At 55.6% G+C, this 55,750-nt stretch carries 57 protein-coding genes and 3 tRNA genes (1 of these 60 cut by a window edge); 39 read left to right on the forward strand and 21 right to left on the reverse strand.

Annotated features, from left to right (window positions below):
- The 8 genes from ACR0LZ_RS10825 to ACR0LZ_RS10860 all read left to right on the forward strand — a co-directional run.
- A partial coding sequence (locus ACR0LZ_RS10825; protein ID WP_480749821.1) for a cadherin-like domain-containing protein occupies positions 1–583 on the forward strand: 583 nt, incomplete at its 5' end.
- A gap of 236 nt (positions 584–819) precedes the next feature.
- Positions 820–2,313: a DNA modification methylase gene (locus ACR0LZ_RS10830; protein ID WP_480749822.1), complete on the forward strand. Its 1,494-nt coding sequence runs from the start codon at positions 820–822 to the stop codon at positions 2,311–2,313.
- Positions 2,313–2,708 (forward strand): DUF5681 domain-containing protein, encoded by a 396-nt coding sequence (locus tag ACR0LZ_RS10835; protein WP_480749823.1) that lies wholly within the window; start codon positions 2,313–2,315, stop codon positions 2,706–2,708. The genes ACR0LZ_RS10830 and ACR0LZ_RS10835 overlap by 1 nt, the downstream gene beginning before the upstream one ends.
- 1 nt (position 2,709) lies before the next feature.
- On the forward strand, positions 2,710–4,125 hold the full coding sequence (gene terL / locus ACR0LZ_RS10840; RefSeq protein ID WP_480749824.1) for a phage terminase large subunit: 1,416 nt from the start codon (positions 2,710–2,712) through the stop codon (positions 4,123–4,125).
- A 177-nt stretch (positions 4,126–4,302) separates the two neighbouring features.
- Positions 4,303–5,172 carry a hypothetical protein gene (locus tag ACR0LZ_RS10845; protein WP_480749825.1) on the forward strand — a complete coding sequence of 290 codons (870 nt, stop codon included), beginning with the start codon at positions 4,303–4,305 and terminating at the stop codon, positions 5,170–5,172.
- A 273-nt stretch (positions 5,173–5,445) separates the two neighbouring features.
- Positions 5,446–5,736 (forward strand): DUF3489 domain-containing protein, encoded by a 291-nt coding sequence (locus ACR0LZ_RS10850; protein ID WP_480749826.1) that lies wholly within the window; start codon positions 5,446–5,448, stop codon positions 5,734–5,736.
- Positions 5,733–6,173 carry a DUF2924 domain-containing protein gene (locus ACR0LZ_RS10855; RefSeq protein WP_480749827.1) on the forward strand — a complete coding sequence of 147 codons (441 nt, stop codon included), beginning with the start codon at positions 5,733–5,735 and terminating at the stop codon, positions 6,171–6,173. The genes ACR0LZ_RS10850 and ACR0LZ_RS10855 overlap by 4 nt, the downstream gene beginning before the upstream one ends.
- Position 6,174: 1 nt before the next feature.
- On the forward strand, positions 6,175–7,800 hold the full coding sequence (locus tag ACR0LZ_RS10860; protein WP_480749828.1) for a recombinase family protein: 1,626 nt from the start codon (positions 6,175–6,177) through the stop codon (positions 7,798–7,800).
- Positions 7,801–7,970: 170 nt separating this feature from the next.
- On the opposite strand, the gene ACR0LZ_RS10865 is transcribed toward ACR0LZ_RS10860, so the two are convergent.
- The 6 genes from ACR0LZ_RS10865 to ACR0LZ_RS10890 all read right to left on the reverse strand — a co-directional run bounded on the left by ACR0LZ_RS10865 (position 7,971) and on the right by ACR0LZ_RS10890 (position 12,831).
- A tRNA-Glu gene (locus ACR0LZ_RS10865) sits at positions 7,971–8,045 on the reverse strand.
- Between the two features lie 26 nt (positions 8,046–8,071).
- Positions 8,072–8,146 (reverse strand) — tRNA-Glu (locus tag ACR0LZ_RS10870).
- A gap of 103 nt (positions 8,147–8,249) precedes the next feature.
- Positions 8,250–9,998: a single-stranded-DNA-specific exonuclease RecJ gene (recJ, locus tag ACR0LZ_RS10875; protein ID WP_480749829.1), complete on the reverse strand. Its 1,749-nt coding sequence runs from the start codon at positions 9,996–9,998 to the stop codon at positions 8,250–8,252.
- A 90-nt stretch (positions 9,999–10,088) separates the two neighbouring features.
- A complete protein-coding gene (gene glpX, locus ACR0LZ_RS10880) occupies positions 10,089–11,072 on the reverse strand; it encodes a class II fructose-bisphosphatase (protein WP_480749830.1) in 984 nt (327 codons plus the stop codon).
- Between the two features lie 80 nt (positions 11,073–11,152).
- On the reverse strand, positions 11,153–12,439 hold the full coding sequence (locus ACR0LZ_RS10885) for a homoserine dehydrogenase (protein WP_480749831.1): 1,287 nt from the start codon (positions 12,437–12,439) through the stop codon (positions 11,153–11,155).
- 104 nt (positions 12,440–12,543) lie between these two features.
- The gene (locus tag ACR0LZ_RS10890; protein WP_480749832.1) at positions 12,544–12,831 is read right to left on the reverse strand and encodes a hypothetical protein; all 288 of its coding nucleotides are present in this window, start codon (positions 12,829–12,831) and stop codon (positions 12,544–12,546) included.
- 99 nt (positions 12,832–12,930) lie between these two features.
- Here ACR0LZ_RS10890 and ACR0LZ_RS10895 point away from each other — a divergent pair, with 99 nt between their 5' ends.
- A complete protein-coding gene (locus ACR0LZ_RS10895; protein ID WP_480749833.1) occupies positions 12,931–13,518 on the forward strand; it encodes a TetR/AcrR family transcriptional regulator in 588 nt (195 codons plus the stop codon).
- Here the strand turns inward: ACR0LZ_RS10895 and ACR0LZ_RS10900 are convergent, their stop codons facing one another.
- A complete protein-coding gene (locus ACR0LZ_RS10900; protein ID WP_480749834.1) occupies positions 13,519–13,821 on the reverse strand; it encodes an antibiotic biosynthesis monooxygenase family protein in 303 nt (100 codons plus the stop codon).
- A gap of 45 nt (positions 13,822–13,866) precedes the next feature.
- Positions 13,867–14,778: a pirin family protein gene (locus ACR0LZ_RS10905; RefSeq protein WP_480749835.1), complete on the reverse strand. Its 912-nt coding sequence runs from the start codon at positions 14,776–14,778 to the stop codon at positions 13,867–13,869.
- 182 nt (positions 14,779–14,960) lie between these two features.
- Here ACR0LZ_RS10905 and ACR0LZ_RS10910 point away from each other — a divergent pair, with 182 nt between their 5' ends.
- Positions 14,961–15,431 (forward strand): hypothetical protein, encoded by a 471-nt coding sequence (locus ACR0LZ_RS10910; protein WP_480749836.1) that lies wholly within the window; start codon positions 14,961–14,963, stop codon positions 15,429–15,431.
- Here the strand turns inward: ACR0LZ_RS10910 and ACR0LZ_RS10915 are convergent.
- The 3 genes from ACR0LZ_RS10915 to ACR0LZ_RS10925 are packed head-to-tail and all read right to left on the reverse strand — an operon-like array spanning position 15,428 to position 18,198.
- Entirely contained in the window at positions 15,428–15,955 is a 528-nt protein-coding gene (locus tag ACR0LZ_RS10915) for a TadE/TadG family type IV pilus assembly protein (protein WP_480749837.1), read from the reverse strand. The genes ACR0LZ_RS10910 and ACR0LZ_RS10915 overlap by 4 nt on opposite strands.
- A 30-nt stretch (positions 15,956–15,985) precedes the next feature.
- Positions 15,986–16,519 (reverse strand): TadE/TadG family type IV pilus assembly protein, encoded by a 534-nt coding sequence (locus ACR0LZ_RS10920; protein WP_480749838.1) that lies wholly within the window; start codon positions 16,517–16,519, stop codon positions 15,986–15,988.
- Complete coding sequence (locus ACR0LZ_RS10925) at positions 16,516–18,198, reverse strand: Tad domain-containing protein (RefSeq protein WP_480749839.1); 1,683 nt, start codon at positions 18,196–18,198, stop codon at positions 16,516–16,518. Before ACR0LZ_RS10925 ends, ACR0LZ_RS10920 begins: the two co-directional genes overlap by 4 nt.
- A 332-nt stretch (positions 18,199–18,530) precedes the next feature.
- Between ACR0LZ_RS10925 and ACR0LZ_RS10930 the strand changes: the two genes are divergently transcribed.
- The 14 genes from ACR0LZ_RS10930 (at position 18,531) to ribD (ending at position 33,376) form a co-directional block, all read left to right on the forward strand.
- Positions 18,531–19,961, forward strand: coding sequence for a Glu/Leu/Phe/Val family dehydrogenase (locus ACR0LZ_RS10930; protein ID WP_480749840.1), 1,431 nt, complete (start codon positions 18,531–18,533; stop codon positions 19,959–19,961).
- A gap of 211 nt (positions 19,962–20,172) precedes the next feature.
- Positions 20,173–21,426, forward strand: coding sequence for a sarcosine oxidase subunit beta family protein (locus ACR0LZ_RS10935; RefSeq protein ID WP_480749841.1), 1,254 nt, complete (start codon positions 20,173–20,175; stop codon positions 21,424–21,426).
- Between the two features lie 59 nt (positions 21,427–21,485).
- Entirely contained in the window at positions 21,486–21,749 is a 264-nt protein-coding gene (locus ACR0LZ_RS10940) for a sarcosine oxidase subunit delta (RefSeq protein WP_480749842.1), read from the forward strand.
- Positions 21,746–24,679: a sarcosine oxidase subunit alpha family protein gene (locus ACR0LZ_RS10945; RefSeq protein ID WP_480749843.1), complete on the forward strand. Its 2,934-nt coding sequence runs from the start codon at positions 21,746–21,748 to the stop codon at positions 24,677–24,679. The genes ACR0LZ_RS10940 and ACR0LZ_RS10945 overlap by 4 nt, the downstream gene beginning before the upstream one ends.
- Positions 24,672–25,217 (forward strand): sarcosine oxidase subunit gamma, encoded by a 546-nt coding sequence (locus ACR0LZ_RS10950; protein WP_480749844.1) that lies wholly within the window; start codon positions 24,672–24,674, stop codon positions 25,215–25,217. The genes ACR0LZ_RS10945 and ACR0LZ_RS10950 overlap by 8 nt, the downstream gene beginning before the upstream one ends.
- A 37-nt stretch (positions 25,218–25,254) precedes the next feature.
- Entirely contained in the window at positions 25,255–25,551 is a 297-nt protein-coding gene (locus tag ACR0LZ_RS10955; protein ID WP_480749845.1) for a hypothetical protein, read from the forward strand.
- A gap of 80 nt (positions 25,552–25,631) precedes the next feature.
- Positions 25,632–27,581 (forward strand): DNA primase, encoded by a 1,950-nt coding sequence (gene dnaG, locus ACR0LZ_RS10960; protein ID WP_480749846.1) that lies wholly within the window; start codon positions 25,632–25,634, stop codon positions 27,579–27,581.
- 114 nt (positions 27,582–27,695) lie between these two features.
- Positions 27,696–29,684 carry an RNA polymerase sigma factor RpoD gene (gene rpoD / locus ACR0LZ_RS10965; RefSeq protein ID WP_480749847.1) on the forward strand — a complete coding sequence of 663 codons (1,989 nt, stop codon included), beginning with the start codon at positions 27,696–27,698 and terminating at the stop codon, positions 29,682–29,684.
- Positions 29,685–29,786: 102 nt separating this feature from the next.
- Positions 29,787–30,224, forward strand: a complete 438-nt coding sequence (locus ACR0LZ_RS10970; protein ID WP_480749848.1) for a thiol-disulfide oxidoreductase DCC family protein — start codon at positions 29,787–29,789, stop codon at positions 30,222–30,224.
- A gap of 3 nt (positions 30,225–30,227) precedes the next feature.
- Positions 30,228–30,758, forward strand: coding sequence for a DUF4166 domain-containing protein (locus tag ACR0LZ_RS10975; RefSeq protein WP_480749849.1), 531 nt, complete (start codon positions 30,228–30,230; stop codon positions 30,756–30,758).
- Between the two features lie 66 nt (positions 30,759–30,824).
- Entirely contained in the window at positions 30,825–31,229 is a 405-nt protein-coding gene (locus tag ACR0LZ_RS10980; protein WP_480749850.1) for a hypothetical protein, read from the forward strand.
- 33 nt (positions 31,230–31,262) lie between these two features.
- Positions 31,263–31,676: a secondary thiamine-phosphate synthase enzyme YjbQ gene (locus ACR0LZ_RS10985; RefSeq protein ID WP_480749851.1), complete on the forward strand. Its 414-nt coding sequence runs from the start codon at positions 31,263–31,265 to the stop codon at positions 31,674–31,676.
- A 120-nt stretch (positions 31,677–31,796) separates the two neighbouring features.
- On the forward strand, positions 31,797–32,267 hold the full coding sequence (gene nrdR, locus ACR0LZ_RS10990) for a transcriptional regulator NrdR (RefSeq protein ID WP_480749852.1): 471 nt from the start codon (positions 31,797–31,799) through the stop codon (positions 32,265–32,267).
- On the forward strand, positions 32,264–33,376 hold the full coding sequence (ribD, locus tag ACR0LZ_RS10995) for a bifunctional diaminohydroxyphosphoribosylaminopyrimidine deaminase/5-amino-6-(5-phosphoribosylamino)uracil reductase RibD (protein WP_480749853.1): 1,113 nt from the start codon (positions 32,264–32,266) through the stop codon (positions 33,374–33,376). The genes nrdR and ribD overlap by 4 nt, the downstream gene beginning before the upstream one ends.
- Before the next feature lie 7 nt (positions 33,377–33,383).
- On the opposite strand, the gene ACR0LZ_RS11000 is transcribed toward ribD, so the two are convergent.
- From ACR0LZ_RS11000 to ACR0LZ_RS11010, 3 genes are all read right to left on the reverse strand, one after another.
- Complete coding sequence (locus tag ACR0LZ_RS11000; RefSeq protein ID WP_480750005.1) at positions 33,384–35,387, reverse strand: capsular polysaccharide biosynthesis protein; 2,004 nt, start codon at positions 35,385–35,387, stop codon at positions 33,384–33,386.
- Complete coding sequence (locus ACR0LZ_RS11005) at positions 35,387–36,517, reverse strand: polysaccharide biosynthesis/export family protein (RefSeq protein ID WP_480749854.1); 1,131 nt, start codon at positions 36,515–36,517, stop codon at positions 35,387–35,389. The genes ACR0LZ_RS11000 and ACR0LZ_RS11005 overlap by 1 nt, the downstream gene beginning before the upstream one ends.
- A gap of 95 nt (positions 36,518–36,612) precedes the next feature.
- On the reverse strand, positions 36,613–37,923 hold the full coding sequence (locus tag ACR0LZ_RS11010) for a capsule biosynthesis protein (protein WP_480749855.1): 1,311 nt from the start codon (positions 37,921–37,923) through the stop codon (positions 36,613–36,615).
- Positions 37,924–38,061: 138 nt separating this feature from the next.
- On the opposite strand from ACR0LZ_RS11010, the gene ACR0LZ_RS11015 reads away from it, so the two are divergent.
- Positions 38,062–38,655: a riboflavin synthase gene (locus tag ACR0LZ_RS11015; protein ID WP_480749856.1), complete on the forward strand. Its 594-nt coding sequence runs from the start codon at positions 38,062–38,064 to the stop codon at positions 38,653–38,655.
- On the opposite strand, the gene ACR0LZ_RS11020 is transcribed toward ACR0LZ_RS11015, so the two are convergent.
- Positions 38,652–39,710 carry a phosphatase PAP2 family protein gene (locus tag ACR0LZ_RS11020; RefSeq protein ID WP_480749857.1) on the reverse strand — a complete coding sequence of 353 codons (1,059 nt, stop codon included), beginning with the start codon at positions 39,708–39,710 and terminating at the stop codon, positions 38,652–38,654. The genes ACR0LZ_RS11015 and ACR0LZ_RS11020 overlap by 4 nt on opposite strands.
- 271 nt (positions 39,711–39,981) lie before the next feature.
- Here ACR0LZ_RS11020 and ribB point away from each other — a divergent pair, with 271 nt between their 5' ends.
- From ribB to ACR0LZ_RS11045, 5 genes are all read left to right on the forward strand, one after another.
- Positions 39,982–41,103 carry a 3,4-dihydroxy-2-butanone-4-phosphate synthase gene (gene ribB / locus ACR0LZ_RS11025; protein ID WP_480749858.1) on the forward strand — a complete coding sequence of 374 codons (1,122 nt, stop codon included), beginning with the start codon at positions 39,982–39,984 and terminating at the stop codon, positions 41,101–41,103.
- Between the two features lies 1 nt (position 41,104).
- The gene (locus ACR0LZ_RS11030) at positions 41,105–41,656 is read left to right on the forward strand and encodes a 6,7-dimethyl-8-ribityllumazine synthase (protein WP_480749859.1); all 552 of its coding nucleotides are present in this window, start codon (positions 41,105–41,107) and stop codon (positions 41,654–41,656) included.
- The gene (nusB, locus tag ACR0LZ_RS11035) at positions 41,653–42,135 is read left to right on the forward strand and encodes a transcription antitermination factor NusB (protein ID WP_480749860.1); all 483 of its coding nucleotides are present in this window, start codon (positions 41,653–41,655) and stop codon (positions 42,133–42,135) included. The genes ACR0LZ_RS11030 and nusB overlap by 4 nt, the downstream gene beginning before the upstream one ends.
- Positions 42,136–42,205: 70 nt before the next feature.
- Complete coding sequence (locus ACR0LZ_RS11040) at positions 42,206–42,511, forward strand: hypothetical protein (protein ID WP_480749861.1); 306 nt, start codon at positions 42,206–42,208, stop codon at positions 42,509–42,511.
- A gap of 289 nt (positions 42,512–42,800) precedes the next feature.
- Positions 42,801–43,232: an MmcB family DNA repair protein gene (locus ACR0LZ_RS11045; protein ID WP_480749862.1), complete on the forward strand. Its 432-nt coding sequence runs from the start codon at positions 42,801–42,803 to the stop codon at positions 43,230–43,232.
- Positions 43,233–43,236: 4 nt separating this feature from the next.
- Here ACR0LZ_RS11045 and ACR0LZ_RS11050 read toward each other — a convergent pair whose 3' ends face one another.
- Positions 43,237–43,425: a DUF6324 family protein gene (locus ACR0LZ_RS11050; RefSeq protein WP_480749863.1), complete on the reverse strand. Its 189-nt coding sequence runs from the start codon at positions 43,423–43,425 to the stop codon at positions 43,237–43,239.
- 77 nt (positions 43,426–43,502) lie between these two features.
- Between ACR0LZ_RS11050 and ACR0LZ_RS11055 the strand changes: the two genes are divergently transcribed.
- Both ACR0LZ_RS11055 and ACR0LZ_RS11060 read left to right on the forward strand, forming a co-directional pair.
- Positions 43,503–43,985: an N-acetyltransferase family protein gene (locus tag ACR0LZ_RS11055; RefSeq protein WP_480749864.1), complete on the forward strand. Its 483-nt coding sequence runs from the start codon at positions 43,503–43,505 to the stop codon at positions 43,983–43,985.
- Between the two features lie 47 nt (positions 43,986–44,032).
- Positions 44,033–44,109, forward strand: a tRNA-His gene (locus ACR0LZ_RS11060).
- Between the two features lie 41 nt (positions 44,110–44,150).
- Here ACR0LZ_RS11060 and ACR0LZ_RS11065 read toward each other — a convergent pair.
- On the reverse strand, positions 44,151–44,453 hold the full coding sequence (locus tag ACR0LZ_RS11065; protein WP_480749865.1) for a DUF6476 family protein: 303 nt from the start codon (positions 44,451–44,453) through the stop codon (positions 44,151–44,153).
- On the opposite strand from ACR0LZ_RS11065, the gene ACR0LZ_RS11070 reads away from it, so the two are divergent.
- Together ACR0LZ_RS11070 and rpoH are read left to right on the forward strand one after the other, a co-directional pair.
- Positions 44,452–45,486: an RluA family pseudouridine synthase gene (locus ACR0LZ_RS11070; RefSeq protein ID WP_480749866.1), complete on the forward strand. Its 1,035-nt coding sequence runs from the start codon at positions 44,452–44,454 to the stop codon at positions 45,484–45,486. The two genes, ACR0LZ_RS11065 and ACR0LZ_RS11070, sit on opposite strands and share 2 nt — an antisense overlap.
- Positions 45,487–45,633: 147 nt before the next feature.
- A complete protein-coding gene (rpoH, locus tag ACR0LZ_RS11075; RefSeq protein WP_480749867.1) occupies positions 45,634–46,530 on the forward strand; it encodes an RNA polymerase sigma factor RpoH in 897 nt (298 codons plus the stop codon).
- A 79-nt stretch (positions 46,531–46,609) separates the two neighbouring features.
- Here the strand turns inward: rpoH and ACR0LZ_RS11080 are convergent, their stop codons facing one another.
- Entirely contained in the window at positions 46,610–47,788 is a 1,179-nt protein-coding gene (locus ACR0LZ_RS11080; protein WP_480749869.1) for a dipeptidase, read from the reverse strand.
- A 135-nt stretch (positions 47,789–47,923) separates the two neighbouring features.
- Here ACR0LZ_RS11080 and ACR0LZ_RS11085 point away from each other — a divergent pair, with 135 nt between their 5' ends.
- Positions 47,924–48,193, forward strand: coding sequence for a DksA/TraR family C4-type zinc finger protein (locus tag ACR0LZ_RS11085; RefSeq protein WP_480749870.1), 270 nt, complete (start codon positions 47,924–47,926; stop codon positions 48,191–48,193).
- Positions 48,194–48,427: 234 nt separating this feature from the next.
- On the opposite strand, the gene ACR0LZ_RS11090 is transcribed toward ACR0LZ_RS11085, so the two are convergent.
- From ACR0LZ_RS11090 to ACR0LZ_RS11100, 3 genes are read right to left on the reverse strand one after another with little or no spacing between them, the layout of a single operon-like run.
- Complete coding sequence (locus tag ACR0LZ_RS11090; protein WP_480749871.1) at positions 48,428–50,248, reverse strand: M3 family oligoendopeptidase; 1,821 nt, start codon at positions 50,246–50,248, stop codon at positions 48,428–48,430.
- Positions 50,249–50,299: 51 nt separating this feature from the next.
- Positions 50,300–51,283, reverse strand: coding sequence for an alpha/beta hydrolase (locus ACR0LZ_RS11095; protein ID WP_480749872.1), 984 nt, complete (start codon positions 51,281–51,283; stop codon positions 50,300–50,302).
- Complete coding sequence (locus tag ACR0LZ_RS11100) at positions 51,283–51,573, reverse strand: SCP2 sterol-binding domain-containing protein (protein ID WP_480749873.1); 291 nt, start codon at positions 51,571–51,573, stop codon at positions 51,283–51,285. Before ACR0LZ_RS11100 ends, ACR0LZ_RS11095 begins: the two co-directional genes overlap by 1 nt.
- A 68-nt stretch (positions 51,574–51,641) precedes the next feature.
- Here ACR0LZ_RS11100 and ACR0LZ_RS11105 point away from each other — a divergent pair, with 68 nt between their 5' ends.
- The 4 genes from ACR0LZ_RS11105 to fdxA form a co-directional block, all read left to right on the forward strand.
- Entirely contained in the window at positions 51,642–52,211 is a 570-nt protein-coding gene (locus ACR0LZ_RS11105) for a tetratricopeptide repeat protein (RefSeq protein WP_480749874.1), read from the forward strand.
- A gap of 30 nt (positions 52,212–52,241) precedes the next feature.
- Positions 52,242–55,058: a helicase-related protein gene (locus ACR0LZ_RS11110; RefSeq protein ID WP_480749875.1), complete on the forward strand. Its 2,817-nt coding sequence runs from the start codon at positions 52,242–52,244 to the stop codon at positions 55,056–55,058.
- A gap of 6 nt (positions 55,059–55,064) precedes the next feature.
- Positions 55,065–55,436, forward strand: a complete 372-nt coding sequence (locus tag ACR0LZ_RS11115) for an RNA-binding S4 domain-containing protein (protein WP_480749876.1) — start codon at positions 55,065–55,067, stop codon at positions 55,434–55,436.
- 65 nt (positions 55,437–55,501) lie between these two features.
- Positions 55,502–55,750: the 5' portion of a ferredoxin FdxA gene (gene fdxA / locus ACR0LZ_RS11120; RefSeq protein ID WP_480749877.1), read on the forward strand. It continues 90 nt past the right edge of the window; 249 of the gene's 339 nt are visible here — the first part of the coding sequence; its start codon is at positions 55,502–55,504; the stop codon falls past the right edge of the window.

The raw sequence follows: 55,750 nt of genomic DNA on the forward strand, positions 1-55,750 counted from the left end.
GACCAACGACGAGGTGATCTTCACGCCCGACGCGGGTTACGACGGCCCGGCGAGCTTCGACTACACGGTTGCGGACGGCTTCGGCGGCGAGGACAAGATCACTGTCGATGTGACGGTCATTGGTGCCATCGCGCCCAACAATGGAGGAAACATTGGTGGCGGAAAGTCAGGTGACATTCTGATCGGAACAGGCGCAGACGAAAAAATCAGCGGCGGTTTCGGGGATGACCTCATAAATGGCGGTGGGGGCAACGATAGTCTGCGAGGGGGTAAGGGCGTCGATGTATTCTGGTTCACGCCAAATCCGGGAACGGATGAAGTAAACGACTTTTCCCAAGGCGAGGATCTGTTGGATCTGCGGTCAGTTTTAGGTGTCACGGACCACGAGGACGTCTTTGCATTCTACGATACAAACTACGACGGGCTGGTTGATGGAGCCGATGCTTACTCTTTTGAGAGCCGTCAGGGTTTGGTCCTGGAACTTGATGGCGATTTGATTTCGGGCAACAGCACGGATGAAGTGCTTCTCAAGAGAGTCGAGGATCTGACAATTTCGGATTTCGGAGACTATGACTTTGTATAGCTAACTGCAGCTGTTGAGTTTCAACATGTAGTGCACCGCAACGCGTTCGTCAGCTATATGTGGTTTTTTCTTGACGTTGCTTCATTATTACGGCACCTTACGCGTGTCCGTTTAGTGAACGGACCTCGAAGCCCCGTGTACAGGAGGACTTCGTGCCTTGCAATGAATTGCAGGGTCGCGAAAGAGTCCTTCTGAACGTCGCGTACCCTGCTGCATCAAACAGAAAGGGTACACAAATGGCTGAACCTAATTCTAATTTGCCAGAGGATGCGGGCGATGCATCTCCTAATGCGTCAACAGCAGTTGAGAGTCCGCAGGCAAAGACTGTTTCACACGTACCGTGTCTACTAGGTAAGCGAAATGACCTGCATCGTGACCTGACATTCGCCGATGTTCCCATTGAAAAGATCGAGAGCGCAAAAAAGCGGGTCCGCAAGTCGAGCAAGAGTCAGATCGCCAGAATAAAACGGTCCATGGAGACTTTTGGGGTTTGCGGATTTCCACTGTTGGACCCGTCATTTTCCATGATTGATGGTCATTTGATCGTTGAAGCTGCCCGGCAGTTGGGACTGAAATCACTTCGCTGCATCATTTTGCAGGACTGCACGGAACTTGAACGACGGGCTTTGTCGATCGCGCTCAACCGGTTGCAGGAACGTGGCGATTGGGATGAGCAGGTCCTGAGGCTCGAGTACCAATATCTTCTGGAAGCCGATTTTGACCTTACCTTGACCGGCTTCGAGATTTCAGAGATTGATCGTGTTCTCGTGCTCGGTGACAAGCAACCGGACGAGGTCGATCCGGTTGACAGGGTAGGGGAGTTGCCTGCTTCCGATGGCGCGGCGGTCTCGCGTCCTGGTGACATCTGGCAGCTGGGCAGTCATAGAGCAATGTGCGGCAACGCCAGAAGCCCTGAAGATCTTGCCGCCGTAACAGGCGATCAGATCATTTCCGTCGCCTTCACAGATCACCCATACAACGTGCCAGTCAATGGTCACGTGCGTGCTGTGACTGGAAAGTTCGAGGAGTTCGCAGAAGCCTCCGGGGAAATGTCCGAGACCGAACACAAGGAGTTCCTGTCCGTCACGACGGACAACATGGCAAAGGCCCTGAAACCCGGTGGTATCCTGTTCCTCTGCATCGACTGGCGCCACGTGGACATTCTGATGGGCGTCCTGCGCGCACTTGGGCTGGAAGTGATCAACTTCTGCGTCTGGGGCAAAGACAAGCCGGGGATGGGGTCGCTTTACCGGAGCCAGCATGAAATTGTGCTGGTCGCCAAGCGTCCCGGGGCGCCGCATCGTAACAATGTTCAGCTTGGCGCTCACGGCCGCAATCGCAGCAACCTCTGGCGCTATGCCGGCGCCACAGGGGGGCGTAAATCGGAAGAAGACGACTTCTCGCTGCACCCGACGGTGAAACCCGTTCGGATGGTGCGCGATGCTATCCTCGACGTTACCTCTCTGGGAGAGGTGGTACTGGATCCGTTTCTGGGGTCCGGAACTACCTTGCTGGCCGCGGAACGCGCCCATCGCGTCTGTGTTGGTCTGGAAATTTCGCCGGCTTACGTCGATGTCGCTGTCCGGCGGTGGGAAAAGATGACCGGTCTCGAAGCGAGACTGTGCAGCACGGGTCAGACGTTCGCCGAGGTCCGTGAACTCCGCGCCAACGGCGATCATAGTTCTGAAGCGCCGGCGTACTCTGATACTTCCGACGCGGAGGATTTCTGATGAGCGCCGACGATAAACCATACAAGATCGGCTACGGCAATCCTCCGGAAGAGCACAAATTCAAGCCCGGCCAGTCCGGCAATCCGAAGGGGCGTCCAAAGGGACCCGGAAACATCTACAAGACAATCGCGAAACATGCCGCCAAAAAAGTTGTTGTCGTTGAAAATGGCGTCGAGAAGAAGATGGCCAAGATGGACGTTGTCATCTCAGCCATGTTCAACAAGGCCTCAAAGGGCGATGTGTCGGCCGCGCGCCTTCTGACAACACTGGTCACTGTTGCTGCTCAATTCTCGGACGACGCAGCACAGTCTGGATATTCCGACGAAGATCTCAAGGTCATGCTCGCCGAGGCGGACTGGCAGAGCATGCTCGTTGAACTGAAGGAGGAGCAATAAGATGCACATTTCTGACGATCAAATGCGAAGTGTTTACGGCAACAGCCTGTACGCCTTCGTGCGTCGGGCATTTCCCGTTCTGAACCCTGGTGAAGAGTTTATCGATGGTCTGTATCTGCGCGCGCTGTGTCATGCTCTGGAGAAGGTTGCATCTGGCGAAACAAAACGTCTGATTATCACGATGCCGCCGCGCTTCATGAAATCACAGGTGGTCAGTGTGGCGTTCACCGCCTGGCTTCTGGGCAGAAACCCGTCGGAGCAGATAGCCTGTGCCAGCTATAGCAGTAGTCTTTCAGAAGACTTCGGACGCCAGACGCGCGACCTGATGCGTGCATCGTTTTATCGTCAAACATTTCCCTGGACGGTAATCGATCCCTCTAAGAGTGCGGCAGATGAGTTTCAAACCACCGCCAAAGGTCGCCGGATCGCGACGTCAGTGGGGGGTACGCTGACCGGCAAAGGCGGGAATATCCTGATTTATGACGACCTCATGAAAGCAGATGACGCGCTGTCGCTCGTAAAGCGCGACAATTGTCATACCTGGTTGCGCAACACCGCAGCCAGTCGTCTCAACAATCCCAAAGAGGGCGCCATCGTGATTGTCGCACAGAGGCTGCATGTGGATGATCTGATCGGCCGCCTGCTTCCATCCGGTGACTGGGAGGTATTGAACCTGCCAGCCATCGCCACAGAGCCGCAGGAATTGCCACTTGGCAATGGCGCCGTCTGGGAGCGGCAAATTGGCGACCTGCTCCATGAAGAGCGCATTGATGGCGCGGAACTGGAACGTATCCGCCGGGAACTGGGCTCAGCCGCATTTGCGGCACAATATCAGCAGTCGCCCGTTCTGCCCGGGGGCAACATGGTAAAGACGGAATGGTTCCGGACCTATGACGGGCCACCGCGAGCCAGCCAATATGAAGCCGTTGTGCAAAGCTGGGACACCGCTTCAGTTCCTGGCATCCACAACGACTATTCTGTCTGCACGACCTGGGGCTTGATCAACAACAACATCGACCTGCTTGATGTGCACCGGGCGCAATACGATTATCCTGATCTCAAGCGCGTGGCACGTCAACTTCGACAGAAATACCACCCGAGGCTGATCGTCGTTGAAAAGGCTGGCGTCGGGATAGCGCTCGGCAATGAGCTTCTGAGGGTCGGCATGCGAGACGTTCAGGGCCTGGACGTCAAGGGCGACAAAGTCGAGCGCATGTCAGTCCAGTGCGCAAAGATTGAGGCAGGTTTCGTCCGACTTCCGAAATCGGCGCCCTGGCTAGAAACCTATCTCAAGGAGATGGGGGAGTTCCCGCACGGGCGTTATGACGACCAGGTCGACAGCACGTCGCAAATCCTCAAAAAGCTGGACTTGCGGCCGTGGCAGATCAGAGGTTTGTCACGATACAAATTGAAATAAACCTCGTATGGCACCGTAGAGCTTATCAGCGGCGCCAATACCTGAAGTTAGGCTCGGATGGGCGTTCATGCGGCATGCGGCTGCTGACGGCCTCGCGGGGGTTCGGGAGATGAGGAAGCAGAGGAACTGCGAAGTGCGCGTTTTCAGCTTGGTCTAAAACGCCTCGGAATGCGGGTCATGCAGAAAGGGTACAAGCCGACCTATGCTGATGACCTAGTCGCGTTATGCAACGGCACATTGCGGACGCTTCACGTCGATTATGCGGGGTTCCCGGTCGATCTACTTTGGGCGAGCCCAGAAGACGGCTTCGGCACCGAAGGTGATTTGGACCATTACACCTCTGATGTTCAAAAGCCAAATGGGCAGAGGGATCGAATCCTGGCTGATCTGGAACTTGATCCCGAGGTGTGGACAGCCAGTGTCGCCCAACTTGAGACCCCGATTGACCCAGAAGGTGAGCAGCTCGCTCTCGAACGGATGAGTTGTGAGCAGTGGCAGTCACTCGAACCTCGGGTCCGGCATTTCGTGTCGACTGGACTATTGCATCTCGACCAGCAGGGACACGCGCCAATGCTCGACTACGCCCCGATCAGCCTTGAGATCGTAAAGGCTCTTGAGGTTGAACTTGGTGCGGTCTTTGAGAAGTTCCGCGAGTCCGTTAATGAGGCTTCATCCGCAAATGCCGATGACCATGCGGAACGAGCACTGGAATCATTCTTGGATGGAGCCAAGCCGCCGACTCTTGGGGCAATGTCGTATCTGCTTAGGGTTCCACGCGATGGCGCGAGCCCGCTTGCCCTCGAGTTGCACCAGTTCGTGTCGAGCCTCTCCAATGCAGAGGATTTAACCCGGAACAAGTTTCTGAAGCGAGGGCTCCAACGGGTTATTCAAAAGTATCGGAACGGCGGTGTTCACGATTCCCCGATCCCAGAGGAGGTGTGCAGGGAGTGCGTTGAAGTGTTAGTTGGGAGTGTTGATAAGCCGGGCTACTTGTCAATCGTCGCGGCTTGGAAGCTGTCGCCGAGACCATATTACGGCGCCGGGTAAGCCAATCGCAATGTTGCAGAGATGTTGCAGAAACCAAAAGCCGCCCTCGTGGGCGGCTTGTTACTCTCTTGTTATCTAAGAGAGATTTTGGCTCCGGCGGTAGGGGTCGAACCTACGACCAATTGATTAACAGTGAATCATCGTATTTTCCACTGGACTTCTTTCTGCATGCGAGCGTGAGTGGACGTGCCGCGAATGGTCTGCCCGGAATTCCGGGCTTCGGTCAGTACGGGGAGCTGGGTTGGCTGGCTCCGGTATTGAAAGGGCCAGATCATGGCGACAAAATCCAAAACATCCACATCTGCGACTGATCCCGATGTCCGAGGCGCGCGCCCAAAGGCCAAGCGGACAAAGCCGCCAGCAACAAAGAAAGACCGGCTGCAGACATTGCTACGCCGTAAAGGCGGCGCTAGCCTTGATATGCTTCAAAAAGAATTCGACTGGAAGCCTCACACGGTGCGGGCCGCGATATCCGGACTGCGAAAGGCCGGAGACAGAGTGGTGTTTGAGGCTGGCAAATCCGGGCCGGTGTATCGGATCGTCACAATATCGGCCGCACAATGAAGGGACGGCAATCGAAGGCGGATCTCTCCGGCACACTCCGGGAGATCGCGCAGCTGGAGCGTTCCGACTGCCGTCAGGCCTGGATCACTGCCTTTAAGAGTGCGCCGCCAAAATATCTGTCCATCCCGTTTATGCAGCGGGTGCTGGCGCATGATCTGCAATGCCGGGCTCTTGGCGGTCATTCGGCGGCGAGCAGACGCGCACTGAAGAAGATTCTGCACGGCGGCGAGGTCCCAGACGTGGCCCGATCCATCGCCGATGGTACGACGCTGGTGCGTGAATGGAATGGCCGGATTTATCGCGTTGAAGTGACGCCAGACGGATATCTGCTGGACGGCAAGATCTACGCCTCCCTGAGTGTGATCGCCCGGCACATCACCGGGGCGCATTGGAGCGGGCCGCGGTTCTTTGGTTTGAGCGCAAGAAGGCGCGCATAACATGCGTCGGGTCCGATGTGCCATTTATACCCGGAAATCCAACGAGGAGGGGCTCGAACAGGAGTTCAATTCGCTCGATGCGCAGCGGGAAGCCTGCGAGGCCTACATTGCCAGTCAGAAACACGAAGGCTGGGAACTCATAGACCGGGCTTATGATGATGGCGGCATATCGGGTGGCCATCTGGACCGGCCAGCTCTGCAGCGACTGATGCACGACGTGGACAACAGGCAGGTGGATCAGATCGTGGTCTATAAGATCGACCGCCTGACGAGATCGCTTGCGGATTTCGCAAAGCTGGTGGATCGACTGGATGTGGCGGAGGCGTCCTTTGTCTCCGTCACTCAGAGTTTCAACACCGGCACCAGCATGGGACGCCTCACTCTGAATGTCCTGTTGTCATTTGCCCAGTTCGAGCGTGAGGTCACGGCCGAGCGGATCCGCGACAAGATCGCTGCCTCAAAACGCAAGGGGTTGTGGATGGGCGGCAGTGTGCCGCTGGGCTATGATGCCGATGGCCGGACGCTGAAGATCAACACGGCAGAAGCCGAAACTGTCCTGAAACTCTACCACCTTTACGAAACGCATGGTGCTCTGAACACCGTGGCTCAGGAAGCTGAGCGATACGGCATCCGATCTCGCAGACGCCGGACAAAGTCGGGAGACTGGCGCGGCGGAAAAGTGCTTTCCCGCGGGCACATCCATTACATTCTGACCAGTCCGATCTATGCCGGACGGGTGCCGCACAAGGGTAAGGTCTATGAAGGTCAGCACCCCGCCATCATTGAACCCGAGCGATGGCAGCGCGTTCAGGATCAGCTTCGCGCCGGGGCACCCGCGCCAGGCATGCGGGCAACGGGAAAGATCAGTCCCTCACCCTTGCTGGGCAAACTGTTTGATGAAAACGGTGAGCGATTGTCTCCGAGTCACACCAGAAAACGGGGCAGGCGATATCGCTACTACATATCACGCGGATATGTCATAGGTCGCAAAAACGATCTGAAGGACAGGGGCTGGCGATTGCCCGCGGAACAGCTGGAGCAGGTAATTGCGCAGGCGACCCGCACCTATCTGTCCGACGCGGCGATACATAGCATTGTTGCGGACGCGCCGGTTGAAACCTTGAAAAAGTTGCGCGGTCTGAAAGAGGCAACGCAGGATCAGCTGCTTGAGTTGCTGTCGCAGGTGACTCTCAAAGATCGCGCGATGTATTTGAGGCTGGATGCCGAACGCCTGGCTGAGACACTTGAAACCGACCCTCAGGCGTTGAGCACCGATCTCCTCAGCTTCGGGGTTCCGTTCACGCAAAGACGTCGCGGGGTGGAAACCCGGTTTGTCATGTCGGCGCCATCTGTACAGGTTGATCGGACACTGGTCGCCAACATTGCCCGGTCTCATGATTGGCTGGGTCGGGTTAAACGCGGTGAAACTCTGGACAATATCGCCCGTTCAGAAGCAACTACGAAGAAGCGGGTTCAGCAAACCCTTGAATATGCGTTCCTTGCGCCGGATATCGTTCGCGATGTCCTGGCGGGACATCAGCCCGCCGGATTGACATCAACATGGATCGCGACGCACAGGATCCCATCTGACTGGAATGAACAGCGCGCACTGATCTCCTCGCTCTGATCCCACCTTGCAAACTGGAAAGACAAATTGGGCCGACAGAGACACTCGGGCCAATTCGGACCGGTTTGGCTCCTCAAAGGAGTCTCTGCTGAACGCAGATATGCGCAAGCGTTTGTAATCACGCACTTAATCGAGAAGAAAAATGGAAGCAGATTATCTACGGAAATAAGTGGCAGCCCGTAGGGGAATCGAACCCCTCTTTCCAGGTTGAAAACCTGGCGTCCTAACCGATAGACGAACGGGCCATTTCTTGGTCCAAGACAAGCACATGTGGCAGCCCGTAGGGGAATCGAACCCCTCTTTCCAGGTTGAAAACCTGGCGTCCTAACCGATAGACGAACGGGCCACGGTGGCTTGTGGAGGGCCTTTTACGTATTACGCAGTTCCCCCGCAAGCCGAAAAATGCGGTGCGGAGAAACTTTTTTACGCCTCTGCAATCAGGAAGAAAATCACGACAAAGCTGCCTCAGCCGCGTCTTCGATCCGTAGTTGCACAGTTTGCCGACCACCCCAGGAGTTGACCTCCAGCCGCCCTGCAAAATGGAACCGCGCCCCACCATGATTGGTCAACCTGTCCCCCATCGAGCTGTCAAAGGCGGCAAAGGCGATTGCGTCCAATCCCCCGCTCATACCATCGGATAGAGACAGCTTCAGGTGGCTCTCTCCGACGCGTTTGGCAAAGCGGATTTGCAAGTCAGGTAGGGCATAGCGTGGGGCAGGGGCACCGGCCCCGTACGGGCCTGCTTGTTCGATCTGTTCTACCAGGTCCACTGTTGCAGCTCCCGGCATCAAGGTGCCGTCGAGCTTCAGATCGGCAGGGCCACCCTGACCAGCTCCCTGTTTCGAGAGCAATTCCGACAATCGCTTCATTGCCGGTTCAAGTTGATCGCGCAGGACGGTCAGTCCGGCAGCCATCTTGTGACCGCCACCTTTGACCAGCAGTCCTTCGGCGGCAAGTCTTTGGATTGATGCGCCTAGGTCGATCCCCGACACCGAACGCCCAGATCCCTTGCCTTCGCTGCCATCGAACCCGATCACGATGGCCGGGCGATTGGCAGCTTCTTTGAGTCGAGAGGCGACGATCCCGACAACACCGGGATGCCACCCTTCGCCAGCGGCCCAGACCAACGGGGCATCAAACCCGCGGTCCTCTGCCTGCGTCAGAGCGGCAGCGCGCACCATGTTCTCAATATCGCGGCGCTCGGTGTTCAGTTCGTCCAGTCGTTGCGACAGCGCTTCGGCTTCGACCATCGAGTCGGTGCTAAGCAAGCGCGCGCCGAGGTCGGCCTGTCCGATCCGGCCGCCTGCATTTACCCGAGGACCTAAAAGAAACCCAAGATGATATGTATTGGGCGCCGCATCCATTCGAGCTATGTCTGACAGGGCCACAAGTCCAGGGCGCTTTCGCTGCGCCATCACCTTCAACCCCTGCCTAACCAGTGCCCGGTTGGCCCCAATCAGCGGTGCTACATCCGCGACTGTGGCAAGGGCCACCAGGTCGAGCAGCGACAAAAGATCCGGCCCATTGGTGCCAGCTTCGCGCATCTGGCGGCCTGCCTCGACAAGCATCAGGAAAACTACTCCAGCAGCGCAAAGATATCCCAGATCGCCACTTTCGTCCTGCCGGTTCGGGTTTACCACGGCAACGCAGTCGGGCAGAGCCTCGCCGCCCAAGTGGTGGTCCAGGACGATCACATCGGCCCCCTGTGCCGCAGCAATCGGTTCATGGCTCAGGGTGCCGCAATCGACGCAGATGATCAGATCATGCGATGAGGCGAGCTCCTGCATTGCTGGGGTATTGGGTCCATAACCCTCGTCGATGCGGTCGGGAACGTAAAGCGTCGCATGTATTCCCATGTGCCGCAGCCAGACGAGCAACAGTGCCGCCGAACTGCCTCCGTCCACGTCGTAGTCTGCAAAGACGGCGATCTTTTGATGTTTTCGAACCGCATCCAGAAACCTCTTGGCGGCCCTTTCCATGTCTTTGAGTGCACGGGGGTCGGGCAGCAATTCCTTGAGTTTGGGTTCGAGAAAACTCTTGGCTTCGATCAGGGGCACGCCGAGCCGCGCCAATACCTGACAAACCGGCCTGGGCAAGTCGCTTTGCTGCGCCATCATTTCAGAGGCGCGTTCAACCTCGACCGAAGGACCAACCCAACGCCGCCCGGTCAACGACTGTTCCACACCCAGAAAGCTCAAACCGCACCTCATAGACCAAGGCCGGACCCATTTCGGACCCGGCCCCTCGTGTTTTGCCATTTACGCCTGCTGACAGCGGCAGTGCAAGCGTTATGCCGGATCGTGCGACCACATCGGGGTGCGATAGGACATGCGACGCACCGAACCGGTTTTGGAGCGCATGAGCAACGTAGTGGTTTCTACCCAACCGGGTTCGCGTTTGATGCGCGGGAGAAGCGAACCGCCGGTCACGCCGGTTGCGGCAAAGATAACATCCGCAGTCACCATCTCGTCACGCGAATAGATACGGTCAAGATCGGTGATCCCGGCCTTGGCGGCACGACCACGTTCATCGTCGTTGCGGAACAGGAGGCGGCCGAAAATTTGGCCTCCCATGCATTTAAGTGCCGCTGCAGCCAGGACGCCCTCGGGTGCGCCGCCCTGACCCATGTACATGTCGATACCGGTCGTCTCGCTTTCGGCACAGTGCATCACGCCGGCGACATCGCCATCGGTGATCAGACGGATGGCCGCGCCGGTATCGCGAACTTCGGCGATCATCGCTTCGTGGCGGGGTCGTTCCAGAATGCACACGGTGATGTCTGACGGCTTGCAGCCCTTGGCATTTGCCAGCGCTTCGACCCGTTCGCGCGGTGTCATGTCCAGAGAGACGACGCCTTGCGGCAGGCCTGGACCCACTGCCAATTTGTCCATGTAGACGTCGGGTGCATGCAGCATCGAACCACGCGGACCCATGGCGATCACTGTCAGCGCGTTCGGCATGTCCTTGGCAGTCAGCGTGGTGCCTTCGAGAGGGTCTAGGGCGATGTCGACGCCCGGGCCATTGCCCGTCCCTACTTCTTCTCCGATATAGAGCATCGGTGCCTCGTCGCGTTCACCCTCGCCGATCACCACCACGCCCGCGATATCGAGCAGGTTCAATTGCTCGCGCATCGCATTCACTGCAGCCTGATCCGCCGCCTTTTCGTCACCTCGTCCCACCAGAGAGGCGGAGGCCAGGGCGGCCTGTTCTGCCACCCGCGCAAGGCCCAGTGACAGCATCCGGTCGTTGAATTCGATCTTGGCTGCGTTCATGTCCCTAATTTCCTTCGGTCATTCAGACGTTTCTATCGGCATAGCCCGCCGATGGCGGGTCTCGCAAGAGGAGAGGTCACTCAGACCTGTTCGATCCGCAACGCAACCGCTTCCCCAGCGACGACATCGGTTGCCCGGAAACCTTCGAGGGCCACATCCAGAGCTGCCCGAGTGGTTTTGTGTGTGACTATCAAAACTGGTGCGGTGCTTTCGGTGTGCCCATATTGGCGCATTCGGTCTATCGAAACACCCGCATTGCCAAGAATCGCAGCAACTTTGGCCAACGCGCCGGGTTTGTCTTCCAGTGCCAGGCGCAGATAGTAGGGGGCCGGCAAACCTGTTTTTGCCGGAAGCATTTCTTTCAAAGTGTTCGCGGGTTGTCCGAAGGTGGGGATATGCAGACCTCGTGCGAGATCGCAAATGTCGCCAAGTACCGCGCTCGCGGTTGGACCTTCGCCTGCTCCCGGACCGCGCAGAACGATTTGCTCAACCGCGTCGCCCTCGATGACCACCATGTTGGTGCCACCTTCCAGTTGACCAAGCGGCGAGTCGCTGGGCACCAGGCATGGCTGCATCCGCTGGACTAGTCCGCGAGGGCTGCGCTGAGCGACACCCAACAATTTGATTCGATATCCCATGTCAGCCGCCTGACGAATGTCATCGAGGCTGATATGCTGGATGCCCTCGATCTCGATTCCATCAAAATCGGGCTTGGTGCCAAATGCGATTGACGACAACAGGGTCAACTTGTGCGCGGCGTCGATACCGCCCACGTCAAGATTCGGATCTGCTTCTAGATAGCCGAGCTTGGCGCATTCTTCGAACAAGGAGTTGTAGCCGAGCCCCTGTGATTCCATGCGTGTCAGGATATAGTTGCAGGTCCCATTCATGACGCCCATGACACGGGTGATTTCGTTGCCGGCCAACCCCTCGGTCAGCGCCTTAATGACTGGGATGCCACCGGCGACAGCCGCTTCGAAACGAATTACGCGGCCTGCCGCTTCGGCTGTTTCTGCCAGTGCCAGACCGTGAATGGCAAGCAGCGCCTTGTTGGCAGTCACCACGTCCTTGCCAGTTGCCAGCGCAGCCTCGACCGAGGTTTTGGCAGGGCCGTTTTCGCCACCCATAAGTTCGACGAAAACATCGATGTCATCCCGTTTGGCCAAGGCCACGGGATCGGATTCCCACGCATAGCCAGACAGGTTGATGCCCCGGTCCTTTCCGGAATCTCGGGCCGATACGGCCACGATCTCGATCGGTCGACCTGTGCGGGCCTTGAGCATTTCAGCCTGACGTCTGATAATCTTGACAACTCCGACACCGACAGTTCCCAAGCCAGCAATCCCAAGCCGCAGCGCCTGTGTCATTTTTTGGGTCCTTTTCCGCTCGAATTTTCAGCCATTGACTGTAAGCCCGTTGCGGGCTGCCTTACCCGGTTCGGTGAACGGGTGCAATGCGGCTGAGGCCTGTTTTATTGGGTAATTTCGTGACCTAGTCGGTCCCGATCCGCTTCGTCAAGAACTGGGGATTGCAATTCGCGTGCCTTTGACGCCAGCCTCTCGCTCCGCGCCTGTAGGTGTTTCTGCAGTTCCGTAGCTTCTTCTTGCGGATTGACGGGTGCCCCCAAGACATCCTCCAACGGAACCAACTCGGGATAAGCTGCATTCTTAATTTGGGGAGGGACTCTTTCGGTAAGCTCGGGAATCGTCGTACAGCCAGCGAGCATGGCAAGAGGAATGGCAAAGATAAGCCGTTTCATGGAAGTCTCTTCCGTAGGAGCGTTATATCTTGATGCCCGCTTTTCCAGACTGGTTCAAGCGGGGTTCTATTTGAACGAATGTTCATATAACCTGCGCCAATGGCACGTACTCAAGGTTCCCATTCTGATATCACTGGCCCGCGCATCCAAAAGGCGGCGCTACGTCTATTTGCACAACACGGGTATGCTGCGGTTTCCATGCGGCAGATCGCAAAAGATGTCGGAGTGCAGGCCGGTGCGCTGTACAACTATACCCCTGACAAACAGAGCCTGCTGTTTCGCCTGATGCACGGGCACATGGACGAGTTGCTGCGCGCCCGCGAAACAAGGTTAGCCACCGGCAACGCTTTGGAGGACTTGGAGCAATTCGTGGGGTTCCACATCAGATTCCATCTGGAGCGGCCCGATGAGGTTTTCATAGCCTATATGGAATTGCGCAATCTCACTGCCGAGAATTTCGCAATGATCGAAGCACTGCGTCGCCGGTACGAGGACGATCTTGAAGGCATTCTGAAGAGAGGCGTGCAGGAGGGCTGTTTCATTGTTCCGGACACCAAGATCGCAACGCTGGCCGTGATCGCCATGCTCAACGGCGTGAACACCTGGTATCGTAGCGGAGGAAGGTTGTCGCTTGATCAGGTCGAAAAGATCTATTGGGATATGGTGCGAAAGGCCATGACGTCCTGATCAGGGTGTTTCCGCTGCCAAGTCGTAGTGGTGTAGAAACCGCTCTTTCACAATGCCTTCCTCTTCGGGCATGATATGTGGATGGTGCCATTCCTCTCCGGCAAAAGCTGCCAGGGCCTCCACCGACTCCCACACCATCACCAGGCAAAACTCGTTTGGAGACTCCGGTCGGGGTAGGCATGGAGTTATCGAAATGAGCCCCTTTTGTTTGTGCATTAAGGGCATTGCAGTTTCGAGCATGAACTGGCGGAAATTCTCGATCTGATCATCAAAGATAACGGCGCGAAAGATACGAACGATCATGGTGGCTCCCTGTTTTAGGGGAATATAGAACCATCATATCACACCTCAGTGCGTGGGATGAATAAAGGTCCCGTTTCGCAGGTCACGAAATGCCTGGTGCAGTTCCTCGCGTGTATTCATCACGATCGGCCCGTGCCAGGCCACTGGTTCTGCAATTGGCGCGCCAGAAATCAGCAGGAACCGCACACCTTCCGGCCCCGCCTGCAGCGTGATTTCGTCACCAGTGCCGAACCGGATCAGCGTTCGGTCACCCGACATGTCGCGAATATTGACCTCTTGCCCGCCAACCTCCTTTTCAAGCAGCACGCCTACCGGTGTCGATGCATCAGCAAAGGCAGCCTGACCTTGGAAAACATAGGCAAAGGCTTTGCGGTAGGTGTCGATTTTGAACGTTTTCCTGACGCCTGCAGGAACAGAAATGTCCAGATATTGCGGATCTGCGGCAATTCCCTCGACCGGTCCGGTCTTGCCCCAGAATGAGCCGACGATCACACGAACAGTGGTGCCGTCGTCATCGGTTATTTCAGGAATGTCGGTGCCACGAATATCCTGATAACGTGGCGCTGTCATTTTTTGGCTTGCGGGCAAGTTTCCCCACAATTGGAAGCCGTGCATCTGCCCGGTCGCGTTCCCTTTGGGCATTTCCTGATGCAGGATTCCAGACCCTGCTGTCATCCATTGCACATCGCCCGCGCCCAAAGACCCAGTATTACCAAGCGAATCGCTGTGTTCCACCGTTCCAGCCAGAACATAAGTTATGGTTTCGATACCGCGATGGGGATGCCACGGGAACCCTTTAAGGTAATCCTCGGGGAAATCATTTCTGAAATCGTCAAAAAGCAGGAACGGATCAAGTTCAGTCGGGTCCTGAAAGCCAAATGCCCGGTGAAGTTTGACACCGGCCCCTTCCATCGTTGGAACCGCTTTTCTAGATTCAAGCATTGGTCGGATTGACATGGTGCCTCCTGATCTTTGTGGGATCTTGCGACATTAAGTGTAATCATGATCTTGGTGGTTTCAATCGGCCGATGCTCACCGAAAGTGTGCGATTTTGCGAAGTGCGGAAGGTGAACAATGTCAGGCTGTTGCTTGGTTGTCGTTTGGGGTATTGGAAAGCCTGATCAACCCGGAGTGGCCGAATGCAAGACGAGATTTTAGCAGTTGTCGAGGCTTCGGCGCCCAGGCGCTGGATGGGAGTCCTTATTCTAAGCGTTGTCGGATTCTTGGTGTTTTTCGTGGCCATATCACAGCCGCCGGCCTTGGGTTGGCAAGTCTTTCTGATTTTAGTCGGTGCGTTGTCGTTGTGGCTTGCACAACGACTGTATCTGGCGACGTCCCACCGGATCGAGTTGACGGAAACGGAGTTGCGAGCCAGTTCAGGCGAAGTGATTGCGCTGGTCTCGGAAATCGAGGGAATTGACCGGGGTGCTTTCGCCTTCAAGCCATCCAGCGGTTTTCTGATCCGGACGAAAAACCCCGGATTGCGCGCATGGCATCCGGGGTTGTGGTGGCGCGTTGGTCGACGCGTTGGGGTAGGAGGTGTTACACCGGGTGCTCAGACAAAGTTCATGTCCGAAGCGCTTTCGGCGATGATTGCCGAGCGGATTTAGACATTTCCCTTGAGGTTTTCCGTAAAGCGCGGACGGGTAAAAACGAAGTTCTTCAGATCGATGTTGTCAAGGCCAACTCTGAACGGCGGCACAAAGGTGTTCGATGTCTCGACCAGAATCAGAGTGTTTTGATCCGCCATCGCTGGCAAGGAATCCTTGTAAAAAACGATGTTTGCATCGTCGAGTTTCTCAGTATATCCGCCGCGAATTGCAGACCAGGATACGGAGTGGCTGTCTGTGGCCTCGTCGTATACCACGACTGAAATCCGCATCTTCAGGTCAGCTTCGTTGCGCACCATCAATTTGAACATGTCCTCCATCGAGTCGACGTAGATATTGTCGATGGTGCGGGTCTCTCGAGACAGAAGGTCTCCAATTGTATAGGCCGCCTTGATGTTCGACGCGCTCTGTCGATAACCTTCAAAGAATGTATATCCGGCCATCACCGCCCAAAAAAGGATCGGCAAGATAATCAAGGATTCCACCGCAATCGAACCTTGCTCGTCATCGCGGAAACGTTTCATTCGGGTTTGCATGCAGGATATCAACATGGCTTAGATCGGCTCTTGTACAAATACAGTTGTCGCTGTCAGGGCGTACTGACCCTCCAGATTGGCCAGGGCCTTTCCCATTGTTGAAGTCGGGAACACGGGGTTGATCTTTGCGCATGCGCGTAGAACCATCAGCTGGTTTTCCTGTCCATTCTCAAAATTGCGTACGGGTCTCGGTTCTTCTGACAAGTCGGTACAGTCCGGCTCGGCCGGTATCGTCACCGCGGCAAACGGATCCTGGCTGATCATTTCCAGTTTGAGGCTGTTTTCACAGTTGCGAATGAACATAGCACGCTCGCAAATCGACTTTTTGATCGTATCGTGGTTCAAAACGACACCGGTGTTCAAGCGGATGTCCCTTACCGTTTGGTCTACCGCTCGTTCCAAAGTCGCGTGGTTGAGTGTGACGAAGGCCAACTCGACCCCCGACAGCATCAAGGCCATGAAAGCGGGGAAGACGATCACAAACTCGACCGTTGCGGTGCCGTCTTCCCGGTTTCGGAAGCTGCGCAGAGCAGAAACCAGTTTTCCGATCATTGGGTGAGCCTCAGCATGCGGACGGACGAGCCGATCGAGGTGAAAGCATCCGGAAGTTCAACAGCCGTTGCGTCGTAATAGTGGCTGTCCGAGCTGGCACAGTCTTCCAAGACCTTTTTACCGTTGGAGGCTACGTCGACACCGACGCTGAACACGATCACGCCTTCGTCCTTGGCGGCCTTGCAGACATGCTTGGTGCGAGCGTCCTTGGCTGTGGATTCTTTCTTGCTGAACGCCGCGCTTTCCCACACACCGTATGCGTTTGGCGTATCGAAGATCTCATTTTCGATATACTCCAGCGAAACGAGGTTCAGAAGCTCCACATAGGTCAGCTGTACTGCAGTACCGGGTTCGTCGGCGGCAGGTTGTTCGACGCAGGTCCGGCTTCCGCCTTTTCCGGTGCAGTATTGGCCGCCGTTGCCGTAGGGATGATCCTGCCAGGTTTGATCGTGTGGCCACCAGTACTCTTTGCTACCGCTTGATTGATACAGCGAGAAATAGCCTTCGTCAGCAGTTGCGTCCGGATTGTACCAGATGTCCGACGTCGTAGTACGGCGCGATGAATTCAGCATGAACTGGTCGGTGTTGTCCCCGTCTGAGATAATGATCAAGATCTTCAGGACGTTGGTTCCATACTCAACTGGGCGGTTGTCAAACATGGTCGGCACAATCCCGTCAACATGCGCCAAGCTGTTGATCACCGGTCGCGTACCGGGGTCGAGAAGGGCAAGACCCCAGTTGGCACCATTGTCGGTACCGGTATCTTCACTTGAGTCCTCGTCCCACACCGCCGGGTTCAGGGCAGTCAGACCATCAATGTAGTTGTGAATGACGGTTTCGTCATTCTGGAATGGCAGGATTGCGGATCCAGCCCGAGTTGGACAGACAGGGTATTCAATTGGCTCCCTCGACATCGTGTAGGGATCGAAGTGCGCGGTCTGCTCTCTCAACTCGGTTGTCGACAGATACGGCTTGCTGAATTCGTCATCGACGAAGTTGATGCAATGAGAATAGTTCTGGAAACGATCCAGATTATAGTACTTGATCATGTCCGCGCCAACGTTCACCTGGCTTGCGTAAGGGATGATCGAGAAAGACACCTCTTTGTTCCAAAGACCATTCTTCAAGCCCAACTGCGTGACAATGCTTTTGGCTGCAGTCTTTAGGTTTGCCAGTTTCGGACCATACATGGATGTGGAAAAATCCAGAACCAGAGACACTTCGACGGCACCGACACTTTCCTCGGCGGAGCTGAGCGCTGGAGCGCTCAAGCTATCGACGCCACTCAAATGCATAAAATGAGTCGGGAACTCAGCAACCGCCGACGCAGTAACATGGCGGTAACCAGTACTGTTAATCACTTTGACGTCCTTGAGGTTGTCCAGTAGATCCGCCTTGTCGAGATACGACTTCACGACTGTTTCGGCATCAACCTTTTGATCAAGGTCAGCCGCAGCCAATACCGCGCGGTCCATTGTGTACTGCAATTCGGCGCGCTCTCTTTCATACTTCATCAGGTCCACACCGATCCCGGCTGCGGCGACAATGATGAGGAACAGAAATAGAGCGAGAATGCTCATCGACCCATCTTCGCTGTCAATGAAGCCTCTCGTTTGTGCTGGCGTACAGTCAGCCGACGTTATATTGTCGCCATTGGACTTCCAGAGAACCTTGCGCATAACGATACCCTTTCCGGACCGGGCAGAACGGTCATTCGAAATATTGGACTGACTAAAGGTAAATGCAGAACGTGGCGAGAATTGGGCGGTTTTGCCACTATCTTGCTGTAACTGAACGACAATTGCGCCCACTCTTGGCCAATCGCCCGTTCTGTTGCTGAATTGAAAACAATAGTCGCCATTCTTGATAGTTTGCACGACTCGCGGGTGCCGGACGGTTAATTTTTGCAAATGCTCAAAATATTGGCAGAATTGGATTGATCAGGTTTAACCAGATTGCGACAAAGTGACATGGAGAGTGTCTCCAATTGTCTGAGGTCAGGGAGGAATTTATGACGCGCGTAACCGAACCCAGTTTCCGTGAAAGTGTGGATCTGATGTTCAACAGAGCGGCCGCTCTGATGGATCTTCCCCCCGGGCTTGAAGAAAAGATTAGGGTCTGCAACGCGACCTACACGGTTCGCTTTGGCGTAAGGTTGCGGGGCAAGATTCACACCTTTGTCGGATACCGGTCCGTTCACTCGGAACATATGGAACCTGTCAAAGGTGGAATTCGTTATGCGACTGCCGTGAATCAGGACGAGGTCGAGGCCCTTGCGGCTCTGATGACTTACAAGTGCGCGTTGGTCGAAACGCCGTTCGGTGGATCCAAAGGTGGTTTGTGCATTGATCCGCGTTTGTACGAAGAGCACGAGTTGGAACAGATCACCCGCCGGTTCGCATATGAGCTGGCAAAGCGCGACCTGATCAATCCGTCTCAAAACGTACCCGCTCCGGATATGGGTACCGGGGAACGAGAGATGGCCTGGATTGCGGATCAGTATGCCCGAATGAACACGACGGATATCAATGCGCGGGCGTGTGTCACCGGAAAGCCCCTGAATGCTGGCGGCATTGCTGGCAGGGTCGAGGCTACCGGGCGAGGCATTCAATACGCGCTTCGCGAGTTTTTCCGGCATCCTGAAGACGTCGCAAAAGCTGGATTGTCCGGAAAGCTCGATGGCAAGCGCGTCATTGTTCAGGGTTTGGGTAACGTAGGCTATCATGCCGCCAAATTTCTTAGCGAAGAAGACAACTCGAAAATCGTCGGGATCATTGAGCGCGACGGTGCGCTGTATGATCCTGAGGGTATAGACGTCGAAGCGGTGCACCAATGGATAGCAAAGCACGGCGGCGTGGCGGGTTATCCGGACGCGACCCATACGGCCGAAGGTTCAGCAGTTTTGGAAGAAGAATGCGACATTCTTATTCCGGCTGCGCTGGAAGGGGTAATCAACCTGTCCAACGCAGAGCGGATCAAGGCACCTCTCATCATCGAGGCCGCGAACGGACCAGTGACTGCGGGCGCAGACGAGATCCTGCGCAAGAAGGGAACCGTAATAATCCCGGATATGTTTGCGAACGCAGGTGGTGTGACGGTTTCCTACTTCGAATGGGTCAAGAACCTCAGCCATATCCGTTTTGGCCGCATGCAACGTCGCCAGGAAGAGGCGCGGCACGAACTGATTGTGCAGGAACTCGAACGGCTCGATCGTTATCTTGGCGATGCCTGGTCGATGTCCCCAGACTTCAAGGCCAAATACCTCAGGGGTGCGGACGAATTGGAGTTGGTTCGCTCGGGCCTGGATGACACCATGCGGATTGCCTATCAATCGATGAGAGAAGTATGGCACGCCAGATCCGACGTCGAGGATTTGCGAACAGCGGCCTATATTGTAGCCATTGACAGGGTGGCCAAGAGCTATCGCGCCAAAGGCTTGTAACGCATTGCAAGTTTTCTTCTCGGGCGTGCCTTTTGGCGCGCCCTTTTTTGGCCCGTGTTCGGTTTGTGGCAGGTGAACAGACGTTACGAATACGGCGTTGATAGTCGCGGGTAGGATAGTATTTGTCGAAAAGCGATATGGCCCGAGGGCGATCTGCTTGATAGGTGTTCCCCGATGGGCCAGTCAAGAGTTGGCCGAAAGGGAGTGAACGATGCGTTTTTCTGGCCTTCGAGTGCTGAAGGAAGGGTTGACGGGCAATAAGGGATGGGAACCTCATTGGCGGGACCCAGAGCCTAAGTCTGAATATGATGTCGTCATCATTGGGGGCGGCGGTCACGGGCTGAGCACGGCTTATTACTTGGCAAAGGAGCACGGTCTAACCAATGTTGCGGTACTGGAGAAAGGATATCTCGGCGGCGGTAATGTGGGGCGGAACACGACTATCGTCCGGGCAAACTACTTTTTGTCGGGCAACTCCGAGTTTTACTCTCATTCGCTGAAACTTTGGGAAGGTTTGGAAGAAGACCTGAACTACAATGTGATGCATTCCCAGAGAGGCATCATCAATCTATTCCATTCCGATGGTCAGCGGGACGCAGCGGCGCGTCGTGGCAACATGATGATCAGTCAGGGTGATGACGCCGAGTTGCTCGACCGCGACGGCGTCCGCGCCAAAGTACCTTTTTTGAATTTTGAAGACTTGCGCTTTCCTATCTATGGCGGGCTCTATCACGCGCGCGGAGGCACCGCGCGCCACGACGCGGTGGCATGGGGGTACGCCCGTGGTGCCGACCAGCGGGGCGTAGATTTGATTCAGAACTGCGAAGTCACGGGCATCGATATCGAGAACGGCGCTGTTCGAGGCGTGCGGACAACACGCGGCGCTATCCGGGCCAAGAAAGTTGCTATGGTAGTTGCCGGAAGATCCAGCCAGGTGGCTGCGATGGCAGGGATGCGCCTTCCGATCGAAAGCCATGTTCTGCAGGCTTTTGTTACCGAGGGGTTGAAACCTTGTATCGATCACGTTGTGACATTCGGTATGGGGCACTTTTATATCAGCCAGTCGGACAAGGGCGGGCTGGTTTTTGGCGGCGATCTGGATTTCTACGCATCCTACGCCGCCCGCGGAAACCTGCCCACTGTTGAAAACGTGATGGAAGCCGGCATGGCGCTGATGCCGATGATCGGCAAAGCTAAAGTGCTGCGCAGTTGGGGGGGCATTATGGACATGTCTCCCGATGGCTCGCCCATCATCGACAAGACGCATATTGACGGACTCTACCTGAACTGCGGTTGGAACTATGGTGGCTTCAAGGCAGTTCCGGGGTCCGGCAATGTCTTTGCTCACCTGATCGCCACGGGCCAATACCATGAGAACGCCACCAAGTTCCGCCTGGACCGGTTCCGGACCGGGCGAAGCATTCTGGACGAAGAGGGCAAGGGCTCTCAACACAACCTGCACTGAGGCGTATGGCAGATGTTGGAATTCGGTATTTTTGACGAAGAAAAGCTGGGGGCGAGAGCATGAGGATCACCTGTCCGCATTGCGGCGAGCGCGATCGCCGGGAGTTTTACTATCGCGGTGCTGCCGTGGGTTTGGACCGGCCTGCACCCGATGCCGGGGAGAAGGCATGGGACAACTTCGTCTACTTGCGCGAGAATCCAGCCGGAAAGACACGCGACCTGTGGTATCACGAAGGTGGCTGCGGGGCCTGGATCGTAGTGACCCGTAACACGATCTCACATGACATTCTGAACACTGAACTCGCATCGGAGACGCAGTCATGAGGATCAAGGGCAAGGGCCTTGTGGATCGCACCAAGCCAATTTCCTTCTATTTCGACAGTGTGCGTTATTCGGGATTTGCCGGAGATACTCTAGCCTCGGCCTTGCTTGCGAATGATGTCCGTTTGATGGGACGGTCGTTCAAGTATCACCGCCCGCGCGGGGTGCTGACTGCAGGAGGCGAAGAGCCTAATGCGTTGATGACCGTAGGCCATGGGTCTGGGCAGGAACCCAATGTGCGTGCCACCATGCAAGAGATCTATGCCGGGTTGGAGGCACGCAGTCAGAACCGCTGGCCGTCTCTGAATTTTGATGTGCTCGGTATGAACGATCTAGCGGCACCGTTTTTCGGGGCGGGCTTCTACTACAAGACTTTCATGTGGCCAAAGAGTTTTTGGGAAAAAGTCTATGAGCCAGCGATCCGCCGAGCAGCAGGTCTTGGCGCGCTTTCGGGCCTGAACAATGTCGACAAGTATGAACGTGCTTTTGCATTCTGTGATCTTCTGGTTATCGGATCAGGGCCTGCCGGGCTGATGGCAGCGTTGGCCGCAGGTCGGGCCGGGGCGGATGTGATCCTCGTGGATGAAGGCAGCCGAATGGGTGGCCGTTTGTTGGCCGAAACATATGAGGTGGACGGAAAAACCGGCCACGTCTGGGCCGACGAAGTTATCGCCGAGTTGAGGGCGATGGACAATGTGCGCCTGATGACGAGGACGACCGTGGTAGGCGCTTATGATCACGGCACATATGGGGCATTGGAGCGGGTGCACAATCACACTGGCAACCGTCCGAACGGTGCACCGATGGAGACGTTCTGGCGGATTGTAGCCAAGCGATCGGTACTGGCCGCAGGCGCGTTGGAGCGGCCGGTTGCGTTTCGCAATAACGACCGCCCGGGAATCATGACCGCAGGGGCAGTGCGCGCGTACCTCAACCACTGGGGTGTGAGTGCGGGCAAGAACGTAACGGTGTTCGGCAATACTGACGACGTTCATCGCACGGCCCGCGACCTTTTGGAGGCCGGTGTGCATGTGGCGGCGGTGATCGACAGCCGTCATGATGCACCTCTGTCCGACGACTATCAGGTTCTGCGCGGGGCTCAGGTTTGCGGTAGTTCCGGCCGAAAGGGGTTGGAAAGCATAACCGTGCGCCGCCCCAGCGGAGAAGAGAAGATTCAGACTGACTGCCTTGCGATGACAGGTGGGTGGAATCCGTCAGTCCATCTGACCTGCCACATGAGCGGGCGTCCGGTTTGGCGGCGCGACATTGCTGCCTTTGTTCCTGCTCCAGGTGCAGTTCCTGGAATGGTGGCAGCAGGTGCGTGCAAAGGGGCTTTCTCGACCGCAGACTGCCTGCGCGAGGGCGTTGCCGCAGCGGAGGAGGTGTTGAGCGAGTTGGGGCGTAAAGTGCCAGAGGTGGCGGTGCCGCATGCCGAAGATGCGGCTTATGAAATCGCGCCGCTTTGGTCCGTTCCAGGCAAGGGGCGCGCCTGGCTGGATTTCCAGAATGACGTCACCGTAAAAGATGTGAAACAGGCAGCAACCGAGAACTTTCGTTCAGTTGAGCACATGAAGCGCTATACCACCCAAGGGATGGCGACTGATCAGGGCAAGAATTCGAACGTGGCGGCGCTGGCCATTCTGGCTGACGCTACCGGACGTGAGATACCCGAGACTGGGACGACCACTTTCCGACCGCCATATTCGCCGGTAGCGATTGCCGCGCTGGGCGCTGGTGCCGAAGGAATGGGTTATAGACCACAACGGTTTACAACCTCGCACAAGGCCAGCGTCGCGCGCAAAGCACCTATGGTCGAGGCTGGCCTGTGGTACAGGCCCAGTTACTTCCCGCAATCAGGTGAAACTACTTGGCGTGAGAGTTGTGACCGCGAGGTCAAATACGTACGCGAGGCGGTTGGCGTAGCCGACGTTTCAACTTTGGGAAAAATCGACGTTCAGGGTCGGGATGCAGGACAGTTTCTGGATTTCGTCTATACTAGCATATTCTCGACGTTGAAGGTCGGGCGCACTCGCTATGGCTTGATGCTGCGCGAAGATGGGTTTGTCATGGATGACGGCACCACCGCACGATTGGGAGAACATCACTATGTCATGACCACAACGACTGCTGGTGCGGGCGAGGTGATGACGCACCTGGAATTTGTGGCGCAATGCCTGCGCCCGGATCTGGATGTGACCTTTACATCGGTAACCGAGCAATGGGCGCAGTTTGCCGTCGCCGGACCAAGATCACGCGAGTTGCTGAGTGACTTGGTTGAAGAAGATCTGAGCGATGACAACTGGCCATTTATGGCTTGTGGACCGATCAAGGTTCTGGGGGTTGATGGGCGATTGTTCAGAATATCATTCTCGGGTGAGCTAGCCTATGAAATCGCGGTTCCTTCACGTTATGGCGCTAGCCTTTTTGATTTTCTGACCGAACGCGCCGAGGCGCTGGGCGGTGGTCTCTACGGGATGGAAGCGCTCAACGTTCTCAGGATAGAAAAGGGATTCATCACCCATTCCGAAATCCATGGTCGGACCACTGCGTATGACATTGGAATGGGCCGGATGGTATCGCAGAAAAAGGACTGCGTCGGCAAGACAATGTCGGAACGGCCCGGTCTTGAAGAAGCTGGGCGGGAAAGGTTAGTCGGGCTGAAACCCATCGGAGAAAGCAAACAGTTGCTGGCCGGAGCGCATCTATATCGCGAAGAGGCGGATCCAGTACGCGTCAACGATCAGGGTTATATTACGTCAGTCTGTTTCTCTCCCATGTTGGGCTGCATGTTGGGGCTTGGTTTTCTGGCTGATGGGCCTGAACGATACGGCGAAGTCGTCAAGATGGTAGATGGTCTGCGCGGGGTGACGACGCTCTGCGAAGTGGTGAACCCGGTGTTCCTTGACCCGGAGGGAGGGCGCGTACGTGGATAACTTGATTGCCAAAACCCCTTGTGAAGGACTGTTGCCGCTGACGGTTGGTACCGTCACGTTAAGTGAGGAAGACGCGGGTGTGATGACGTCTGTCACGCCTTACAAAGGTAAGACCAAGGCCCTGTCCGATGCTCTGAAGTCAGCACATGGAATGACCTATCCTGCGGCAAATCGCGCGACTGGCAAGGCCGGATCGCGTGCGGTCTGGTTTGGTCATTCGGCGGCAATGCTGATGGGGCCAGCTCCAGATGTGGCATTGGCAGAGCATGCGGCCCTTGTCGATCAGTCCGATGCCTGGGCTGTGGTCCGGTTAGAAGGGGTGGGGGCCGAGGACGTGCTGGCCCGCTTGGTGCCGGTCGATTTGCGAGAGGTACACTTCAAGCGTGGACATACCGTGCGCAGTCTGATGTTTCACATGACGGCTTCGATCACTCGTATTGGCGACAACACCTTCCAGATCATGGTATTTCGGTCGATGGCCCAAACGCTGGCCCATGATCTGAAAACGGCGATGGAAGGAGCGGGTGCACGCGGTTAACATGCGTAGGTTATGAATTGATTCCCGGAGGACCATGATGATCCGCCTTGCCGTTATTGCCATGCTATTGGCAACCCCGCTTTCTGCGGCCGAGTCCAAGGAAGAAAGTTGCCGATATCAGTCGGATGTAGTCGCTGCGATACAGAAGGCACGATTGGATCGGGTCAAAGAGCGCGACGTGCCAAAAGCGATTGCGGCAACAAATCCAGTCTGGCCCGATAACTACGATGCTGCAATTCCGCTGATCACGCCCTGGGTCTATGAGCAGAAGATGCGCGACGTGCGAAACAAGGATTTGGCGGCCGCTTGGCTGGAGCTTTGCTTGCAGCAATAATCCACACATCCGTCATTTCGCTGTGGACAAACGCTCGCCTATGCCTTGGCGAGCGTTTCCGTTTCTGCCACATTCAGTTCATGTCATTGCCCCCTGGATTTCTGGATGAATTGCGTACGCGCCTGAGCCTGTCACAGGTTGTCGGGCGTAAGGTCATGTGGGATGCCCGAAAGTCAAATCAGGGGAAGGGCGATATGTGGGCGCCATGCCCGTTTCACCATGAGAAGACGGCTTCGTTCCACGTCGATGACACGAAGGGATTCTATTACTGTTTTGGCTGCCACGCCAAAGGTGATGCAATCAGCTTTGTAAAAGAGACCGAGAATGTCTCGTTCATCGAAGCTGTCGAGATTCTGGCCCGCGAAGCCGGGATGCCGATGCCTGCGCGCGATCCGAAGGCGCAGGAAAAACAGGACCACCGCACACAGCTGGCTGATGTGATGGAACAGGCGGTGCAATTCTTCCGTCTGCAACTCAAGACCGGGGCAGGAGCCGCCGCACGAGATTACCTCGCGCGCCGCGGGTTGAACGCGCAAGCGCTGGACCGGTGGGAGATTGGATTTGCCCCGGACGATTGGCAGGCGCTGTGGGACCATCTGCGCGGCAAGAACGTGGCCGAGGACCTGATCCTTGGGGCCGGGCTGGCCAAGCCCTCGAACAAGGGCAAAAAGCCTTATGACACCTTCCGCAACCGCATCATGTACCCGATCCGCGATCCGCGCGGACGTTGTATCGCGTTTGGCGGGCGGGCGATGGACCCCAATGACACCGCGAAATACCTGAACTCGCCCGAGACCGAGCTGTTCGACAAAGGGCGCAGTCTTTACAATCAAGGCCCGGCTCGACAGGCGGCAGGTAAGGGGCAGCCGCTGATCGTGGCCGAAGGTTATATGGATGTGATCGCGCTGGCCGAAGCAGGCTTTGGCGCGTCGGTTTCGCCATTGGGTACCGCCATCACCGAACATCAGCTGCAACTGCTCTGGCGGATATCGGACGAGCCGATCATTGCGCTGGACGGCGACACAGCAGGTCTGCGCGCTGCGATGCGGGTGGTTGATCTGGCTTTGCCGCTGCTGGAAGCTGGAAAGTCGCTGCGGTTTGCCCTGATGCCCGAGGGCAAAGACCCGGACGACCTGCTGCGCGCCGAAGGGGCAGGCGCTTTGAAGGCCGTGCTGGATGGTGCCAATCCGATGGTCAAGCTGCTGTGGCAGCGCGAGACCGACGGCAAGGTGTTCGACAGCCCCGAGCGCAAGGCGGCTTTGGACAAGTCCCTGCGCGAGAAAATCAAGCTGATCCGCGACCCATCGATCCGGGCGCATTATGGGCAAGCGGTCAAGGACCTGCGCTGGGAGTTGTTTCGCGCACAACGATCGCCCCAAAAAAGAGATTGGCAGCCGCGTGGGAAATGGCAGCCGGAGAAGGCGCCTGCATCGCCCGGAGCCCGCGCGTCGTTTCTGGCATCTTCAGAAAATGCCGACATCCGCCTGCGAGAAGCGGCAATTCTGGCCATTGCAATTCTAAACCCGAAAGTCGTTGTCCAGTTCGAACACCAATTGGAAGACATGGAATGCCTCGACCCGGATCACGCGGCTCTCAGGCAGGCCATCCTGCGGCACGCAATTGACGACCCGGACAACATCAAAGACCACATTGTTGCAGCTTTAGGACCCGAACCCCTTGAAAACCTACTAGCCCTTCGCCATGTCGCGGTGATCCCCTGTGTGTTCAAGCCGGGCGACGTTGAAAAGGCCGAGATGACCCTGGCCGAGGAACTCGCAAAAATCAAAGCACTCCGGGGGCTTGACGCCGAAATTGCCGAAGCTGAAGAGGAGTTGTCTGATCTGGCAGACGAGGCGCTGACATATCGACTGGCTCAAGCTGCCGAAGAAAGAAACCGCGCTAATCGCAGCCAGAACGAGGATAAAGCCATATTCGATGTTGCCGACAATGGTGCCCGCCTCAGCCGGGATGAAAGGGAAGCCTTCGAATCAATCATGTCTGGCATCAAATTTGAACGAAAACGCAGATGACTTTGTGTTTTCCGGAAGAACAGCAAAAGAAAAACGGGTAAACGGGTGGCCGAATCATTTCTACGCGCTAATGATTCGGTTCCAACGAATCACCCACCCTGCAGGAGCTACTGAATGGCCGCCAAGGACACGACCGAGGAACGCAAATCCGACGAGCAGGAACAGGAAGTCTCGCTGGATATGAGCCAGGCCCAGATCAAGAAGATGATCGCCGAGGCCCGCGAGAAAGGCTATATTACTTACGACCAGCTCAATCAGGTTCTGCCACCTGATCAGGTCAGTTCGGAACAGATTGAAGACGTGATGTCGATGCTTTCGGAAATGGGCATCAACATCATTGAGGACGAAGAAGCCGAGGAGGAAGAGCAGAAGGGTTCGACCGATCTGGTCACGACTGACGGCCCCCGCGAAGTTGCGCTGGCAGGCGCCCAGGCGGAGAAACTGGACCGGACCGATGACCCGGTTCGCATGTACCTACGCGAGATGGGCAGCGTCGAGTTGCTGAGCCGAGAGGGCGAGATTGCCATCGCCAAGCGGATTGAGGCGGGGCGGAACACAATGATTGCGGGGCTGTGCGAAAGCCCACTGACCTTCCAGGCGATTACGATCTGGCATGACGAGTTGCTCAGCGAAGATATTCTGCTTCGCGACGTGATTGATCTGGAAACCACATTCGGCAATCAGCTGGACGAAGATGGCGAGGTTGAAGAGCCCGTTGTCGACTCTTCTGTCGCGCCCACGACACAAAAGTCCGAAGACAACGGTCCCGAGCTTGATGCCGATGGCAACCCGATTACCAAGGAAGAAGACGAAGACGAGGACGATCAGGCCAATATGTCGCTCGCGGCAATGGAGGCCGCGCTCAAAGAGCAGGTTCTGCATACCTTGGAGCGAATTTCGACTGACTTTGCGCAGCTCAGCGAAATGCAGGACAGCCGTATTTCGGCAACGCTGAACGAAGATGGTTCATTCAGTGATCAGGATGAGGCGACCTATCAGGCCTTGCGCTCTGAAATCGTGGAGTTGGTCAACGGCCTGCACTTGCACAACAACCGGATCGACGCATTGATTGACCAGCTTTATGGCATCAATAAACGGGTGATGTCGCTGGACAGTGCCATGGTGAAACTTGCCGATCAGGCCCGGATTAATCGTCGTGAATTTGTTGATACCTATCGCGGCCGTGAATTAGATCCGAATTGGTTGGCCGAGATGGCTGAAAAGCCCGGTCGTGGCTGGCAGATGTTCATTGAACGCTCGTCGGAGAAGGTGGAAGAACTGCGGAGCGACATGGCACAGGTGGGCCAATATGTCGGCTTGGATATCTCAGAATTTCGCCGGATCGTGCAGCAGGTCCAAAAGGGCGAGAAAGAGGCGCGGCAGGCCAAAAAGGAAATGGTCGAAGCCAACCTTCGATTGGTTATTTCGATTGCCAAAAAGTACACGAACCGTGGCCTGCAATTCCTTGATCTTATTCAGGAAGGCAACATCGGCCTGATGAAAGCGGTGGACAAATTCGAGTACCGTCGCGGCTACAAATTCTCGACCTATGCTACTTGGTGGATTCGTCAGGCGATTACGCGCTCGATCGCGGATCAGGCGCGCACGATTCGTATTCCGGTTCACATGATCGAAACAATTAACAAGCTGGTCCGAACCGGTCGCCAGATGCTTCACGAAATCGGACGCGAGCCGACCCCCGAGGAACTGGCCGAAAAACTGCAAATGCCGCTGGAAAAGGTCCGCAAGGTGATGAAGATCGCCAAGGAACCGATTTCGCTGGAAACGCCCATCGGCGACGAAGAGGACAGCCAGCTTGGCGATTTCATCGAGGACAAGAACGCGGTTCTGCCGCTGGACTCGGCCATTCAGGAGAACCTGAAGGAAACTACCACACGGGTTCTGGCCTCGCTCACGCCACGTGAAGAACGTGTTTTGCGAATGCGCTTTGGCATCGGCATGAATACAGACCACACGTTGGAAGAAGTTGGTCAACAGTTCAGCGTGACCCGCGAACGAATTCGTCAGATCGAAGCCAAAGCTTTGCGAAAGCTGAAACATCCTAGCCGGAGTCGAAAACTCCGTTCATTTCTTGATCAGTAAAAAAGCGCCCTGCGGGGCGCTTTTTTTGTTACGCGTTTGTCGCATTGCTTGGAACTTGTGCGCCATGCAATCGTGAGGGCGGCAGTATTTGAGCGTGTCGGAATGCAAGACCTTGTTGAAATACCGGAGGCAGCCGGGCGCGATCTGATTGTTTTCGATGGTGAATGCGTTCTCTGCTCTGGCTTTTTCCAGTTTATACTCCGGCACGACCAAGCGCAAAAGTTCGCGTTTGCCACTGCGCAATCTGCTTTAGGTCAGAAGCTTTATCGCCAGCTTGGTCTGCCGACGGAGGATTTTGAAACCAATCTGGTCATAGTGAGAGGCAGAGTACATCAGCGACTGGATGCCTTTGCGGCAGCCATGCGGGAGCTTTCTGGGATTTGGCCGGCCTTCTCGATCTGCTGTTATCTGCCGGGCTTTCTGAAGGACCGTATTTACCAATCTATTGCCAGAAACCGCTATTCGATCTTTGGCCGGTTCGACCGATGCATTCTCCCAGATGCTGAAATCAAAGCGCGGTTTGCCGTGGGAGGATTCTGAGGCGTGAGAGACCCGTTCCTGCAGGCATTGCCGGATTGTGTGGCGTTGCCAACATCGTTACGGCAATTGCATAGCACCGCTGGGGAGTATGTTGGTCATTGCACAATCGAGAAAGGCAAAGGGTGCTTGGTTTCGCTGGCATTGCGTCTTGGAGGTTTTCCGCCTTCCGGAGTGAATGTTCCGGTGCAGTTACGTATCCAAAAGCGTGGTTTGAAATGGATGTGGGAAAGGAATTTTGACGGGCACGTTACTCGTTCGGTCCTTTCTTACGACGCGAAAAGCAATCTGGTGCACGAAAAGTTTGGGGCAGTGACCTTGACGTTGCGGCCACAAGCCAGGGGTAAACGGATCGCAATTGAGGTGGCGGGGGTATATGTTTATCGCATACCTGTTCCTCGATGGTTCCTGCCGCAATCAGAGACGTTCGAGCATGAGGATGAGCAGGCGAGATTTGCCTTCGACGTGAGCGCCCGATTGTCGGTATTGGGCTTGTTGATCCGGTATTGCGGCACGCTCGAACCTTTGTTGTCTTAACCGCCTGTCATTTCCCGTTATTCGGCATTAGTTTAGGTAACAAGACAGTCGAAGGAAGTTCCGCGAATGAAAAAAATGATTGGATTGGCCACAGCCCTTGCTTTGGTGGCAGCGACGCAAGCGGACGCCTTTCGTGCCAGAGGTGGATATTCGGTAAATCAGGTCGACAGCAATGTGTTCGAAGTGATTCCAGGTGGCCCCCAACGTTCCGTCGACTACTGGTGTGCAGCTTCGGAATATGCACGGCGCGAACTTGGAGCAGATTGGCGACAGCGCATCTATATCGCGCGAGGCTATGGGCCAAGCGTGACAACCGGGCGCAAGACCGCCGTGCAGTTCACTCTGAACTCGCAAGCAGCCGACAACGGAGCTGGGTCAAACAGCTTTCTTCGTCTTGGTTTCAAGGTTGGTGACAGCATGAGTGTCCAGCAGGCCAACGGAAATTGCTTTCCGTCTCCTCCGGGCTTTTAGAATCCTGAGCTTCTTGCCATTCGAGAGACAACAGTGCACCGCGAGTTCCAGATCATCACTAACGGGCAGGGGCTTTACGAGTTCACGACACAGTTTAGCGACTGGTTGCAACCTGTTGGAATTGATGGTTTGGCGACACTATTTGTTCGTCACACGTCCTGTTCCCTGTTGATTCAGGAGAATGCGGACCCAGACGTTCAAATAGACCTCAAGGCCTTCTTTCAGCACTTCGTGCCTCATTCAAACCATCCGGCCATGACTTATCTCCGTCATACCTATGAAGGCCCAGACGATATGCCCGCGCATATCAAGGCCTCGATGATGCCGGTTTCTCTGTCTATCCCGGTGGTCGGAGGCGTGCCCGTGTTGGGGTCATGGCAAGGCATTTATCTGTTTGAACATCGCGATGCGCCCCATACCCGCAAGGTCGCTGGGTATTTTGCCTAGCGCCCATTATCTAGCGGTGCAAAATTCAGACTACCCAAATCCTAGCGGCTGTCCTATAGTTGTGGATAAGTGGGCCAAAGTACTCACAAAAGAGGCGGACAAGGGACGAGGAGACGGCGGATGCGCTGCCCGTTTTGCGGAAATATCGATACTCAGGTCAAAGATTCACGTCCAGCAGAGGACCATGTGGCGATCAGGCGACGTCGGTTCTGTCCGGCTTGCGGTGGGCGGTTCACAACTTACGAGCGGGTTCAGTTGCGCGATCTGGTTGTGATCAAGACAAACGGGAAGCGAGAGGATTTTGATCGCGACAAATTGGAGCGTTCGATCCGCATTTCGATGCAGAAACGCCCGATTGAACCTGAGCGGATCGACCAGATGATCTCAGGCATTGTGCGACGGCTGGAAAGCATGGGGGAAACGGACATTCCCTCCAACAAGATTGGTGAGATCGTGATGGAAGCGCTGGCGCGGATCGACACGGTGGCCTATGTGCGCTTTGCCAGTGTTTACAAGAATTTCCAGGCAGCCGACGATTTCGAAGATTTTGTCCACGAGTTGCGCCCACCGCAGCCACCGACGGAAGAATGAACGATACAGAGAAGCGATATATGGCGTTGGCCCTGTCCTTGGGCCGGCGCAATCAAGGTTTGTGTTGGCCAAATCCGGCCGTTGGCTGTGTCATCGTAAAAGATGGACGGATCGTTGGTCGTGGCTGGACCCAACCCGGAGGTCGGCCACATGGCGAAACGCAAGCATTGGCGCAGGCAGGCGAGGCTGCGCGGGGCGCAACGGTCTATGTATCCTTAGAACCTTGTGCGCATCATGGTCAGACGCCGCCTTGTTCAGATGCCCTAATCGCCGCAGGGGTTGCGCGTGTGATTTGCGCTATTGAGGACAGCGATCCAAGAGTTTCTGGGCAAGGCTTTGCCATGCTGCAAAATGCGGGGATTAAAGTCGTTTCCGGTGTACTGAGCGAACAGGCGGCTCGCGAGCATGCCGGTTTCTTTCTGAAGACCGAGCAGGGGCGCCCGTTTGTGACGCTCAAACTTGCGAGCAGCTTTGATGGTCGTATCGCTACGGCGACGGGGCAAAGCAAATGGATCACTGGCCCGGAAGCGCGTCGCACTGTCCACGCCATGCGTGCGCATCACGACGCGGTGATGGTGGGTGCGGGAACAGCAAGGGCGGATGATCCTTCGTTAACTGTGCGGGATCTTGGTATCGAAACTCAGCCTGTTCGCGTGGTGGTATCGCGGCATCTTGACTTGCCGCTGATGGGGCAATTGGCGCGTACAGCGTCGGACATCCCGGTTTGGCTGTGTCATGGACCCGGTGCTGACATTGAACGGATCCGTGCGTGGGAAGGTATGGGGGCCCGACTTATTCCCTGCGCGGTGAATGGAACCCAGATCGATGCTTCAGATTTGCTGCAACAATTGGGCAAGGCAGGATTGACCCGGGTTTTTTGTGAAGGTGGTGCGGCACTGGCGGCAACGTTGTTATCCGAGGATCTGGTTGACGAGTTGATCGGTTTTTCTGCAGGTATTGCGATCGGAGCGGAAGGATTGCCTGCCATCAGCGCGCTTGGTTTGAATCATCTTCAAGAAGCGCCGCGCTTTGAACTCGTTGAGACACGTGATGTCGGCGGTGATGTGTTGATGCGTTGGACAAGAGATTTGAACTTAAAACCGCGGTGAAACTGCTTCATCGCCACAAATGAGTGTATGACGCAAACGCCCCTTGTGCCTTTGATAAAAGGCGGTTGACTAATCCGGTTTTCGGTATGTCCGAATGCACGAGGCGATCTACGACGACTTCGACCTGACAGGGTAACCCGGTCACAGGATCGCGATAGCGAGGGTAGTCGATAAGTGCAGCATGTGCGAGTCCTTGTACAGTTGGGTGCGCTCCGCGGCGCGCGGGGACCGCGCCAAGATCCTTCGTCAAACCCCAACCGGCATAGAAAGGCGCGCCCAATGTCGTGACTTTTATCCCTCTGATCAGTGCCTCAAAGCCGATAAGGGATGTAATTGTCCATACTTCCTGAACTTGCATTAGCAATTCGGCAGGACTTGTGCCTGTGGCGACGACATCGGCCAATGCTGAGGTATCTATCGCCCCCTCTCGAAGGCCGGCTTCGACGTCGGGATGGGGCTTGTAGACAATAACTGCTTCTGGATTGGCTTCGCGTGTGGCTTGCAGGAGTTCGAGATTGGTCCGGATACTGCTTGCCCCTTTTCGGATCGACATATCGTCCTCGACCTGACCGGGAACGAGTATGCGATATCCGTCAGGCAGTTGCGGAATTGGGCCTTCGATATTGTATTTACTCAGTCCTTCGTGAATAACGCGCTCTATCAGACGCTCGGCTCGCAAACGTTGGTCGGGACGCAAGGTCTCGCGAGCGGTGATCAAAGTTTCTAATCGACTGGGGCGGGTCGGATCATAGTAGATACCCAAGTCATCCGTCACCAGAGAGAGTGGTGGAACAAGCTTTGCGCCCAGCCCGCGGGAGCGTAGAAAGCCATCCTCGACCCGCACGATACCTTCCACATCGCCCGCGTGTGTGGCCCACGCCATATGCCGTCTTTGCGAAGAAGGTTCGACTTTGTCGACAAATTGGATTCTTTTCTGTTGGCCGAACATGTCTTGCAGATACCGCCGCTTCCATATCCGCATACCTGAAGCAGTCCAACCATGGTTGTCTTCGCGCCACGCGCGTGCTTGCGCTTCGAGCGCGTCCAGAACGGTTTCCAAGTCGCATAGTTTATCACGATAGGGGTCGTACCATGTCGGATAAAGCATCATCGCTGCAGCAAACAGTTGTGCTCGGGTCAGTTTGCGAGTACGGCGCGGGAGTGGGTTTTCGTCCTGGGTCAGGCCCCAACCTGCGTAAAAAGGCTGTCCAAAGACCCGTGGTTTGTGCCCTGCCAAAATGGCTTCGAACCCCATTTGAGAGGACAAAGTGTAGACACCCACCGCGCCATCTAGCAAAGCCCACGGGCTGACAGAGCGATCCAATAGGGATACGCGGTCAGTCGTGTCCGCCGTCGAGTAATGACCGGGGCGAAATCCTGCTGATGTTTCTGGATGCGTTTTGATGATCACGCGTGCTCCGGGGTGTTCCTCTTGAGCGAAAATTAGCATTTCGCGAAACATGGCGTCTGTGCCGCCGTTTGCGGCCACGGCGGCATCGCCGCGTGTTTGGTCGAGGACCAGAACATAACCGGGGTCAGGAATACTCTCGCCAATATCGTGGGCAGAGTATTTGCTTAGATGTGCTTCCTTCATCCGTTCTATGGCACCGCGTGCGCGATCCAATAGGGCGGTATCATCAAGTGGATGCGAAACAAGCAGTTGTTCCAGGTCCGACGGTACCGTTGGGTCAAAGTGAACCCCGGAACCATCCAGCAAAAGTCCCAAAGGAGGTTCGCCGCTGCGTCCCGGTTTCATCGAGCGGAGAAATGCATCTTCGATATGCAGAACGGGCAGGTTACGCCTTGAAGCAATGTTCCGGCCGCGATGTGCGGTGGGACTATTCCCCCAAACGCCGACAAGGTCGCCGTCAACTGGAAGGCCAACCCGAATATCGAATCCTTTAAGCGTAAGAATCCGCCGCAAACGTCGTTGGGTCAGAAACCCACCGTTGAATACGAACAAGCGGGTTCGGTCATTTCCGTCTATCGCTTCGTGGGTCTTGCCCACGATCAAGAGCCGGTCAGCGTCGCGACATTGGCAACCGGCGTCAAACCACCTGCGATAAGCGATACGGTTTTGGTCCATTGCGCATAGGGCGCTTCGGTCACATAAATTGTGTCGTCGTCCCGGATGACAAAATCACGGGCAACGAACAATCCGTTGGGGGCGGTCAGGTTCAGGATGTAAATCAATCGCTGCGCGCCTTGCAGACCCGGCTGCCCTAAAACGTTCCGCGCGATATCCTGCGTTTCGTTGCGCAAAACGAAAATGCCCGTTGGGTCGGAAGAAAAGGATTGTAACCCCCCAACCTGCGCCAACGCTTCAAGTGCGGACAAGTCTTGGCTCTCAAACGCGACGCGGGCCTGACTGTTGGTGGATCCCAAAGCAACGTACGATCTGGTATCCTTTTCGACTAGTATTCTGTCGCCGCCACGCAAAGCAATGTCGAGGCTAGGATCCTTGAAGAGATCTTGGTACCAAATCGTTCCTCTATGCGGTCCCCGGATTACAGTCACAAGGGCAATTTCGGGTTCAACTGTGACGCCTCCCGCCTTTGCCAGCATGTTGGCAAGAGTACGCGTTGGGCGTTCTATTGGATAGACGCTGGGTGCCCCGACAGCCCCAGTCAGAGCAACCGTTGCACCGTCGCCCGCAAGGCGGCGAACTTGGATTTGCGGATCAGGCGTCTGATCTTGCAGTTTGGAGGTGATCAGTTCACGCAATTGTTCGGGTGTATTGCCAGACGCGCGGACGCGTCCTGCGTAGGGCATGAAAATGTAGCCGTCGCTGTCGACCTGAACTTCTTCGAGTATAGTGGAGTTTCCAAGGTCGCCGCTTAGCAGACCGTCATCCACGTTCTCCCACACGGTCAAACCCAATACATCGCCTGGGCGAATAGTGTCGGCGGTTATGTTCGAAGCGCTACGAAAGGCCGATGAAAAACCCAGATTCGGGACCGAGGCGGAAGCCCTAGCTACCCGGTCGTCAACAAGAACGACATGCGCATTCCCGCTCTCCTGAATGGAGCCTGCAAGGATTTCCTTTTCATTTGGCCCGGATTTGGGAAGCGCGCAGGCCGAAAACAGGCCAACTGACACGAAAAGGGCGCAAGATCTGGCCCAAACGCGGGATATCCCCATCACTGCCCGAACTCCTCGATTATTTATGCTCGGTCTTCCGAGTTTTGCGCAACTTATACGGTTCCCGTGTGACTTTCCAGCGATAGACAGAGATATTACCTTACAACCCGCAACTGTTGCCGCCGGGACTCTGTCTTGGCTGCAAGCGCCTCATAAGGGTCTTGGGAATTCAGCATCATGTCGATCACATGTCTTAGCAATTGCCTGCGTCCTCTCTGTGAATAGAATCCGCCAGGAATCTGACTCGTTTCCAGGAGGAAGCGCCGGTAGTCACGGTAGGCATGGATGTTGGGCTGTCGTGGGTGCGCGAAGAATTCACTGATAGGCTGCAGTGACACGAATTCGGGCTTGCCGTAAACCGAGCGCCCGAATGCGCGTAAAGGTTTACCTCGCCACAAAACTTGTTGCCCTGCAGTCGAGTTGATCGTGACTGCGGTATGGGCATCGTCCAACAGTTTTGCGAGTTTGCCACCAGGTAGATAATGTATGCGTCCCGACACGCCGAACTTGCGCCCAAGGTGGCCCACTACGCGGCGTAGTGGTACTTGACGGTTTTCCAGTGGGTGTTCCTTGATGACGAGGTGGTGATGTGCCGGGGCGCCGTTGGCGAAACCTTCGATCACTAGTTCCAAAAACTCGGTCATGGAGGAAAAGTCGGAATGGCTTTGGAAGGAACTGTCATGCTCCAATTGCAGAAGGACCAAGTGATATGGAAACCCTCCACGTTGTACTCGGGACGTAGCCAGAAATCGCTCGATCCGGCGCAGGGGCATAAACAACAAGCGTTTGAAGTACAGGCGGAACTCTTTGGACACGGGTAGCGCGCGGTGGGGGCGGAAGTTTTTATATTTTTGGTTCAGGAGCATAACGAACCAGTGATATAGCGCGCCATAATAAACGTGCTGGCGCATGTCGCCCCAGTGGGCGGGTGGTGGAGGGGTGTCGGTACCAGCTTGATCCAGCGCGTGCCGCATCTGGTCAAGTTCCATCTGCATCAATCGTGAGTTCCCGTTGGAGCCGCCCCGCTCATAAGTTACCCACCACGGGCGCAAATAACCTTCCTCGAAAACGTGTGTGACGATGCCCATTTTTCCCGCTGCTTCAACGGCAAGGGCGTGAACAGGGCGAGTGTCGCCGTACAATACTATATCGGTGACTCCGTGGTGTTTCAATAACGCGTCAATAGCTGCGGGCCACTCATCCGGTTGGTCGCGAAAAGGGATAAAGCTGTCTGCATCATTCCAAAACGCCTGGTCGCCTGAATTGAATCCTACGCGCCAAACCGTTGCGCCTGCTTGACGCAACAAGCCCCCAAGCATCGAAAAGAACGGTCCGTGAGGACCTTGCAGAAACAAAAACACCCGCCCTGAAGCCGAAATGTTGGAATTCGTTGGCGCTTGTGTCATCGATACTGCTCGCGGCCGCGGCGGTGGTTGTTTTTGCAAACTATGGCGACTCTCTGAAATTCGCGCAAGGCGGGACTTGCCGCAGCCGTTCGGGAGGGGTAGTTCGGGACTGAACGCTACCCTCGGAGAGTTAACGGCATGTTTACAGGGATCGTCACCGATATCGGAACCGTGGTGGAACTGGATCAACAGGGAGATTTGCGAGCGCGGATCCGAACTGCTTATGATACCGACACCATTGATATTGGTGCATCGATTGCCAGTGACGGCGTTTGTTTGACGGTTATAGCTCTAGGCGATGTTTGGTATGATGTTCAGATCAGCGCAGAGACGGTATCCAAGACCAATTTCGACGAATGGCACGTGGGGAAACGCGTCAACCTTGAGCGAGCTCTGAAAGTTGGTGACGAGTTGGGTGGACACATCGTTTCAGGGCACGTGGACGGGGTAGCAGAAATCATGTCGGTAGATGACCAGGGGGACAGCACGCGGGTCACGCTGCGGGCACCTCAGGAGCTTGCCAAATTTATTGCTCCCAAGGGGTCGGTCGCCTTGAACGGTACTTCCCTGACGGTCAATGATGTCCAGGGATGCGAGTTCGGAATCAATTTCATCCCGCACACCAAGGAGGTGACCACGTGGGGGAGGGTAGAGGTCGGAGATCGCGTGAACCTCGAAATTGATACTTTGGCTCGGTATGTCGCCCGTTTGACGGAAGCTGGACAACTCTAACCTTCTCCAAATTTTCGAACCAGCGACTTTGCACTCAACCAGCAACCGAATGCCGTTGCCGCCCCAATGTACCCGTCCACAGCGTAGTGCCAGGCGAGATGAACTGAACCAATCATTACGCAAAGGGCGAACGCACTAAGCAACCAGCCGCACAGGCGCGAGTAGCTGAAGCCGAATAAGGCAATAACCACGCTAGAGGCGACGTGCATGCTTGGCATCGCGGAAATCAGGCTGATACCGTCTTCACGGAATTTTAGCAGTACAGAATCTTGAACATCCAGCACCCAAAGTGTGTAAGTTCTTCCGACGGTTTCCAGCTTTCGCAATTGTTCGGCATAGGTGTCACCATATCCGAATGCTTCAAAATACACAGGACCACCAGATGAAAAAACCATCGCCATAATTGTACCGCCGACGATGCAGGTAAGTAGGAATGCGATCAGGAATTCAGCTCCTCTTCCGGGGTTTTTTCGGTCGAAGGCAGCGACGAATATGGCCAAATACACGACGACGAACCAGATATGATATGCGAGACTCAAAAGATAGGTCGCAATCGGTGACCCAAAGACGCTCCATATCAAAGTCCACGGATCCGCCCCACCGTGAATGCTTCGGTCCAGAGCGGAGAAGTACGGATCCCAAGCAAAGGGGTTGAATATCGGAATCAAGTTTTTGAAGAACGCAAAGCCGGCAATAAAGATGGTGATTGCCAGAAAACAGATTGCACCCTCAAGCAGATTGGACGGCCCCAAGAATGTCGAACGTAAGTCGTTAACAAACCATTGAATAGGTTTCTTTGGTTTTACACGGAACGCGGCAACGGCAAAGCGCCAAACCAGATAGATGCCGCCAAAGAGAAACAAGAAATACCGCAAGACGTACAACCCGCCAGAAACGTGCGATTGAACTTTCGGCCAGAAATCCAAGCCGATAATGCTGCCAATAAGAGCACCGACCAGCAAATAGCACGAGACAATCGAAAGGAGCAGCTTTCGCCTTCTAACGATATCACCCAGCGCTGAGTGCTGGCTAGGAAATTCTGTTGTAATAGCCATGCCCGATCGTGCCGTAGTTGTTCAAGATGAGGAAACCACTTGTCGATATGTCAGATTTTATTCTGACAGCGGATAGGCATCAATCGGGCGTTATTGTGGCAGAGGTGATAGTATACCCAAGAATGTTGCGGTGGCTGTGTCTGCTGGCGAAACGATCTGGGATGTAAATCCACGTCATTTCAAAGTTGCCTATGCTGTTTTGCGGTCTGGTCTTTACCGGTGTTGTGGTCTATTCCCGCCCGGCAAGACTTGCGCTGCGAAAGGCTGCCACATGAGCTTTGAAACACCCGGTCCAGTCGAGGCCCAGTTGCGTGATGCGATCAGCCCCATTGAGGAGATCATTGATGAGGCCAGGTTGGGTCGTATGTATATCCTGGTTGACCACGAGGATCGTGAGAACGAAGGGGATCTGGTGATCGCAGCGGAGTTTGCGGATGCTGATGCAATTAATTTCATGGCGACCCATGGGCGCGGGTTGATTTGTTTGCCGATGACGGCCGAGCGGATTGACCGGCTGGGGTTGCCGATGATGGCGGTCAACAATTCATCCCGGCACGAAACCGCTTTCACCGTTTCGATTGAGGCCCGCGAAGGCGTCAGCACCGGTATTTCAGCAAGTGACCGGGCACTGACTGTAGCAACAGCGATCAACGAACTGAACACGATGGCGCATCTGGCGACGCCGGGCCACATTTTTCCATTGCGCGCCAAGCGGGGTGGCGTATTGGTGCGAGCGGGCCATACCGAAGCAGCGGTGGACATTTCCCGACTTGCTGGTCTGAACCCTTCCGGCGTCATTTGCGAAATAATGAAGTCAGACGGCACGATGGCACGCTTGCCGGATTTGGTTGAGTTCGCGAAACAGCACGAAATGAAAATTGGCACCATCAATGATCTGATTGCCTATCGCGCGCGCAATGACAATCTGGTGGTCGAGACCTCGCGCGAGTTGGTGCAATCGGAATATGGTGGCGAGTGGGAATTGCGGTTATTCACGGACCAGACTCATGGTATTGAGCACGTGGTAATGGTCAAGGGAGACATCTCGACTCCGGGACCTGTACTGACCCGGACCCACGCGTTGCATGAGGCGTCTGACGTTCTTGGGATAGGTGTGAAATCAGTCAAAGAACTGCCCCGCGCCATGGAAAAGATCGCGGCGGAAGGACGCGGAGTCGTTTGCTTGTTTCGGCAACCTCGAAATTCTCTCTATGCGACCGAGGACGAAGGTCCGCGCACGATTAAACAAACCGGTCTAGGCGCACAGATACTGTCGAAGATGGGTGTTCACGAACTAATCCTGCTAACCGACTCTCCACAAACAAAATATCTGGGTCTGGATGCCTTTGGTCTTTCCATTGTCGGCACCCGCCCCATCCTAAAGGATGACTGAAATGGCCGGACATGAAACCCACTATACGTTGCCGCGCGCGGAATTCGACGATCCGGTCAAACTTCTCATCGTTGTGGCACCCTACTACAAGGATATCGCTGACGATCTTATTGCGGGTGCAAGGGCAGAGATCGAAGCGGCGAAAGGGACTTGGGAAGTCGCGGAGGTTCCAGGGGCTTTGGAAGTGCCGACGGCTATCGCCATGGCCGATCGCCAGCGTAACTTTGATGGCTATGTCGCGCTGGGTTGCGTGATCCGGGGGGAAACCACGCATTACGACACAGTATGCAATGACAGCAGCCGTGCGCTTCAGCTGATGGGGTTGCAGGGGCTTTGTATTGGTAATGGCATACTGACGGTTGAGAACCGCGAACAGGCCATTGTGCGCGCAGACACCAAACAAATGAACAAAGGGGGAGGGGCTGCGGCTGCGGCCTTGCATCTGATCGCGCTCAGCCGTAAATGGGGCGCTTCGAAGAAGGGCGTCGGGTTCAAGCCGCCGTCCGAGTCCAACCTTGTGGCGGGCGACAGCAACGGACCCTCGACGGCATGAATACCAAAGAAGCGCCCAAACCGGGCAGCAGGAAACGCATGATGAAGTCCGCGGCACGACTTTATGCCGTGCAGGCGTTATTCCAGATGGAGCAATCCGGTCAAACCACCGAACAAGTGGTGCGTGAATTTCTGGACCACCGTTTCGGAGCTATCTATGAGGGCGACGAGATGATTGCGGGTGATGTCTCGTTGTTCAGCAGACTGGTGGATGACGCAGTGAACTATCAGGCTGCAATCGACCAGATGACTGACCGGGCGCTCGTAGCCAAATGGCCGATTTCGCGGATCGACCCGACGCTGCGGGCAGCCTTCCGCGCTGCAGGAGCGGAACTCACACAAAGCCATACACCACCAAAGGTCGTTATCAACGAGTTCGTGGAAATTGCTCGGGCCTTCTTCCCGGATGGCAAGGAACCTAAATTCGTGAACGCTGTGCTGGATCATATGGCACGAGAAGCCAAGCCAGAGTCTTTCTGACATGCAGGTGCGCGCTTTACCTTGGCTTCATATGCGCTAGATTGAATGTCATGGTGCAAGGAGACACAGTATGCCGAAACTCGTCCGTCTCTATATCACACAGGTTCTTATTGGTTTCATCTTGTCGGCGATCTTCGTTGGCGTGCTCCTGGCTCTGAATGTGGCTAACTTGCGCGGCCTGATCCTTGGATCAGAAGTTGGACCGATGGCCTTGGGTATGATCTGGTTCATGAATGGCGTTGTTTTTGCTGGTGTTCAGTTTGCCTGGAAGATCATGAGTATGGCGGAGAAACCTGACAAACCTCGGGGCGGTACGCCGATTGCTCCAGGTTTGAAACCCGCCTTTGTGAAGCAAAAGGCAAGCGAAAGGCGCTGAATTATTTACGGAAATGGAAAAGTGGCGGGACCACCAGACAACCGTGGGGCGTTGATTCCCGAGGACCTGCATGTACAGGTGGGTGCCAGGTAATCAGGCCAGGACCTGAACAGAGCCAGCCCCCTCGGAAATGGTTAAGGCCACCGGAATACTGCCTGACACGAGAAGGGCAGAACCCGCCGACAGCCTAAGTAGGCTTTGCAGTGAGATTGCACAAGAGGGTAGGCGCTAAGATTTTCCAAGCTCACTCGGACTTGCTTTTTGTTCACTTATTGTTCACCCTTGCAGCATGACTCTCGATTTACAACCAGGCCAGAGACTTGCGCGCGGGGTGGCGCGACACTTATCGACTCATGGTTTTGTTTCTGTTGAAGAATTTGTTCCTGCACGTGGGCTCCGTGTTGACGTGATGGGGTTAGGTCCCAAGGGAGAGCTTTGGGTGATCGAGTGCAAGTCCAGTCGGGCCGACTATCAGGCAGATTCGAAATGGCACGGTTATTTGGAATGGTGCGATCGTTTTTTTTGGGCCGTCGATATCGAGTTCCCAACCGAAATGCTGCCCCGGGATACGGGACTGATCATCGCGGATGCCTATGATGCCGAAATCATCCGAATGGCTCCGGAAGAAAAGGTTGCGCCCCCACGTCGCAAAAAAATGATCCAGAAGTTTGCAATGGACGCAGCTCGACGGTTGCGCGCTCTGCGAGATCCGAAGCTGTAGCTGTTCAGCTTTTAACGCTTCTTGCCGCTTGCGCCGCCGCGCGGATTTCTTCTGCGATTTCTTCGGCTTCTTCCGGATCGAAGTCCATCGGAACCTCAAGGTCGCCCGCCTCGATGAACAGGCGCACCATGCCTTGATCGGTCGGCCCGATCTGCAAATTCGCTTCGATGTCGCGTTCGGTATTGATGCCCATGACGGCCTCCGGAATTGAGTATTCGTGCTAGCCCGCAGCGGGTTGAGAATCAAGCGCCCTTTGCGGTCTTATGAGGCATGTCAGATGTGTCGCTTCGCAGATTTCGCCCCGAAGATGCTCCGTGGTTGGTGGAACGCCACGGAACGCTCTATGCTCGTGAAGAAGGATTTGACGATACATTTGCGCCGTTGGTCGCAAGCATCCTTGAGGAGTTCATCGCTTGCAACGATCCCAATCGTGAAAAGGGGTGGATCGCTGAAGTCGATGGGCAACGACTAGGAAGCGTTTTTTGTGTCTCTGCCGGTGATGCCGTGGCAAAGTTGCGCCTTTTCCTTTTGGTTCCTGAAGCGCGCGGAAAAGGGTTAGGCAAACGTCTACTTGGTACCTGCATGGGGTTCGCCCGCGAGGCCGGATACAGCGAAATGGTGCTTTGGACGCATGAAAGCCACCGTGCGGCCTGTGGGCTTTATGCGGCCTTTGGCTGGCAGCTAGAAGCCTGCAAATCTGTGCGTTCATTTGGGGTCGACTTGATCGAACAAAGCTGGAGAATTCAGCTATAACCCTCTTGCAATCCCGGGACGCGTTGGGTACATCGCCCCTCACAAGTGCCGCCTTAGCTCAGCTGGTTAGAGCGCTGGATTGTGGATCCAGAGGTCCCCTGTTCAAGCCAGGGAGGCGGTACCATCTCTCGATTATAGGGTATCGACGCACAAGCTATTGCGGTTTCATTCGACCTCGATTTGCTGTCTCAGATTGCCTGTCGTTTTGTCAAAGATCATGATCCGGTTGTCATCCGTCACCACCGCATACCAGTTGTTCCCGATGGTCACGGCCTGAGCGCGAGCGCCGCCGGGTAATTCGACCTCGTCCGGCAAATTAGGGGTGCGATCGGACAAACGGATGACAATCAGCGCAAATGTCAATACAACCCCGCCAATCATTACCGCCGTCAGTAACATGACCATACGCCTCAAGAGTTTAAGTTGTGGCGTTTCCAGCGGTTCTTGCGGTTCGGAAGGGACAGTCATGGGTACCCGCCTGATTGAGTTCGAAATTGCGGCGTCTCCGCCACCCCGCCTTGATAAGGCGCTTTCGCGGGATGTGCCAGACCAGGCCAACCTGTCGCGTACCCGTCTTGCCCGTCTGATCGAAAGCGGGGCGGTTTCGGTCGATGGTGCTGCTATTTTGGATGCCAAGGCACGTGTCGCTGAAGGAAGTCGTATCTCTATAGTGATCGAAGATGCCAAAGACAGCCACATAGGCCCGGAAAATATTCCGTTGGACGTCGTTTATGAAGACAAAGATCTAGTCGTCATCAACAAGCCCGCTGGAATGGTTGTTCACCCGGCGCCAGGATCGCCTGGCGGGACGCTGGTAAATGCTCTGCTGCATCATTGTGGCGACAAGTTGTCTGGGGTTGGCGGTGTTAAGCGCCCAGGTATCGTCCACCGGATCGACAAGGATACAAGCGGGTTACTCGTTGTGGCAAAATCGGATGCTGCGCATCACGGTCTCGCGGTCCAGTTCGAGGCGCACAGCGTGGAACGTTATTACCGGGCGGTTTGTTATGGTGTTCCTGACAGAAGTGATCCGCGTTTGCGGGGCGTCAAAGGAGCAAGCTTCGAGCTGGGCAACATTTTGCGTCTGACCACCCAATTGGCACGTCACAAGACTGACAGGCAGAAACAGGCGGTTCTGTTTCATGGCGGTCGTCACGCGGTGACCCGGGTTAGGGTGGTCGAGGTATACGGTGCTCCCCCGGTTTTGGCGCTGGTCGAATGCTGGCTTGAGACAGGTCGGACGCACCAGATTCGCGTGCACATGGCCCATGCGGGGCATGGGCTGGTTGGCGATCCCGTTTATGGGGGTAAGAGAAAGTTGCCGGAACAGTCGTTTGCATGCGAAGCTGTCGAAGCAGTTCGGAATTTCCCGCGTCAGGCACTGCATGCGGCTGTTCTGGGGTTCGAACATCCGGTAACAGGCAAAGCTTTGCGGTTTGAATCGCCAGTACCTAAGGACATGGAGACATTAATTTCCGAGTTGCGCAAACCATTGTCATAATGCGCAAATCACTGTGATCCTCGGAAACTTATCTTTCCTTAATGAAAGTTTAAGAACAGACTGTTAACCCGCCCCTTGAAAGGGAAGTATTCACGACCCATATCCTATGTTAAATGACTAAACATTGAAGTCTGGAGGGACACGGACATGGCGAATTATGCAAATCTGCCAGCCCCGACGCCGGAAGGCGGCCTGAACCGCTATATGCAGGAAATCCGCAAGTTTCCTCTACTTGAACCGGAAGAAGAATACATGCTGGCCAAGCGTTGGGTCGAAGAGCAGGATGCTGAGGCCGCTCACAAGATGGTGACGTCCCACCTGCGTTTGGCGGCCAAGATCGCAATGGGATACCGTGGTTATGGCTTACCACAGGCCGAGGTGATTTCCGAGGCCAACGTCGGTCTCATGCAAGCCGTAAAGCGGTTTGATCCTGAGAAGGGTTTCCGTCTGGCGACCTATGCGATGTGGTGGATCCGCGCATCGATCCAGGAGTACATTCTGCGCTCCTGGTCGCTGGTCAAGCTTGGCACGACTTCAGCGCAGAAGAAGCTGTTCTTCAACCTTCGCAAGGCCAAGGCCCGTATCGGTGCGTTGGAGGAGGGCGACCTACGCCCGGAAAATGTTGCGCAGATTGCAAACGATCTTGGAGTGTCTGAAGAAGACGTGATCAGCATGAACCGCCGCATGTCAGGCGGGGATGCATCACTAAACGCAACTGTCGGCACCGAAGGCGACAGCGCCATGCAGTGGCAGGACTGGTTGGAAGATGAAGATGCGGATCAGGCCGGAGATTATGAGGCGCGTGACGAGTTGGAGGCGCGGCGCGAACTTCTGGCTGCGGCCCTTGATGTTCTGAACGACCGTGAAAAAGACATCCTCACCCAGCGCCGCCTGATGGATCAGCCGGTGACCCTGGAGGATCTGAGCACGCAATACAATGTAAGCCGAGAGCGCATTCGCCAGATTGAAGTGCGGGCTTTTGAAAAACTGCAAAAGAAAATGCGCGAACTTGCCCGTGAAAAGGGCATGCTCAACGGTATCTGATTGGGCGCTGGTGACTCCGTACCCCCAACAGGTTTAAGACTTGGTGGGGGAATTTTGAAGGTGCTGCCGACTCCAATGTTCAACGCAACCTTGTGCGCAAAACACGTAGCATGTTTTCGCCCATAACCTTGCGGATCTGAGGTACCGTCAACCCTTCGTCCAAAAGTGCAGACGTCAGCGCCGCGAGTTCGGATGTGTCGAATGCCGTTTCGACCGATCCGTCAAAATCCGATCCCAGCGACACGTGGTCTTCACCCACAGTTGCCACAGCGACCCGTATCATCTCTGCTATCCCGGCGGGAGAGTTATCACCACAGGTCACTTCGGCCCAATAACCCATTCCGATGACGCCATCAGTGGCTGCAATCTGCTGCATCAATTCGTCGGGAAAGTTACGTTTAACCGCGCAGTGCCCATGCAGTCCGCCATGACTAACAATCACGGGAATGTCCGTCATGGCCAAAACCTCTCGTGCGACTTGTGGGCTGGAGTGGGCCAGATCGATTAGCACTGGCCTCCGCGCCAACTCCGCAACCACCGCACGGCCAAAGTCGGTCAATCCGGAATTCGACTTCCCATGCAAAGAGCCGCCCAAGTCATTGTCGAAAAAGTGTTGAAGGCCAAACACCCGATGCCCGGCATCATAGATTGCATCAAGATTGGCGAGATCGCCCTCTAGGGGATGAGCGCCTTCTATCCCCAATACGCCTCCGATAACCATTTCCCCGTTGGCGCGGGCGTTCAAAACCGCGTCCAGATCTGCGGTTGACTTGATGATCTTCAGGCGGCCATCAGATTCAGCTTCGAACTTATGTAATTTCTCGGCTTGATAGATTGCGCGCTCTTTCAAGCTGGCCCAGGTCCGCAGCGGCCACATTTGAGCGATAGCGAGTAAGGTGATGTTGTCGAAAGCATCTGATGAGTTGCTGTCATAGTTCTGGCCGGCGGGTGATTTGGTAACTGCGGTAAAGACTTGCAGTGCAACGTTCCCTTCGGCTAGTCGCGGAACGTCTACTTGCCCGCGAGTGCCGGCTTTGTTTAGATCTCGGCTCCAGAGCAGGGGATCGGCATGCAGATCCTCAACGATCAGCGTCTCATGCAACGTAGCACCCGCGTCGGAAACCGGATAAGGCGCGTGGTCGATCACGCTGTTACGTGTGTCTTCAACATAGGCTGGAAGAAACCCGAAAAAAACAATGAAGCTGGACACAACAACTATGATGAACAGACCGCCAAGCAATTTCAGAAATCTGCGCATCACTGCCCTCCGTCACTGACACTTCACAGTAACTGGGTGTCACCGCAAATAAAGCCTGACTTGGCGTCGGTTTCGTCACCAGCTTGAAACGGCCTTGAAAGCCTGTAAGCATGAATGACGCAAGGGAGGAGCGATATGGCAGGTGGATGGGCGCGCGACGGCGCGGTGAGCGAACAGATAGAGGCGTCGATCAACGACGAACTGGCGCGAATGCAAGCGCATAAACGTCCTGTAGGCGAGAGCCTGACACATTGCGCTGAATGCGAAGAGCCAATTTCTGAACAACGTCGAGCAGCCCAGCCTGGAGTAAAGCTGTGTATAGATTGTCAGCAAGAGAGGGACAGCGCATTCAAGGCCCGCGGTGGCATCAACCGCCGAGGATCCAAAGACAGCCAGCTGAAATGAGTTAACGGTGGTTTCTGCGTCGTCGCCAGCGGCGAAAGAGATCGACATCCATCGCCGCGACCATAATACCCAGCGGGATCATCCAGAATCCGAGCACAGGCAGGAAACCCAAAACTCCTCCAAGAATGAGTAGAAAACCCACGACAATCCTCAAGCCACGCGGCACATTGCGGCGGATACGAACCAGGGCAGGGCGCAGACGCGTCCTCAGCGCAGCCCAACGCCCTTGTTTGTTCACTCTTCCATCGCCTCCAACTCGTCAATGAAGCCCGATATCATGTTCAGGCCCTTGTCCCAGAATTTGGGATCGCTTGCATCAAGGCCGAAAGGAGCCAGCAACTCCTTATGGTGCTTCGATCCACCCGCTTTCAGCATATCGAAATAGAGGTCTTCAAAGCCGGATTTGCCCTCGGCGTAAACCGTGTAGAGCGCGTTCACCAGACCATCGCCAAATGCATAAGCGTAGACGTAGAAGGGCGAGTGCACAAAATGCGGGATATAGGCCCAGAAAGTTTCATACCCGTCCATGAACTCGAATGCGGGGCCAAGGCTCTCTGCCTGCACGCTCATCCATAGTGCATTGATGTCGTCTGGTGTGAGCTCGCCTCCACGGCGCGCCTCATGCAGTTTGCACTCGAAGTCGTAGAATGCGATCTGTCGGACGACAGTGTTGATCATATCCTCAACCTTGCCGGCCAACAGAACCTTGCGTTGCTCGCTGGTTCCAGCCTTTTCGAGCATCTTGCGGAAGGTCAACATCTCTCCGAATACGCTGGCGGTTTCGGCCAGAGTCAGCGGAGTCGATGACAACATTTCGCCTTGTCCGGCAGCCAGAACCTGATGCACGCCATGCCCCAACTCGTGGGCCAATGTCATCACATCGCGAGGCTTGCCCAAGTAGTTGAGCATCACATAAGGATGCACCTCGGTCACGGTCGGATGGGCGAACGCGCCGGGGGCCTTACCGGGTTTGACGGCGGCGTCGATCCAACCTTTTGAAAAGAATGGGGATGCGATTTCGCCCATGCGTGGGTCGAAGGCGTTATATGCCTCCATTACGGTTTTTTCAGCCTCGGCCCAGTTGACGACACGCGTGTCCTCCATCGGAAGCGGAGCGTTGCGGTCCCAGACCTGCATCTTGTCCAGACCCAGCCATTTACGTTTTAGCTCATAGTACCGGTGGCTGAGCTTGGGATAGGCGGCAACCACCGCTTTGCGCAGGGCTTCGACTACCTCGGATTCCACGTCGTTTGACAGGTGCCTGCCTGTTTGCGCCGTCGGCATCTTGCGCCAGCGATCTATGATCTCTTTTTCCTTTGCCTGGGTGTTGTGAACACGGGCGAAGGTCTTGATGTTGTCTGCGAAGACACTAGCCAGTTCTCGTGCCGCAACCTCGCGTTTGGTGCGGTCCTGCTCGGTGAGCAGGTTCAGAGTGCCTTCAATGTTCAGGCTCTCGCCATCGACGGAAAAGGTCAGCCCGGCAATGGTTTCGTCGAACAGCTTCTCCCACGCATCACCGACCGCGCCGAGATCATGCAGGAATTTTTCCAGTTCATCCGACAACTGATACGGTTTCATCGCGCGAATACGGCGAAAGACGGGTTCATAGCGCGCTAGCTCTGCATTGGCCGAGAAATGCTCCTTAAGCGTCTTTTCTTCGATCCGATTCAGCTCCAGCGTGAAAAAGACCAGTGGCGTTGTGAAGACGGTGATCTGTTCCTGGCAATCTGACAGAAATTTCGCGCGTTCAGCATCGGTGGTAAGTTGATAGTACCGCAAGCCGGCAAACGACATGATCCGCCCGGCGATAGAACTGATTTTTTCGTTTCGTTGGACGCAGAGTAGCAGTTGATCGGCATCCAAACCTGCTAACTTGTTTTCATAATCTGCAGCAAAGGATGGGCATTCTTTTTCCAGCCAGTTCAGATCCCGTGCCAGTTCGGGGGCATCCTTCGACGTGTAGAGGTCCGTCAGGTCCCATTCCGGCAAGTCGCCAAGATCCTTTGTTCCTCCGTTGGCATTGGCATCTTGTAAAGGAAAGGGAAGGTTGAGCATTGAACACCTCATGAAACTGCGTTGCACACATCTAAGCGTGACGACAGAAGATCACAAGCGAGGCATATTGGGGCGCGTCAGCCCTTCAATTGAGTTTTCGTATTGGAACACTGAGGCGATCTTATCGAACACCGGACCTCTGACTTCGGGGGATTCCATAAGTACCTCGTGTTCACCGCCTGGAATCTCAACCAAAGTACCCTTAGGCCAATTCGCCATCCGCGCCCGGATGGCTTTCCGGTCAACGATTTGTTCATGACTGCCGAGAAAAGTAACGCAAGGAAGGTCCGGCGCGGGTTGTGCCATCAGATAGTCGCACTCGGTCAAAGCCTCGCGCAGCCAAAGCGTAGACGGTGCCCCAAGCGCCAGTTCCGGATGGGCTGCCAACTGGTCCTTCATCATCTGATACATATCCGGATCGCGCGTTAGTACATTACCTTCAAACGGCTGTGTCACGACATAACTCTCCAGCGACGTCGTAGGCGGCGTTTTATGCCCCAAGCCGAATTTTGGTCCCCAATAAGCCGTCACCCAACTGAGTGGTTTCATAATCGGGGTAAAGAAAATTCCCCACATCGGCCCGGTAAAGGCGCAGGCTGAAAAGCTGTCGCTCTCCATGACCGCGCGCAGTCCGATGGCGCCGCCCATCGAGTGGCCAACCAGGTACCAGGGTCTGGGCAATGCCAGTTCTAAAGCCAGATCAAGGACAGCCGACAGGTCTTTTTGGTAGTCCGAAAAATGACCTACATGCCCGATGCGTGGGTCGCTAAGCAGTCTTTGCGCCAACCCCTGTCCACGCCAGTCCACGGCAAGGCAGGCAAATCCGCGCCTGACGAATTCACGCGCGGTTTCTGCGTATTTCTCTATGTATTCGGTGCGACCCGGTAAGATCATTATAGTTCCGTGCGAAACCTCGTCAGGCCGCCAGAGGCCCACGCGGATACGGATGCCGTCAGATGTCTGAACCCAATGGGCGTACCCGCCAGCTGGTTCGCCGGCCACGTCGGAAAAGTAGGGGGCCGGCGACAGAATCATCAGGCCAGAACCGATGCCAGTTGCATCGCGACACCCATATCGCCGTCAATTGTCAGCTTGCCTGACATGAATGCGCCTGTCGGGTTCAGTTCACCGCTGAGAATCTGTTCGAATGTGTCGGCATCGGCACTTAGGGTCACGTCGGCATCTTCGTCGCTGACGCGCGCTCCGTCAGTGTCCAGAACGATTGAACCCATTTCTGCAATAGAAAACTTTGCTGAAGCACCGAAAGCGCCGCCCGCCAGTTTGTCGTTCAGTGCGGCCGCGGCCTTCTCTAATACGTCGCTCATTTTTTCCTCATATTGATACGGCGCCGTGATTGGACTTACTCTGACGCCACGCTACAGTGACTCTTGTTATGAGCTTTGAATATCCCAATCTCAAACCTATCGTCGCGGCAATCGCGTTCATAGTCACGTTTTCCGGAATGAGCGTGGCGCAGGACTCGGATTCAAGCGATGAAGCCAAGTTGCTGGGCGAGTTGTTGCTGGCCGATCCGGTGCAGTCGATTCATATTGATCGCCAGTTGCAGGCGCTTTGGGCCAAGTCAGGGTCTGCTTCGGCCGATTTCCTGCTTGAAAGAGGTCGCGAAGCGTTGGAAATCGGTGATATTGAGACCGCTATTGAACATTTGACTGCCCTAACAGATCACGCGCCCGATTTTGCCGAAGGTTGGCATGCTCGCGCATCCGCGTTTTTTGGGTTGCAGCGATACGGTTTGGCGCTGTCAGATCTCGAGCGGGCGCTGGCGCTTAATCCCAATCACTATGACGCGATTTTCGGTTTGGGGTTGATCTTTGAGGCCTTGAACCAGCCAGAAAAAGCCTTCGACATCTATTCGCGTGCGTTGGCTATACATCCCAGCCACGAGGAAGTAACCAAAGCCGTGAATCGGTTGAAGCCCCAGGTGGCGGGCAAATCACTCTAGATCGCCCTGGATGCGGGGCAGGGGGCATAGGTGAACGGGTCAACCCGAATCGTGGCTGTTCTGGGCCCGACCAACACAGGCAAAACACACTATGCCATTGAACGGATGCTGGGGCATCGCACCGGGGTGATTGGTCTGCCGCTGCGTCTATTGGCGCGTGAGGTTTATGACAAGATCGTTGCGATTCGCGGGCCATCGGTTGTGGCGCTAGTGACGGGCGAAGAAAGGATCGTGCCGCCGCGTGCTCAGTATTGGGTCTGCACAGTAGAGGCGATGCCGGAAGGAATGGGAGCGGACTTCGTCGCAGTGGATGAAATCCAACTTTGTGCGGATCCTGAGCGAGGGCATGTGTTTACAGATCGGTTGCTTCGCGCACGGGGTACACACGAGACGCTGTTTCTGGGGTCCGACACCATGCGCGGCCCGATCACCGCACTTGTCCCGCAAACACAGTTCGTGCGCCGCGAACGTATGTCGCAACTGATATATTCAGGTTCCAAAAAGATCAGCCGGATGCCGCCGCGCAGTGCGATTGTCGGTTTCTCGGTTGAGAATGTCTATGCCATTGCTGAATTGCTGCGCCGACAGAAAGGTGGCGCAGCCGTGGTGATGGGGGCCCTTAGCCCGCGCACCCGCAACGCACAGGTAGCGCTCTACCAAAATGGCGAGGTTGACTATCTGGTGGCGACAGATGCCATTGGCATGGGGCTGAATCTGGATGTGAATCACGTAGCTTTCTCGGCGCTAAGCAAGTTTGATGGAAGGCGAATGAGACCCTTGGCACCGAATGAGTTGGCACAGATTGCCGGCCGGGCAGGGCGCGGAATGTCAGACGGTACATTTGGCGTTACAGGCGAGGCGCCACAGTTGGAAGAAGGTGTGGCCCTGGCAATAATGGAAAGCCGCTTTGCGCCTCTCAAAAAGCTGAACTGGCGAAACGAGGCTCTGCGGTTCGGCTCGATTGACACTTTAATCACCTCTCTTGAGGTTGCTCCGGACAGCGACCATCTGATCAAGGCACGGCCTGCCGATGATCTTAACGTGTTGAAATCTCTTTCCCAAGTGACTGAGGTAGCTGCGCGCGCCAGCGATGGCTCTTCGGTTCGGTTGTTGTGGGATGTATGCCGCATTCCGGACTTTCGAGGCATCAGCCATGCTGAACATGCCACCCTTTTAGAGGTTATCTACGGCAATCTGCACGAGCACGGCGCCATTCATGAGGACTTCATGGCGCGGCAAATCCGCCGTATTGACAGAACTGACGGCGACATAGATGCACTTTCCAGACGACTGGCATATATTCGCACATGGATATACGTCGCCCAGCGGAATGGCTGGGTTCGTGACGAATCGCATTGGCGCGCCGAAACGCGCGCTGTAGAAGACAGGGTGTCAGACGCTCTTCACGAACGTTTGACACAAAGATTTGTGGATCGGCGCACTTCCGTGTTGTTGCGCCGGCTCAAGCAGAAGGAGGCCCTTTTGGCCGAGGTTAATGACAAGGGTGAAGTGACCGTCGAAGGAGAATTCGTTGGTCGTTTGGAAGGCTTCCGGTTCAGCCCGGACAAAAGCGCACAAGGGGCCGAAGCGAAGGCACTGAAATCGGCGTCTTTGCAGGCTCTGGCACCGCAATTCCATCTACGCGCCGACCGCTTCTACAATGCTCCCGATACCGAGATTGATTTCACCGAACAGGGTGGCCTTATGTGGGGCGAGTACGCCGTAGGCAAACTTGTCTCGGGTGCCGAACCGCTCAAACCGCAGGTTGAAGTGTTTGTGGATGAGGCTGCAGGCCCGGATGTGCAGCAAAAGGTACAACGCCGTTTGCAGCATTTCATTGACCGAAAAATTTCTGCGCTTTTTGAACCGCTTTTGACCTTGTCGCGGGATGAGGAGTTGACCGGGCTAGCACGCGGGTTTGCGTTCCGAATGGTCGAAGCCTTTGGGATTCTCCCGCGTGCTCAGGTTGCGCAAGAGGTCAAGGATCTGGACCAGGACGCGCGCGGCGCACTTCGCAAACATGGTATCCGCTTCGGACAATTCACCATCTTTATGCCGTTGTTGCTGAAACCCGCCCCGACGCGGTTGAGGCTGGTTTTGTGGTCACTAGCAGAAGGTTTGCAGGAATTCCCCGAGGCGCCGCCGCCTGGTTTGGTGACTGTTCCTACTGCAATTGATGCACCAGATGGCTACGACACCGTGTGCGGTTATCGCGTAGCAGGCGAACGTTCGATTCGCATCGACATGCTGGAGCGTCTGGCGGATATGCTGCGTTCCGAGGACAGCCGGGGCGGGTTCGAAGCCAAAGCCGATATGCTTTCGATCACTGGTATGACATTGGGTCAGTTTGCCGAGTTGATGAAGGGGCTGGGCTATAGTGCCGAGCGCGGCGAGCGCCCCAAGATCAAACCAGCGGCAACGGAGACCGTTTCAGAGCCTGCTACGACGGAAGTGCCAGATCAGGCGGAGGCTGCAGAAGAGCAAGAAAGCGGGGCCGTAGAGGCAGAGAACTCTGAACCTTCGGAAATAACAGAGGTCGCAGAGGTCACTGAGACAGTAGCCGCCCTCCCGACTGAGGGTGAGCCCGAGAATGAGGTTTTTTATACGTTTGTGTGGGGTCGCCAGCGTCAAACCAACCGCGGGCCACGCCGGGAGCAGCGCACGGGTCCGGGCAAAGGCAAACCACGCGGAAAGCCTCAGGATGGACGAGGGAAGCCGCAAGGAAAAAAAGGCGGCAAACATCTGCAGGGTGCCAAGACCTTCTCTTCCCGTCCTCCGAAAAAAGAAAAAGCCATCGATCCGGACAACCCCTTTGCTGCGTTGATGGCGCTCAAGGAAGGTAACTGACCAGATATGGGCGAGGCTCAGGCCAAGCTTCGTATCGACAAATGGCTTTGGCATGCGCGTTTTTTCAAGACGCGCAGCCTGGCTGCCAAGTTGGTTGGCTGCGGTCACGTCCGCGTAAATGGAAGCCAGGTACTAAAACCTGCCTATGGCGTTGGACTTGGCGATGTTCTCACCTTCGCCCAGGGCCGCGATATTCGCGTCGTTCGTATCGCGGCCTTGGGTACAAGGCGTGGTCCGGCGCCTGAGGCACAAACGTTGTACGAGGATTTGGCGGAAAAGCGGGACGAACCTCAGGCAAATCCGAAATTCGAGGGAAAAGGTCGCCCAACTAAGAAGGATCGACGCAAGCTTGATCTTTCTCGACCTGATGAGGGGTGATCTTCCCTTGAAGAGCGGGCAAGTCTGTTTTAGCTAGTCGCCAAAGTGTAAACGGGATTCCGACCATGACCTATGTTGTCACCGAAAACTGTATTGGCTGCAAATATACCGACTGTGTCGAAGTCTGCCCTGTGGATTGTTTCTATGAAGGTGAAAACACACTGGTCATTCACCCCGATGAATGCATCGACTGTGGAGTGTGTGAGCCGGAATGCCCTGCCGACGCAATTCGTCCTGACACCGAACCGGGGATGGAGCAGTGGGTCGAATTCAACCGCAAATATGCCGAGCAGTGGCCGGTGATTGTGACCAAG

The sequence above is a fragment of the Ruegeria sp. CI1 genome, assembly GCF_056536925.1.

What these genes read in the sequence shown, in the direction of transcription:
- ACR0LZ_RS10830 (WP_480749822.1), top strand. Translation starts at nt 820, where the DNA reads ATGGCTGAACCTAATTCTAATTTGCCAGAGGATGCGGGCGATGCATCT.
- ACR0LZ_RS10835 (WP_480749823.1), top strand. Translation starts at nt 2,313, where the DNA reads ATGAGCGCCGACGATAAACCATACAAGATCGGCTACGGCAATCCTCCG.
- terL (WP_480749824.1), top strand. Translation starts at nt 2,710, where the DNA reads ATGCACATTTCTGACGATCAAATGCGAAGTGTTTACGGCAACAGCCTG.
- ACR0LZ_RS10845 (WP_480749825.1), top strand. Translation starts at nt 4,303, where the DNA reads ATGCAGAAAGGGTACAAGCCGACCTATGCTGATGACCTAGTCGCGTTA.
- ACR0LZ_RS10850 (WP_480749826.1), top strand. Translation starts at nt 5,446, where the DNA reads ATGGCGACAAAATCCAAAACATCCACATCTGCGACTGATCCCGATGTC.
- ACR0LZ_RS10855 (WP_480749827.1), top strand. Translation starts at nt 5,733, where the DNA reads ATGAAGGGACGGCAATCGAAGGCGGATCTCTCCGGCACACTCCGGGAG.
- ACR0LZ_RS10860 (WP_480749828.1), top strand. Translation starts at nt 6,175, where the DNA reads ATGCGTCGGGTCCGATGTGCCATTTATACCCGGAAATCCAACGAGGAG.
- glpX (WP_480749830.1), bottom strand. Translation starts at nt 11,072, where the DNA reads ATGAACGCAGCCAAGATCGAATTCAACGACCGGATGCTGTCACTGGGC.
- ACR0LZ_RS10885 (WP_480749831.1), bottom strand. Translation starts at nt 12,439, where the DNA reads ATGACACAGGCGCTGCGGCTTGGGATTGCTGGCTTGGGAACTGTCGGT.
- ACR0LZ_RS10890 (WP_480749832.1), bottom strand. Translation starts at nt 12,831, where the DNA reads ATGAAACGGCTTATCTTTGCCATTCCTCTTGCCATGCTCGCTGGCTGT.
- ACR0LZ_RS10895 (WP_480749833.1), top strand. Translation starts at nt 12,931, where the DNA reads ATGGCACGTACTCAAGGTTCCCATTCTGATATCACTGGCCCGCGCATC.
- ACR0LZ_RS10900 (WP_480749834.1), bottom strand. Translation starts at nt 13,821, where the DNA reads ATGATCGTTCGTATCTTTCGCGCCGTTATCTTTGATGATCAGATCGAG.
- ACR0LZ_RS10905 (WP_480749835.1), bottom strand. Translation starts at nt 14,778, where the DNA reads ATGTCAATCCGACCAATGCTTGAATCTAGAAAAGCGGTTCCAACGATG.
- ACR0LZ_RS10910 (WP_480749836.1), top strand. Translation starts at nt 14,961, where the DNA reads ATGCAAGACGAGATTTTAGCAGTTGTCGAGGCTTCGGCGCCCAGGCGC.
- ACR0LZ_RS10915 (WP_480749837.1), bottom strand. Translation starts at nt 15,955, where the DNA reads ATGAAACGTTTCCGCGATGACGAGCAAGGTTCGATTGCGGTGGAATCC.
- ACR0LZ_RS10920 (WP_480749838.1), bottom strand. Translation starts at nt 16,519, where the DNA reads ATGATCGGAAAACTGGTTTCTGCTCTGCGCAGCTTCCGAAACCGGGAA.
- ACR0LZ_RS10925 (WP_480749839.1), bottom strand. Translation starts at nt 18,198, where the DNA reads ATGCGCAAGGTTCTCTGGAAGTCCAATGGCGACAATATAACGTCGGCT.
- ACR0LZ_RS10930 (WP_480749840.1), top strand. Translation starts at nt 18,531, where the DNA reads ATGACGCGCGTAACCGAACCCAGTTTCCGTGAAAGTGTGGATCTGATG.
- ACR0LZ_RS10935 (WP_480749841.1), top strand. Translation starts at nt 20,173, where the DNA reads ATGCGTTTTTCTGGCCTTCGAGTGCTGAAGGAAGGGTTGACGGGCAAT.
- ACR0LZ_RS10940 (WP_480749842.1), top strand. Translation starts at nt 21,486, where the DNA reads ATGAGGATCACCTGTCCGCATTGCGGCGAGCGCGATCGCCGGGAGTTT.
- ACR0LZ_RS10945 (WP_480749843.1), top strand. Translation starts at nt 21,746, where the DNA reads ATGAGGATCAAGGGCAAGGGCCTTGTGGATCGCACCAAGCCAATTTCC.
- ACR0LZ_RS10955 (WP_480749845.1), top strand. Translation starts at nt 25,255, where the DNA reads ATGATCCGCCTTGCCGTTATTGCCATGCTATTGGCAACCCCGCTTTCT.
- dnaG (WP_480749846.1), top strand. Translation starts at nt 25,632, where the DNA reads ATGTCATTGCCCCCTGGATTTCTGGATGAATTGCGTACGCGCCTGAGC.
- rpoD (WP_480749847.1), top strand. Translation starts at nt 27,696, where the DNA reads ATGGCCGCCAAGGACACGACCGAGGAACGCAAATCCGACGAGCAGGAA.
- ACR0LZ_RS10970 (WP_480749848.1), top strand. Translation starts at nt 29,787, where the DNA reads ATGCAAGACCTTGTTGAAATACCGGAGGCAGCCGGGCGCGATCTGATT.
- ACR0LZ_RS10980 (WP_480749850.1), top strand. Translation starts at nt 30,825, where the DNA reads ATGAAAAAAATGATTGGATTGGCCACAGCCCTTGCTTTGGTGGCAGCG.
- nrdR (WP_480749852.1), top strand. Translation starts at nt 31,797, where the DNA reads ATGCGCTGCCCGTTTTGCGGAAATATCGATACTCAGGTCAAAGATTCA.
- ribD (WP_480749853.1), top strand. Translation starts at nt 32,264, where the DNA reads ATGAACGATACAGAGAAGCGATATATGGCGTTGGCCCTGTCCTTGGGC.
- ACR0LZ_RS11005 (WP_480749854.1), bottom strand. Translation starts at nt 36,517, where the DNA reads ATGGGGATATCCCGCGTTTGGGCCAGATCTTGCGCCCTTTTCGTGTCA.
- ACR0LZ_RS11010 (WP_480749855.1), bottom strand. Translation starts at nt 37,923, where the DNA reads ATGACACAAGCGCCAACGAATTCCAACATTTCGGCTTCAGGGCGGGTG.
- ACR0LZ_RS11015 (WP_480749856.1), top strand. Translation starts at nt 38,062, where the DNA reads ATGTTTACAGGGATCGTCACCGATATCGGAACCGTGGTGGAACTGGAT.
- ACR0LZ_RS11020 (WP_480749857.1), bottom strand. Translation starts at nt 39,710, where the DNA reads ATGGCTATTACAACAGAATTTCCTAGCCAGCACTCAGCGCTGGGTGAT.
- ribB (WP_480749858.1), top strand. Translation starts at nt 39,982, where the DNA reads ATGAGCTTTGAAACACCCGGTCCAGTCGAGGCCCAGTTGCGTGATGCG.
- ACR0LZ_RS11030 (WP_480749859.1), top strand. Translation starts at nt 41,105, where the DNA reads ATGGCCGGACATGAAACCCACTATACGTTGCCGCGCGCGGAATTCGAC.
- nusB (WP_480749860.1), top strand. Translation starts at nt 41,653, where the DNA reads ATGAATACCAAAGAAGCGCCCAAACCGGGCAGCAGGAAACGCATGATG.
- ACR0LZ_RS11040 (WP_480749861.1), top strand. Translation starts at nt 42,206, where the DNA reads ATGCCGAAACTCGTCCGTCTCTATATCACACAGGTTCTTATTGGTTTC.
- ACR0LZ_RS11045 (WP_480749862.1), top strand. Translation starts at nt 42,801, where the DNA reads ATGACTCTCGATTTACAACCAGGCCAGAGACTTGCGCGCGGGGTGGCG.
- ACR0LZ_RS11050 (WP_480749863.1), bottom strand. Translation starts at nt 43,425, where the DNA reads ATGGGCATCAATACCGAACGCGACATCGAAGCGAATTTGCAGATCGGG.
- ACR0LZ_RS11055 (WP_480749864.1), top strand. Translation starts at nt 43,503, where the DNA reads ATGTCAGATGTGTCGCTTCGCAGATTTCGCCCCGAAGATGCTCCGTGG.
- ACR0LZ_RS11070 (WP_480749866.1), top strand. Translation starts at nt 44,452, where the DNA reads ATGGGTACCCGCCTGATTGAGTTCGAAATTGCGGCGTCTCCGCCACCC.
- ACR0LZ_RS11065 (WP_480749865.1), bottom strand. Translation starts at nt 44,453, where the DNA reads ATGACTGTCCCTTCCGAACCGCAAGAACCGCTGGAAACGCCACAACTT.
- rpoH (WP_480749867.1), top strand. Translation starts at nt 45,634, where the DNA reads ATGGCGAATTATGCAAATCTGCCAGCCCCGACGCCGGAAGGCGGCCTG.
- ACR0LZ_RS11080 (WP_480749869.1), bottom strand. Translation starts at nt 47,788, where the DNA reads ATGCGCAGATTTCTGAAATTGCTTGGCGGTCTGTTCATCATAGTTGTT.
- ACR0LZ_RS11085 (WP_480749870.1), top strand. Translation starts at nt 47,924, where the DNA reads ATGGCAGGTGGATGGGCGCGCGACGGCGCGGTGAGCGAACAGATAGAG.
- ACR0LZ_RS11090 (WP_480749871.1), bottom strand. Translation starts at nt 50,248, where the DNA reads ATGCTCAACCTTCCCTTTCCTTTACAAGATGCCAATGCCAACGGAGGA.
- ACR0LZ_RS11095 (WP_480749872.1), bottom strand. Translation starts at nt 51,283, where the DNA reads ATGATTCTGTCGCCGGCCCCCTACTTTTCCGACGTGGCCGGCGAACCA.
- ACR0LZ_RS11100 (WP_480749873.1), bottom strand. Translation starts at nt 51,573, where the DNA reads ATGAGCGACGTATTAGAGAAGGCCGCGGCCGCACTGAACGACAAACTG.
- ACR0LZ_RS11105 (WP_480749874.1), top strand. Translation starts at nt 51,642, where the DNA reads ATGAGCTTTGAATATCCCAATCTCAAACCTATCGTCGCGGCAATCGCG.
- ACR0LZ_RS11115 (WP_480749876.1), top strand. Translation starts at nt 55,065, where the DNA reads ATGGGCGAGGCTCAGGCCAAGCTTCGTATCGACAAATGGCTTTGGCAT.